The sequence below is a fragment of the Sinorhizobium terangae genome, assembly GCF_009601505.1.
Taxonomy (GTDB): Bacteria; Pseudomonadota; Alphaproteobacteria; order Rhizobiales; family Rhizobiaceae; genus Sinorhizobium; species Sinorhizobium terangae.
This window is the reverse complement of record NZ_WITC01000023.1, coordinates 1-53,262: the sequence shown is the minus strand read 5'-3', so window position 1 is coordinate 53,262 and position 53,262 is coordinate 1. Positions and strand designations below refer to the sequence as shown.

66 protein-coding genes and 8 pseudogenes are annotated in these 53,262 nt (G+C 59.8%); 30 read left to right on the top strand and 44 right to left on the bottom strand.

Translation table 11 applies throughout. The features are described 5' to 3' along the window. The first annotated feature begins 1,005 nt into the window (after positions 1-1,005). Positions 1,006-2,049 (top strand): capsular polysaccharide export protein, LipB/KpsS family, encoded by a 1,044-nt coding sequence (locus GHK62_RS04370; protein WP_380786298.1) that lies wholly within the window; start codon positions 1,006-1,008, stop codon positions 2,047-2,049. 53 nt (positions 2,050-2,102) lie between these two features. On the opposite strand, the gene GHK62_RS04365 is transcribed toward GHK62_RS04370, so the two are convergent. Beyond that, positions 2,103-2,246, bottom strand: a complete 144-nt coding sequence (locus GHK62_RS04365; protein WP_153437102.1) for a hypothetical protein — start codon at positions 2,244-2,246, stop codon at positions 2,103-2,105. A 68-nt stretch (positions 2,247-2,314) separates the two neighbouring features. Next, entirely contained in the window at positions 2,315-3,394 is a 1,080-nt protein-coding gene (locus GHK62_RS04360) for an ROK family protein (RefSeq protein WP_184108460.1), read from the bottom strand. Positions 3,395-3,852: 458 nt separating this feature from the next. On the opposite strand from GHK62_RS04360, the gene GHK62_RS04355 reads away from it, so the two are divergent. Further along, positions 3,853-4,041, top strand: coding sequence for a hypothetical protein (locus GHK62_RS04355; RefSeq protein WP_153437101.1), 189 nt, complete (start codon positions 3,853-3,855; stop codon positions 4,039-4,041). A 159-nt stretch (positions 4,042-4,200) separates the two neighbouring features. Here the strand turns inward: GHK62_RS04355 and GHK62_RS04350 are convergent, their stop codons facing one another. The 8 genes and pseudogenes from GHK62_RS04350 to GHK62_RS04320 form a co-directional block, all read right to left on the bottom strand. Beyond that, positions 4,201-4,791 carry a 3'-5' exonuclease gene (locus tag GHK62_RS04350; RefSeq protein WP_153437100.1) on the bottom strand — a complete coding sequence of 197 codons (591 nt, stop codon included), beginning with the start codon at positions 4,789-4,791 and terminating at the stop codon, positions 4,201-4,203. A gap of 342 nt (positions 4,792-5,133) precedes the next feature. Further along, the gene (locus tag GHK62_RS35370) at positions 5,134-5,430 is read right to left on the bottom strand and encodes a VapC50 family PIN domain-containing toxin (protein ID WP_475527147.1); all 297 of its coding nucleotides are present in this window, start codon (positions 5,428-5,430) and stop codon (positions 5,134-5,136) included. Further along, the gene (locus GHK62_RS33925) at positions 5,420-5,707 is read right to left on the bottom strand and encodes a PIN domain-containing protein (RefSeq protein WP_202982035.1); all 288 of its coding nucleotides are present in this window, start codon (positions 5,705-5,707) and stop codon (positions 5,420-5,422) included. Before GHK62_RS33925 ends, GHK62_RS35370 begins: the two co-directional genes overlap by 11 nt. A gap of 68 nt (positions 5,708-5,775) precedes the next feature. Further along, positions 5,776-6,234 carry a helix-turn-helix domain-containing protein gene (locus GHK62_RS34965; RefSeq protein ID WP_153437156.1) on the bottom strand — a complete coding sequence of 153 codons (459 nt, stop codon included), beginning with the start codon at positions 6,232-6,234 and terminating at the stop codon, positions 5,776-5,778. Positions 6,235-6,528: 294 nt separating this feature from the next. Next, the gene (locus tag GHK62_RS04335; protein ID WP_153437099.1) at positions 6,529-7,446 is read right to left on the bottom strand and encodes an NADP-dependent oxidoreductase; all 918 of its coding nucleotides are present in this window, start codon (positions 7,444-7,446) and stop codon (positions 6,529-6,531) included. Between the two features lie 191 nt (positions 7,447-7,637). Further along, positions 7,638-8,105: a DUF3788 domain-containing protein gene (locus tag GHK62_RS04330; protein WP_153437098.1), complete on the bottom strand. Its 468-nt coding sequence runs from the start codon at positions 8,103-8,105 to the stop codon at positions 7,638-7,640. A gap of 202 nt (positions 8,106-8,307) precedes the next feature. Next, positions 8,308-8,476, bottom strand: a pseudogene (locus tag GHK62_RS34075) (helix-turn-helix domain-containing protein); the annotation flags it as partial. A 19-nt stretch (positions 8,477-8,495) separates the two neighbouring features. After that, on the bottom strand, positions 8,496-8,858 hold the full coding sequence (locus GHK62_RS04320; protein WP_153437097.1) for a DUF2188 domain-containing protein: 363 nt from the start codon (positions 8,856-8,858) through the stop codon (positions 8,496-8,498). Positions 8,859-9,033: 175 nt separating this feature from the next. Between GHK62_RS04320 and GHK62_RS04315 the strand changes: the two are divergent. Beyond that, positions 9,034-9,144: pseudogene (locus GHK62_RS04315) on the top strand (DUF3606 domain-containing protein); the annotation flags it as partial. A 1,060-nt stretch (positions 9,145-10,204) separates the two neighbouring features. Here GHK62_RS04315 and ku (GHK62_RS04310) read toward each other — a convergent pair. The 8 genes and pseudogenes from ku (GHK62_RS04310) to GHK62_RS04275 all read right to left on the bottom strand — a co-directional run bounded on the left by ku (GHK62_RS04310) (position 10,205) and on the right by GHK62_RS04275 (position 16,467). Beyond that, positions 10,205-11,020, bottom strand: coding sequence for a non-homologous end joining protein Ku (gene ku / locus GHK62_RS04310; RefSeq protein ID WP_153437095.1), 816 nt, complete (start codon positions 11,018-11,020; stop codon positions 10,205-10,207). 12 nt (positions 11,021-11,032) lie between these two features. Then, on the bottom strand, positions 11,033-11,947 hold the full coding sequence (gene ku, locus GHK62_RS04305; RefSeq protein ID WP_153437094.1) for a non-homologous end joining protein Ku: 915 nt from the start codon (positions 11,945-11,947) through the stop codon (positions 11,033-11,035). A 99-nt stretch (positions 11,948-12,046) separates the two neighbouring features. Further along, a complete protein-coding gene (locus tag GHK62_RS04300) occupies positions 12,047-12,229 on the bottom strand; it encodes a hypothetical protein (protein WP_153437093.1) in 183 nt (60 codons plus the stop codon). Positions 12,230-12,459: 230 nt separating this feature from the next. Continuing rightward, positions 12,460-13,038, bottom strand: coding sequence for an NUDIX hydrolase (locus GHK62_RS04295; protein ID WP_234886765.1), 579 nt, complete (start codon positions 13,036-13,038; stop codon positions 12,460-12,462). Positions 13,039-13,062: 24 nt separating this feature from the next. Then, positions 13,063-13,317, bottom strand: a complete 255-nt coding sequence (locus GHK62_RS04290; protein WP_234886764.1) for a hypothetical protein — start codon at positions 13,315-13,317, stop codon at positions 13,063-13,065. Between the two features lie 372 nt (positions 13,318-13,689). Continuing rightward, positions 13,690-14,340 (bottom strand): GAF domain-containing protein, encoded by a 651-nt coding sequence (locus GHK62_RS04285; protein WP_327790995.1) that lies wholly within the window; start codon positions 14,338-14,340, stop codon positions 13,690-13,692. Between the two features lie 482 nt (positions 14,341-14,822). Continuing rightward, positions 14,823-15,824, bottom strand: coding sequence for an inorganic phosphate transporter (locus GHK62_RS04280; RefSeq protein ID WP_153437091.1), 1,002 nt, complete (start codon positions 15,822-15,824; stop codon positions 14,823-14,825). Further along, a pseudogene (locus GHK62_RS04275) lies at positions 15,824-16,467 on the bottom strand (DUF47 domain-containing protein). Before GHK62_RS04275 ends, GHK62_RS04280 begins: the two are co-directional and overlap by 1 nt. 430 nt (positions 16,468-16,897) lie before the next feature. Here GHK62_RS04275 and GHK62_RS04270 point away from each other — a divergent pair. Then, on the top strand, positions 16,898-17,374 hold the full coding sequence (locus tag GHK62_RS04270; RefSeq protein WP_153437090.1) for an NUDIX hydrolase: 477 nt from the start codon (positions 16,898-16,900) through the stop codon (positions 17,372-17,374). Positions 17,375-17,763: 389 nt separating this feature from the next. Here GHK62_RS04270 and GHK62_RS04265 read toward each other — a convergent pair. Both GHK62_RS04265 and GHK62_RS04260 read right to left on the bottom strand, forming a co-directional pair. Further along, positions 17,764-18,338, bottom strand: a pseudogene (locus tag GHK62_RS04265) (aldo/keto reductase); the annotation flags it as partial. Between the two features lie 204 nt (positions 18,339-18,542). Then, on the bottom strand, positions 18,543-19,163 hold the full coding sequence (locus GHK62_RS04260; protein ID WP_153437089.1) for a TetR/AcrR family transcriptional regulator: 621 nt from the start codon (positions 19,161-19,163) through the stop codon (positions 18,543-18,545). Between the two features lie 106 nt (positions 19,164-19,269). Here GHK62_RS04260 and GHK62_RS04255 point away from each other — a divergent pair, with 106 nt between their 5' ends. Continuing rightward, positions 19,270-20,307 carry a saccharopine dehydrogenase NADP-binding domain-containing protein gene (locus tag GHK62_RS04255; protein WP_153437088.1) on the top strand — a complete coding sequence of 346 codons (1,038 nt, stop codon included), beginning with the start codon at positions 19,270-19,272 and terminating at the stop codon, positions 20,305-20,307. Positions 20,308-20,334: 27 nt separating this feature from the next. Further along, on the top strand, positions 20,335-20,967 hold the full coding sequence (locus tag GHK62_RS04250; protein WP_153437087.1) for a GNAT family N-acetyltransferase: 633 nt from the start codon (positions 20,335-20,337) through the stop codon (positions 20,965-20,967). A gap of 119 nt (positions 20,968-21,086) precedes the next feature. On the opposite strand, the gene GHK62_RS04245 is transcribed toward GHK62_RS04250, so the two are convergent. Further along, entirely contained in the window at positions 21,087-21,836 is a 750-nt protein-coding gene (locus tag GHK62_RS04245; protein WP_153437086.1) for a sulfite exporter TauE/SafE family protein, read from the bottom strand. Between the two features lie 96 nt (positions 21,837-21,932). On the opposite strand from GHK62_RS04245, the gene GHK62_RS04240 reads away from it, so the two are divergent. Beyond that, positions 21,933-22,817, top strand: a complete 885-nt coding sequence (locus GHK62_RS04240; protein ID WP_153437085.1) for a LysR substrate-binding domain-containing protein — start codon at positions 21,933-21,935, stop codon at positions 22,815-22,817. 41 nt (positions 22,818-22,858) lie between these two features. On the opposite strand, the gene GHK62_RS04235 is transcribed toward GHK62_RS04240, so the two are convergent. The 3 genes from GHK62_RS04235 to GHK62_RS04225 form a co-directional block, all read right to left on the bottom strand. After that, complete coding sequence (locus GHK62_RS04235; protein WP_153437084.1) at positions 22,859-23,029, bottom strand: hypothetical protein; 171 nt, start codon at positions 23,027-23,029, stop codon at positions 22,859-22,861. 210 nt (positions 23,030-23,239) lie between these two features. Next, positions 23,240-23,749, bottom strand: coding sequence for a tyrosine-type recombinase/integrase (locus tag GHK62_RS04230; protein ID WP_153437083.1), 510 nt, complete (start codon positions 23,747-23,749; stop codon positions 23,240-23,242). A gap of 300 nt (positions 23,750-24,049) precedes the next feature. Beyond that, positions 24,050-24,943, bottom strand: coding sequence for a LysR family transcriptional regulator (locus tag GHK62_RS04225; RefSeq protein WP_153437082.1), 894 nt, complete (start codon positions 24,941-24,943; stop codon positions 24,050-24,052). A 99-nt stretch (positions 24,944-25,042) separates the two neighbouring features. Between GHK62_RS04225 and GHK62_RS04220 the strand changes: the two genes are divergently transcribed. Both GHK62_RS04220 and GHK62_RS04215 read left to right on the top strand, forming a co-directional pair. Continuing rightward, positions 25,043-25,504 (top strand): cupin domain-containing protein, encoded by a 462-nt coding sequence (locus GHK62_RS04220; RefSeq protein ID WP_153437081.1) that lies wholly within the window; start codon positions 25,043-25,045, stop codon positions 25,502-25,504. Positions 25,505-25,574: 70 nt separating this feature from the next. Then, positions 25,575-26,420: an arylamine N-acetyltransferase family protein gene (locus tag GHK62_RS04215; protein WP_153437080.1), complete on the top strand. Its 846-nt coding sequence runs from the start codon at positions 25,575-25,577 to the stop codon at positions 26,418-26,420. Between the two features lie 366 nt (positions 26,421-26,786). On the opposite strand, the gene GHK62_RS04210 is transcribed toward GHK62_RS04215, so the two are convergent. Both GHK62_RS04210 and GHK62_RS04205 read right to left on the bottom strand, forming a co-directional pair. Next, a complete protein-coding gene (locus GHK62_RS04210; RefSeq protein ID WP_153437079.1) occupies positions 26,787-28,532 on the bottom strand; it encodes an adenylate/guanylate cyclase domain-containing protein in 1,746 nt (581 codons plus the stop codon). A gap of 302 nt (positions 28,533-28,834) precedes the next feature. Next, positions 28,835-29,767, bottom strand: coding sequence for a LysR family transcriptional regulator (locus tag GHK62_RS04205; protein WP_153437078.1), 933 nt, complete (start codon positions 29,765-29,767; stop codon positions 28,835-28,837). Positions 29,768-29,862: 95 nt separating this feature from the next. On the opposite strand from GHK62_RS04205, the gene GHK62_RS04200 reads away from it, so the two are divergent. The 9 genes from GHK62_RS04200 to pcaD all read left to right on the top strand — a co-directional run bounded on the left by GHK62_RS04200 (position 29,863) and on the right by pcaD (position 38,429). Further along, positions 29,863-31,014 carry a muconate/chloromuconate family cycloisomerase gene (locus GHK62_RS04200; RefSeq protein WP_184108459.1) on the top strand — a complete coding sequence of 384 codons (1,152 nt, stop codon included), beginning with the start codon at positions 29,863-29,865 and terminating at the stop codon, positions 31,012-31,014. A 4-nt stretch (positions 31,015-31,018) separates the two neighbouring features. Then, the gene (gene catC / locus GHK62_RS04195; RefSeq protein ID WP_153437077.1) at positions 31,019-31,309 is read left to right on the top strand and encodes a muconolactone Delta-isomerase; all 291 of its coding nucleotides are present in this window, start codon (positions 31,019-31,021) and stop codon (positions 31,307-31,309) included. Positions 31,310-31,383: 74 nt separating this feature from the next. Next, positions 31,384-32,322: a catechol 1,2-dioxygenase gene (catA, locus tag GHK62_RS04190; protein WP_153437076.1), complete on the top strand. Its 939-nt coding sequence runs from the start codon at positions 31,384-31,386 to the stop codon at positions 32,320-32,322. A 107-nt stretch (positions 32,323-32,429) separates the two neighbouring features. After that, positions 32,430-33,788, top strand: coding sequence for a Rieske 2Fe-2S domain-containing protein (locus GHK62_RS04185; RefSeq protein ID WP_153437075.1), 1,359 nt, complete (start codon positions 32,430-32,432; stop codon positions 33,786-33,788). After that, positions 33,785-34,273, top strand: coding sequence for a benzoate 1,2-dioxygenase small subunit (gene benB / locus GHK62_RS04180; protein ID WP_153437074.1), 489 nt, complete (start codon positions 33,785-33,787; stop codon positions 34,271-34,273). Before GHK62_RS04185 ends, benB begins: the two co-directional genes overlap by 4 nt. A 42-nt stretch (positions 34,274-34,315) precedes the next feature. Next, a complete protein-coding gene (gene benC / locus GHK62_RS04175) occupies positions 34,316-35,353 on the top strand; it encodes a benzoate 1,2-dioxygenase electron transfer component BenC (RefSeq protein WP_153437073.1) in 1,038 nt (345 codons plus the stop codon). After that, a complete protein-coding gene (gene benD / locus GHK62_RS04170; protein WP_153437072.1) occupies positions 35,350-36,135 on the top strand; it encodes a benzoate diol dehydrogenase BenD in 786 nt (261 codons plus the stop codon). The genes benC and benD overlap by 4 nt, the downstream gene beginning before the upstream one ends. A 42-nt stretch (positions 36,136-36,177) precedes the next feature. Beyond that, positions 36,178-37,509, top strand: coding sequence for an MFS transporter (locus GHK62_RS04165; protein WP_153437071.1), 1,332 nt, complete (start codon positions 36,178-36,180; stop codon positions 37,507-37,509). 116 nt (positions 37,510-37,625) lie between these two features. After that, entirely contained in the window at positions 37,626-38,429 is an 804-nt protein-coding gene (gene pcaD / locus GHK62_RS04160) for a 3-oxoadipate enol-lactonase (protein ID WP_153437070.1), read from the top strand. Positions 38,430-39,131: 702 nt separating this feature from the next. Here pcaD and GHK62_RS04155 read toward each other — a convergent pair. Further along, positions 39,132-39,335 (bottom strand): hypothetical protein, encoded by a 204-nt coding sequence (locus GHK62_RS04155; protein ID WP_153437069.1) that lies wholly within the window; start codon positions 39,333-39,335, stop codon positions 39,132-39,134. Positions 39,336-39,718: 383 nt separating this feature from the next. Here GHK62_RS04155 and GHK62_RS34805 point away from each other — a divergent pair, with 383 nt between their 5' ends. Then, the gene (locus GHK62_RS34805) at positions 39,719-39,847 is read left to right on the top strand and encodes a hypothetical protein (protein WP_268833745.1); all 129 of its coding nucleotides are present in this window, start codon (positions 39,719-39,721) and stop codon (positions 39,845-39,847) included. Between the two features lie 10 nt (positions 39,848-39,857). Here the strand turns inward: GHK62_RS34805 and GHK62_RS04150 are convergent, their stop codons facing one another. Then, the gene (locus GHK62_RS04150) at positions 39,858-40,013 is read right to left on the bottom strand and encodes a ribbon-helix-helix protein, CopG family (RefSeq protein ID WP_153437068.1); all 156 of its coding nucleotides are present in this window, start codon (positions 40,011-40,013) and stop codon (positions 39,858-39,860) included. A 164-nt stretch (positions 40,014-40,177) separates the two neighbouring features. Between GHK62_RS04150 and GHK62_RS04145 the strand changes: the two genes are divergently transcribed. Further along, positions 40,178-40,519, top strand: a complete 342-nt coding sequence (locus GHK62_RS04145) for a hypothetical protein (protein WP_234886763.1) — start codon at positions 40,178-40,180, stop codon at positions 40,517-40,519. Positions 40,520-41,075: 556 nt separating this feature from the next. Here the strand turns inward: GHK62_RS04145 and GHK62_RS04140 are convergent. Next, positions 41,076-41,366 (bottom strand): hypothetical protein, encoded by a 291-nt coding sequence (locus tag GHK62_RS04140; protein ID WP_153437067.1) that lies wholly within the window; start codon positions 41,364-41,366, stop codon positions 41,076-41,078. Positions 41,367-41,785: 419 nt separating this feature from the next. Here GHK62_RS04140 and GHK62_RS04135 point away from each other — a divergent pair, with 419 nt between their 5' ends. Next, a complete protein-coding gene (locus GHK62_RS04135; protein ID WP_153437066.1) occupies positions 41,786-42,100 on the top strand; it encodes a sunset domain-containing protein in 315 nt (104 codons plus the stop codon). A gap of 22 nt (positions 42,101-42,122) precedes the next feature. Here GHK62_RS04135 and GHK62_RS33470 read toward each other — a convergent pair whose 3' ends face one another. After that, positions 42,123-42,296, bottom strand: coding sequence for a hypothetical protein (locus GHK62_RS33470; RefSeq protein ID WP_167528145.1), 174 nt, complete (start codon positions 42,294-42,296; stop codon positions 42,123-42,125). A 234-nt stretch (positions 42,297-42,530) separates the two neighbouring features. Continuing rightward, positions 42,531-42,956, bottom strand: a pseudogene (locus GHK62_RS04130) (thermonuclease family protein). Positions 42,957-43,058: 102 nt separating this feature from the next. Here GHK62_RS04130 and GHK62_RS04125 point away from each other — a divergent pair. After that, a complete protein-coding gene (locus tag GHK62_RS04125; protein WP_153437065.1) occupies positions 43,059-43,274 on the top strand; it encodes a hypothetical protein in 216 nt (71 codons plus the stop codon). A gap of 106 nt (positions 43,275-43,380) precedes the next feature. On the opposite strand, the gene GHK62_RS35160 is transcribed toward GHK62_RS04125, so the two are convergent. Further along, positions 43,381-43,683: a hypothetical protein gene (locus tag GHK62_RS35160; RefSeq protein WP_380786274.1), complete on the bottom strand. Its 303-nt coding sequence runs from the start codon at positions 43,681-43,683 to the stop codon at positions 43,381-43,383. Between the two features lie 22 nt (positions 43,684-43,705). Further along, positions 43,706-44,116, bottom strand: a complete 411-nt coding sequence (locus tag GHK62_RS04115) for a hypothetical protein (RefSeq protein WP_234886761.1) — start codon at positions 44,114-44,116, stop codon at positions 43,706-43,708. A gap of 105 nt (positions 44,117-44,221) precedes the next feature. Here GHK62_RS04115 and GHK62_RS04110 point away from each other — a divergent pair. After that, a pseudogene (locus tag GHK62_RS04110) lies at positions 44,222-44,794 on the top strand (ATP-dependent DNA ligase); the annotation flags it as partial. A gap of 150 nt (positions 44,795-44,944) precedes the next feature. Here GHK62_RS04110 and GHK62_RS04105 read toward each other — a convergent pair. The 3 genes from GHK62_RS04105 to GHK62_RS33465 all read right to left on the bottom strand — a co-directional run bounded on the left by GHK62_RS04105 (position 44,945) and on the right by GHK62_RS33465 (position 46,291). Then, on the bottom strand, positions 44,945-45,541 hold the full coding sequence (locus GHK62_RS04105; protein WP_153437064.1) for a general stress protein: 597 nt from the start codon (positions 45,539-45,541) through the stop codon (positions 44,945-44,947). A gap of 40 nt (positions 45,542-45,581) precedes the next feature. Then, positions 45,582-45,893 carry a PepSY domain-containing protein gene (locus tag GHK62_RS04100; RefSeq protein ID WP_153437063.1) on the bottom strand — a complete coding sequence of 104 codons (312 nt, stop codon included), beginning with the start codon at positions 45,891-45,893 and terminating at the stop codon, positions 45,582-45,584. A 224-nt stretch (positions 45,894-46,117) separates the two neighbouring features. After that, positions 46,118-46,291 carry a hypothetical protein gene (locus GHK62_RS33465; protein ID WP_167528144.1) on the bottom strand — a complete coding sequence of 58 codons (174 nt, stop codon included), beginning with the start codon at positions 46,289-46,291 and terminating at the stop codon, positions 46,118-46,120. A gap of 231 nt (positions 46,292-46,522) precedes the next feature. On the opposite strand from GHK62_RS33465, the pseudogene GHK62_RS35155 reads away from it, so the two are divergent. After that, positions 46,523-46,645 (top strand): annotated as a pseudogene (locus tag GHK62_RS35155) (hypothetical protein); the annotation flags it as partial. Positions 46,646-46,735: 90 nt separating this feature from the next. Beyond that, entirely contained in the window at positions 46,736-47,107 is a 372-nt protein-coding gene (locus GHK62_RS04095) for a low affinity iron permease family protein (protein WP_184108458.1), read from the top strand. Here the strand turns inward: GHK62_RS04095 and GHK62_RS04090 are convergent. Next, complete coding sequence (locus tag GHK62_RS04090; RefSeq protein ID WP_153437061.1) at positions 47,087-47,350, bottom strand: hypothetical protein; 264 nt, start codon at positions 47,348-47,350, stop codon at positions 47,087-47,089. The two genes, GHK62_RS04095 and GHK62_RS04090, sit on opposite strands and share 21 nt — an antisense overlap. A gap of 155 nt (positions 47,351-47,505) precedes the next feature. Beyond that, on the bottom strand, positions 47,506-47,901 hold the full coding sequence (locus tag GHK62_RS04085) for a PRC-barrel domain-containing protein (RefSeq protein WP_153437060.1): 396 nt from the start codon (positions 47,899-47,901) through the stop codon (positions 47,506-47,508). Between the two features lie 65 nt (positions 47,902-47,966). Between GHK62_RS04085 and GHK62_RS34065 the strand changes: the two genes are divergently transcribed. Continuing rightward, positions 47,967-48,146: an ATP dependent DNA ligase gene (locus GHK62_RS34065; protein WP_327790994.1), complete on the top strand. Its 180-nt coding sequence runs from the start codon at positions 47,967-47,969 to the stop codon at positions 48,144-48,146. Here GHK62_RS34065 and GHK62_RS04080 read toward each other — a convergent pair. The 4 genes and pseudogenes from GHK62_RS04080 to GHK62_RS04070 all read right to left on the bottom strand — a co-directional run bounded on the left by GHK62_RS04080 (position 48,143) and on the right by GHK62_RS04070 (position 49,552). Then, positions 48,143-48,304: a hypothetical protein gene (locus GHK62_RS04080; protein WP_153437059.1), complete on the bottom strand. Its 162-nt coding sequence runs from the start codon at positions 48,302-48,304 to the stop codon at positions 48,143-48,145. The two genes, GHK62_RS34065 and GHK62_RS04080, sit on opposite strands and share 4 nt — an antisense overlap. 447 nt (positions 48,305-48,751) lie before the next feature. After that, positions 48,752-49,018 carry a hypothetical protein gene (locus GHK62_RS33460; RefSeq protein ID WP_167528143.1) on the bottom strand — a complete coding sequence of 89 codons (267 nt, stop codon included), beginning with the start codon at positions 49,016-49,018 and terminating at the stop codon, positions 48,752-48,754. Continuing rightward, a pseudogene (locus GHK62_RS34060) lies at positions 49,004-49,275 on the bottom strand (terminase large subunit domain-containing protein); the annotation flags it as partial. The pseudogene GHK62_RS34060 and the gene GHK62_RS33460, both read right to left, overlap by 15 nt. Then, a complete protein-coding gene (locus GHK62_RS04070; protein ID WP_153437058.1) occupies positions 49,163-49,552 on the bottom strand; it encodes a DUF5681 domain-containing protein in 390 nt (129 codons plus the stop codon). The gene GHK62_RS04070 and the pseudogene GHK62_RS34060, both read right to left, overlap by 113 nt. A gap of 91 nt (positions 49,553-49,643) precedes the next feature. On the opposite strand from GHK62_RS04070, the gene GHK62_RS04065 reads away from it, so the two are divergent. Together GHK62_RS04065 and GHK62_RS04060 are read left to right on the top strand one after the other, a co-directional pair. Beyond that, positions 49,644-49,889 carry a BrnT family toxin gene (locus GHK62_RS04065; protein ID WP_153437057.1) on the top strand — a complete coding sequence of 82 codons (246 nt, stop codon included), beginning with the start codon at positions 49,644-49,646 and terminating at the stop codon, positions 49,887-49,889. After that, the gene (locus GHK62_RS04060; RefSeq protein WP_153437056.1) at positions 49,889-50,212 is read left to right on the top strand and encodes a BrnA antitoxin family protein; all 324 of its coding nucleotides are present in this window, start codon (positions 49,889-49,891) and stop codon (positions 50,210-50,212) included. The genes GHK62_RS04065 and GHK62_RS04060 overlap by 1 nt, the downstream gene beginning before the upstream one ends. Here GHK62_RS04060 and GHK62_RS04055 read toward each other — a convergent pair whose 3' ends face one another. Next, complete coding sequence (locus GHK62_RS04055) at positions 50,213-50,497, bottom strand: phage fiber-tail adaptor protein (protein WP_153437055.1); 285 nt, start codon at positions 50,495-50,497, stop codon at positions 50,213-50,215. 11 nt (positions 50,498-50,508) lie between these two features. After that, positions 50,509-51,171 (bottom strand): hypothetical protein, encoded by a 663-nt coding sequence (locus GHK62_RS04050; RefSeq protein WP_153437054.1) that lies wholly within the window; start codon positions 51,169-51,171, stop codon positions 50,509-50,511. Positions 51,172-51,577: 406 nt separating this feature from the next. Between GHK62_RS04050 and GHK62_RS34055 the strand changes: the two genes are divergently transcribed. Together GHK62_RS34055 and otsB are read left to right on the top strand one after the other, a co-directional pair. Next, positions 51,578-51,856, top strand: a complete 279-nt coding sequence (locus GHK62_RS34055; RefSeq protein ID WP_327790993.1) for a hypothetical protein — start codon at positions 51,578-51,580, stop codon at positions 51,854-51,856. Between the two features lie 509 nt (positions 51,857-52,365). Beyond that, on the top strand, positions 52,366-53,163 hold the full coding sequence (gene otsB, locus GHK62_RS04040; protein WP_153437053.1) for a trehalose-phosphatase: 798 nt from the start codon (positions 52,366-52,368) through the stop codon (positions 53,161-53,163). The last annotated feature ends 99 nt before the right edge of the window (positions 53,164-53,262 follow it).

Below are 53,262 nucleotides of genomic sequence, written 5' to 3'. Positions count from 1 at the left end.
TCAAATGGATGCGCTGGTTTTCGTGACAATTCGAAGACGGTCCCACTGCGCGCCGACAAGTTTCAAAGCGTGTTTCCCATCCACTCGGCCGCGGCGATCGCCGAGCCGAGCAAAATCACCGGCAGCAACAGCGCACCGAAAAACCTGATCATCTGAATGCGGCGCGAACGCCTGTCATGCCGATCGGAAACCATCTTCTTTCAGCCCTGGCTGCATCCCAAGAACAGTTTCGACGATATGGAAACATCATCGGAATTGGACAGTCGAGTCTCCGAGGTAACACACCGGTCGGCCGCCGGGCTCTGCCGCCGCGGCACGCGGAAAGCTGCCGGAGGAGGGGAACTGCGAGCGCGAACGTGTGGCCGTCGGTGGCCACACAGGGCATTGGGGATTGATGAAGCCGAGCGGGCGATCACCAGGCCGAAAAGGCCGTCATAAGCACTGCGGCCCAAAATAACGCTGATAATTCAGCCGCTATCAGAAACCCGAAAGTGGTGTCGCTCATGTGATCCTCCTCTGGCAACCTCCATTACCAGGGGAAACTATAGGGGGCCGCGGCTGGTTCCGCCAGTAAATAAGACATACGCCTCCATCGGATCACGTGAGCAGCGAGTAAATCAGAACGCCCACAGAGCCCCAGAAGCCAACCATTACGAGCGACATAGCCACAACCAAGATCTTCGTCACAACAAACTCCACGAACCTTTTCACAAGGTTACAAAGACTACCGCAGTGCTGAAAACTGGGTATCGGCACTAAGTCTGAGAGGCATGGGACTATGGTCTGAGGTTTGAGGGCGCGGGGCCGAAATCGAACACGCCAGAGGCACTTGGGATGGTGTCCGGAGCCCTGCCTCCGGCTTGTTTCAGAAAACCGATTCGGTCAGAAAGGCCGGCAGCCACCAAGGCCATTGCGTTTTCGCGTCTAAACTGGTTCTTGGGCGTAAAGTGAGGAAGCAATCGGCGCCGTACAGCCCTGAGATGTGGTGCCCGAGATGAGGTGCTTGTGTTAAAAGCTGTGGATAACTTGCCGGGCGCGACGGACAAGGTCTGGTATCCGCCGGAGGGAACCAGGCTTGGCGCGACGTTCTTTGTCCGCAATGCGTTCCCATGGCTCGGCCACTATTTTGGCGGAATTCCCCTCGGCTCCACGCTCTCTCCCGGGATCGACGGAATAGTCTCGTGGGGTGGGCGCATTCCGGCGAAAAGTGCGATGGCCGTTGCCCGCTTGCGGCGATTGCCGCATTGGCATCTTGAAGACGGCTTCTTACGCTCGGTCGGTCTTGGCAAGGATGGTGCCGCCCCCGTCTCGATCATCGTGGATGACCGGGCGCTTCCTGTTGACGGCGGGAAGGCGTCGCGGCTGGAACTGCTGATCGCCGCCGCGGCCAAAGGGGGCTGGGACAGCTTTGGGGAGAGCATCCGCGAGAGGATGATCGAACATAAACTGTCGAAATACAACAATCTGCCCCATAACCCGCTGTCGATCGAACAGAGCACGCGCAGGCGTATTCTGCTTGTCGACCAGGTCTTCGGTGACGTCTCGGTGGAGCGAGCGCTCGGGAGCCATCATTCCTTCGACAGAATGCTCGACGATGCCTTGGCAAGTGGCGCGCAATGCGTCGTGCGCACGCATCCGGACGTCATGGCCGGTTACCGCAAAGGCTATATGACCGAGCGCGCGGCGAGAACAGCGGGCGTCGTTCTCCTGGCCGACCGCGTGTCGGTCGCTTCGATACTCGACGTCGTCGATGAGGTCTGGACCGTTTCGAGCCAGGTCGGCTTCGATGCGTTGCTGCGGAAGATACCCGTGCGTTGCTACGCCGTGCCGTTCTACGCTGGATGGGGGCTGACGGATGATCGGGCGACCGGCGCGGCCGATGCGGCCTTGGCGCGCCGCGGCTCTGCGAGACCGACGCTCGATCAACTCACCGCGGCAACGCTCGGGCTCTATCCGAGCTATCGCAATCCGAAAGACTGGCAGCCGATGGACGTGTTCGCGGCGATCGATTTGCTCGTTGCCGAGATCGGCGCTACACGGCACGCATAAACCGCCTCCACTGCCCTGTGCACGGGCCGGTCCCTCAACGGCCGGGACTGCCGTCAGTTCTCCTCCACCGAAACACCATCTTCACCAATCCTGATCTCGACGCCCGGCTTGTTCTCTTCGCGGTAGACATAGATGCCGAGCCCGATCGCAACGGCAGCAAGAACTGCGATAATGAGATAGAGCCCATTCCGGTTCATCTGCGCCGTCCTCCCCATGATCTGTGTGCGCCTCAAATCGGGCACGGTTGAAGGAAAAATGCAGGAGCTCAATCGGTATCGCGTTCACGCTTGTTGGTGAAATGGGCGTTGCCGAGGCCGGTGCCAATCGTCAGAACTCCCCAACTGGAGACATCCTGCATGGAAGATACCTGCGAAAGGCCCTGGACGACGGCGTCGTTATGCATGATCACGAAGGTTTCGTCGTCGCCGATTTGCGGAATGGCCTCCTTGATCGCGGCGGGCAGATTGAAGTGCTCGCTTTCCCAATTGCCGCCCGGCAGGTTCTGACCGCCGCGCACGATCGATCCATCGGCGTCGATCAAACCAGGACAGGCGACGCCAATGACGGGGGCCGGGTCGAGATCTGCCTTGTCCGCCTTGTCGATAAGTTTTTCGATCATGGAGATAAGACGTTCAATCGCCGTGGTCCGGCTGGGCTTGTCGTCCGCATGCCGCCAAATATCTGACTTCCAGACCTTGGCCTTCGAGAGGTTCGCCTCTTCCTTCAGGTGCATCTCGACGATGCCCACGCGAATATTTGTGCCACCAATATCGATGGCAAGGATCGCCTTGTGCCCCTTCAGCATCCAGGACGGGATGAGGTGCACGGCGCCGATAAGCCCTGCATCATCGGGGTGGTGAGCGATCGGCGTGAGCTCAATCTCGGTGCCCTTGGACTTCAGCAGCACCATCGCGCGGGCTATTGCCAATTCGCCTACGACGCGCTCACTGAAGCCGCCGCCCACCACGACGCGTTCCGTATTCTTCCAGCTCTTCTGGTGCAGCAATCTGTCGAGAACAGTGGCGAGTTCGTCTGCGAAATCGTCAACCGCTCCCATGACCAGGGCGGCTGCCTCCTTGTCGTCGCCAACGAGAAGGGCATCGATCTCCTTTTTCGACAGGTTGCCGGTTGGCGTCTTGCCGAGTGGATCGGTCCCCCCCTTGCGCACGCGCTTGCGCCAGGCTTCGAGCTTTTCCTGGAAGGCATATTTGTTGGCCTTGTCACCTAAAAAGCCGTCGGAGCTTCGCAGTTCGATATTGTAGTCATCGACGGTGACTGACGGCAGATCGTCGTCACCATGCGTGAGGAGCACGCCGTTTTCTTTCTCGTTCGCGGATCTGCCCACGCAACCCTCCCGTATGACGCTTCACCTGAACTGGACCGGAGTGAGTGATAAACGTGAGCGGCGGGGGCGATGTTCCGACCTCAAGGCTTCAAGTCCCGAAACAAGTCGATTGAAGGTGGGCGCAGAGCCTGGATGACATGAGGCTGCGTTCGTCAGCAGCACATTCGCCTCATCGCTACTGCGGTCCGGTGACATGTGGCCCCTTGATTGCGTGCTAGCATTCTCCCGGCGCCACAAATCCGGCCGCCATCTCACCGCTTCCTCATCGGGCGACCTGACGGCTGCCCACTCGAAACATGCGATTTCGTACCCTCTACTCCTTCCTACGGCGCGCAGGACCGTATCAGCCATATGCTCGCACGTATGCTGGCGGGACAAGATCCCTATTGTTGACGCTCTCGGTCAATTGGTGCCCTTTTCAAACCCGGAAACAGTTAGCAACTGACGTGGAGAACACGATGTCGGATAATCCTGACAGCGAAGACAAGCCGTCGGAACTCGTTGACCACTATCGTCCTCTCGCACTGAAGGCTGTGCTGGCGGCTCTTTCTGTGAATGCCGAAGCGACACGCCCGCCGCTTGAAGATTATGAACCGGTGCGGGCGGTGAATTTGCCTTGGGGATTCCACCTGCCGATAGACGATTAACGACCCCAGCACCGAAGGTACAGACTCAGCCGTTCGCCCGACGACTCCGGGGACGCGCTCGAGTGTTCAAGCGTTTATGCCTGTGTAGGTCGAGCGAAGCGCGCCGCTGCGACTCGTCTTCAATTCCCATCTGTTGATCCCGTCAGAGATTTTGCCTGATCAGGCCTTTCGGCAGGTGCAGGCAGCATAGCCGCCTGAAAACAATCGGCCGGCCCTCATGCCGATCTTCATCGGGATGTCGCGGATATGCGAAACGCCTAGTGACCGGGCGATGGCTATCGCCGCCTCGGCGCAGATGGCCGCGTCTTCCGAGGCGTTGTGATGAGAAAAACTCAGGCCGAGATGACGGGCCAAGATGTTGAGCCTATGTGATCCGAGATGCGGCCAGACCTTTTGTGCCATCTTGACCGAGCACAGATACGACAGTTGCGGATAGCTCCGTCGGTAGAGATCAAGACATGATCGCCAGACGCTGAAGTCGAAGGCTGCGTTATGCGCAATCATGGTCGCGCCACGGAAGTCATCGGCGAACTCGTCCATCACCTCGGGAAATTCGCCGGCGTCTTCTACGTGCTCGGGCCGGATACCGTGAACTGCGATATTGAAAGAGGAAAAGCGCATGTCCTTCGGTCGGATCAACCGCTCCTCAATCCTCACCACCCGCCCATCCTCTATCCAGGCGAGGCCTACAGAGCAGGCGCTGCCACGCTGTTCGTTTGCAGTTTCGAAGTCGATTGCTATGGTCTTCAAGAGCGTATCCGTCGTGGTCTTGTACAACCTCTAACGAGCCAACGTGATTCGGCAAAGCTGCAAACCATTCGACTGTTAGATGGGCAAAACCATCCGCGGTTATGCGATTTGAAAGCTCCACGAGGTCTCCACTCGGCGGCAAAGCGGTCAGAGCTCCCAAATGAGCTGCGCGAGCCGATCAGTGGCCGCGCCGCTTGAATCCACCCGCGCCCCCTATGCTACTTACAGGCGACGTTCGAAGCAGTTCCCTTGGATGGAACAGGGCGACTGAGCCCCCGGCTAAGCGAAAAATACCTCGCGACCGGAGCCGCAGGGACCGACACCCTCTGCAGCTCTACTCGTCTATGCAAGATTTATCCTTAGAACGTAAGCGTCCCGCGTTGGTGACCTCAAGGCGGGCGCCAGCAGGAGCAAACAGCGGTCGACATTTCCGTAAGGCCGTTTGCCTCCATATCCAAAAAGAAGGACATCGGCGGTTTTTTCCGGCTTCCTGAAGCGCTCTCTCATGCGCCTGATCGCTGCTACCGCTCTGCCGGTATCCAAGGCAATTGTATCACCGATAAAGGCATCGGCCGATCGCGCTTCAAGGTTCAACCGGCGGAGCAATTCCTCGGGGAAGTCTCTCAGATTATCGGTCACGATTACAGCGGCCTTTCGTCTTCAGAGCAGCGGCAACTACATGCGCGTCGTTTTCGTCGGGGAGACCCTCGCAAGCGGAGAGAAACTGATCAAAATCAACGACCATCGCTTCCTCGAATGCAGCCTCCATGCTTTCTCTTGCGCGCGATGCACGTACGGTGGCGTCGGCGACGTCCTTATCGGCCAGGATCTTCTCGATGGCCTTCTGGGTCTCATCAAGAATAATTACGGACCAGCGGAGGCGGAAAAATTCCGCTTCCGCAAGAGTCAGCAGCAAGTTTCGCTTTAGTGCACTTGCGAGCGTGCAGGCGTCTACGAAGGCGGTGAAGCGATTAGCGAATAAGCTTACAGATGCTCCGCGTCCAACTCGGCAAGATCTGAAAGGGCCTTACTCCGCTTCTCGTCGCGTTCCTTCTTGTATTTGAACAGATGATCGGCCTGAATCCTTCGATGTCGACCAACAAGCGAGTACTCGATCTCGCCCTTATCGAGGAGGGAAATCAGGAATGGCCGCGATACATTGAGAACATCCGCCGCTTGTTGGGTCGTCAGCATCTTGCTGACGGGGACGAGCGTTACCGCGTCACCTTTGCCGATATGACGCAACAGCTCCATCAGGAGACCGGACAGCGCTGGGGTGAGGGTAATCTCCGTTGGCTGCTGCGTCTCATCGTCGAGCACGCGCAATTTTGCGTCGCCGGTAGCATGAGCCGCCAGTATCTTCCGCAGATGGTTCGCGGCAGCCTTTTCGGAGGCCGACGGCAGGCGCCCGCCCAGTTCCTGGGCTGCTGCTGAAACTGTCATTTTGCTAACCCGCCATTTGAAACCCATTTCTACGCTATATTCGAAGCAGACGCAATAAACGAAATAAACGAAAATAGCCGAAGCTCTCAGGGCCGGCTCAACACCGGCTTTGTTGAAATCCCTGGTCTGCAGTTCGTATCCGCTCAAGAGCACGGTTGCGGCCGCCCCGTAGCTGCGGGCGTCCCAGAGGCATTTCGCTAGCGTGTCGGCCGGAGTGTTGCTCCGGCCATCAAGACTCAAGTCGAGGACCGCGTTCGCCATTCGATGGCTCGATGTGTAGATCCCCGAAGTCTCTCATAGATGAATGTGAATGATGGTCTTCCCGGTGCGTCGCTCGGTTGAGTTGAAGGCGGCGATGGCGTTATCGAGTCTAGAGACGTTGCCGATGTTCGTCCGTAGGCGTCCGTCCCGTACCCGCTGGACGATTTCGCCCAGTTGGGCACGATCGGATTCGACGACGAAGTCGATCGCCAGACCGTCGGTGGGCCGCGCCTCGACTGGGCCAACGATAGAGACCAGCGTTCCTCCGGCTCGTGTCAGGCATGCGGACCGGTTCCCGATGTCGCCGCCGATGACATCGAACACCAGATCGACGCCGCCCACGTCTTCGAGGACATCGTTTTCAAGATCCAGGAACTCCTGCACGCCGAACTCGAGTGCCTTCTGACGGTCGGCGGAGCGTCCGGTGCCAATGACGTAGGCGCCAAACTCGCGCGCTAGCTGCACTACTATCGAGCCAACTGCGCCGGCGGCACCATGTACAAGGATGCTCTGGCCGGCTTGAAGGCGGCCGTGCTGAAACAGTCCCTGCCATGCGGTCAGGCCCGAGATCGGCAGGCTCGCTCCAACCGTAAAGTCGACCTCGCCCGGCAGCGGTGCGAGGTTGCGCGCCTCGACAGCCACATACTCCGCCAGGGTGCCGTCGCGATACCAGTCCGTGAGGCCGAACACACGCTGCCCCACCGACAGTCCCGTCGTACCATAGCCTAGAGCGGTGACCACCCCGGCCAGCTCATGCCCGGGAATCGATGGTGTTCGCCCGCGACCGACGCGATCGGCCCAGGTGGAGGGCCAGGTCAGTTCGGTCGGGACGAACCCCGACGCATGAATTTCAACGATGACATCGTTTATCGCCGCCTGCGGTTCCGGCCGCTCCACGAGCTTGATGCCGGCCGTTCCCGCGGCTTGATCAGTTGCTACGATCGCTTTCATGGGATTAATCTCCTCAGACATTCGTTGGTTCAGTGTAAATTACAGGCGCGGAAAGCCTTCGATCCCGCACGAATATGGCGATCGGTTCGCTACCGCGACGACCTTGATCGCGACTTGGTGTGCGATGTCGTGAGATCGACGCTCGCGTTCCGTGGAGTCGCCGCACCGCGAATCCAGGATTTCTGTGACAGTCAACCGCGCGATGGTGACGGGCGCTTCATCGCCAGAAGCTCGGATACATCGTGCAGATCATCTGCCGATGAGATGGCAAGGGTCAGCCATTTCCCGTCGATGTATGTTTTGGCTTCATCGTAGAGTTTGACCAGTTGCGGGCGCCAGACATAACGCCGCTGCTCAAACTTTTCTCGTTCTGCTCCGCCCATGACCACGACAGCCGAAAACCGCCGGTATTCCGGCACCAAGGTGGTGAACGCCTTGGTTTTCTTGTAGCGCAAGGACCAGCCGCGGTTCTTGCCACCATAGAGCCAGTCCGGCGCGAAAACTTCAGGATAGGATTCGTCGATCCAATTCCGCAGTTCGGCCCAATACCTGAATGCCTCCGGTCCGAGCCATTCTCGAACGGCGCTGTCGTCGGGCGATGCTGATTTGTCAATGATCCTGTCGCCGATCTGGCGAAGCGTGCTGGTTGGTAAAATCATCTGAAGGCCTCATGTTACGGTCCGGCGGTGACGCCGGTTGCGGGTTGGTTGGCGGCGATACTGATCCAGTTCATCGGGTGGCTCCTTCATCAAGTGATTACGGAACCCAATTTACGGCTGGGGGGTGCAAATATCGAGACTGGATCAGCTCAATATGATGCGCGAAAGGATCAAGCTGCGCGCATGAATCTATGTCGCACGATTACTCGCCCTTGTTGGCCAGTCGGCGCCATTCTCCCGGCGTCATCAGTGAACACATGCCGGAATGCGGAAATGGATTGATATCCCACCGTCTCGGCCACCGCTTCAGTGCTTATTGCTGGTTTCTTCTTAAGTTCGTTGGCCGCCAGACTCATCCGCAGATCGTCAAGAGGTCGAGGGTGGAGCGAGCTAACGCCGTTGGGCAGGACGAAGGAGGTATCCAACCGCAAAGCCAATTCCGGCAAGCAGCATAAACGTACCGAAAGTCCCGCGATGCACGCGGGTTCGGCGTTCGGCGTAACGCAGGGCCGGCGTATCGACGACTTCAGTACGTGGTCGATCGAGGCCCGAGGCGACTTCTTCATGCCAGCTACCAGCAGCGTCCTGGAATTCGATATTTTCTGTAGAACCTGGAAGCTCATGCTGACCTGCCGCAATTTCCGCTGCGGCAAGGGCATCGGCGTGGCTTGGGAAGGTTTCAGAAAAGACGTCATCGACTTTGTACGCCCACCCGCCGTCGTGCTCTACTATCTCATACTCTAGCTTTGCCATGGCGCTGCTCCCGTTGGATGAAGCAAAAACTTCCGGGCAGTGACCTTGGTTCCGCGCAGCCAGGGGCAAAACGGCATGACAGCTCTCTAAGCTCGCTAGGCTTGGCATCTCAACGATTCCCGGCCTTGCCGCAGCCGAAACGGCTCCTATTCTTCAGACGACGGAAGATAAACCAATGGCAGACCATCCGAAGAAAGAAGGCTGCGACCGTTCACGAGTATCCACGCAAGAGCATGAGGTCGCCTATCTGATGAAGACGGCGAAGGTAACGCGACAGAAGGCGCTGTAAGCGATCCGTGACGCGGGCCGTAGCCGCGAGAAGGTGATGGAATTATCTGGCGAAGAAATAGAACGTGCGGTCATTGCGAACAGAGATAGAGCCACGCCGGCGAGTTGGGGCGTTGCTCTCTGCTGACTTTCAGGGAAGTCTGAGCTAGCCTAAGAAGCACGAGGTCCGTCGCTGTCCAGCAGTTCCTCCAGAAGCTTCTCTTTATCCGTCATATCAAACTCGCGGATCATGTAGAGAACCCTCAGCCCCTGCATTACTGCCAAATGGCTCTTAGGGTCCACTCGATGCACTTTGCACCAGTCATAAACGACCTACTCCACAAGGACGGCTTCGGTCTCTTTCGTTGGCGAAATTTTTCTTGCTGAGCGCTTGGACATTGCGGTCCTCCTGTCCCTCGCCGAACCCCCAACCATCGCAATGGGCCTCGGATCGCTAACAGCGACAGATTCCAAATGCCGTGCCCCTTGCGTGGTTCCCCGCTCGAAAGTGAATGGGACCTTTGGGGAGCGCATCGGACCTAAGTCCCACTTCTTAACCCGTTGTGGCTATGGCAATATTGCTGGCGGTTACATGAGGGAACATGCCTCGCGAGGGATCAGGCCACCAGCGACATCACCTTTAGACCGGGCGAAGTCCCAGCGGCCGATGTCTCAAGCAGAGCGATCGCTGTAACCGGGCTCGGCAGACTTCCGGTCGCCGGGCCTTTTGTTTGTGACGCAGTGGGTAGGTAGAGTAGAAATGCCTGCTGCTCCCCTTCAACGGGCAAAAGTGTCATGGCGTCAACCGACAACGGCCGTTGAAGGGTGCGCGCCTGCTGCCAATCCGCTGTTAGCCACGGTTCAATCTCCTCCGGCGTTGTCAGAATCTACAACGCAGCATCGTCCGAAGATCGTCGCGGACGGTCTCCATCGTGTTCTTGCGTTCATGCCGCCGTCAGACAGGGATCAACGGCGAGGGGCCGCATAGGCCCACCTCGTTTTCAGTCCCCACACGACTGGCGGCCGTCGCAACTTACCGACAGAGCCCGGTCCAACCCGCCAATTCGTTGTCCCAACTCCTATTTACTCTTGCCGCCCGACTTCTTTTCGAGGCTCTTCTTCAGAGCCGACATCAGGTCGATCACGTTGCCGGTGTAGGCAGGCTCTTCATCCTTGCCTTTCGGCTTGGCGCCCTTCTTGGCTGACTTGCGCTTGCTCTCGATTATCTCCTTGAGTTTTTCCTGTACCGGATCCTGGACCATGTCCGGGTTCCAGGGTTTGCTCCGTTCGTCGATCAGCGATGTAACGAGGCTCATCAGCTTGGGATCATTGTCGCCGTCGCTGATGTCGTCAAAATAGTTTTCCGGCTTCCTCACCTCGTCGCCATAACGGAGAGTCCACACGACGATACCTTTGCCGCGTGGCTCCAACATTACAGCTCGCTCGCGCCGACCAATGACAAGTCTGGATATGCCCACGACCTTCTCGGCTTCCATCGCGTCGCGGATGACGCTGAACGCCTCGTGGCCGACCTCATCCGACGGCGACAGGTAGTGGGGTTTTTCCAGCCAGACCCATTCGATCGTGTTGCGCGGCACGAACTTTTCGATGTCGATGGTCCGGGCGCTTTCGAGCGCGACACTCTCCAGTTCCTCGTCCTCGATCACCAGGAACTCGTTTTCGCCGCGTTCGTACCCCTTCGCCTCGTCTTCTTCATCGACTACCTTGCCGGTCTCGGCGTCGACGTATCTGGAGACGACGCGATTGTTCGTTTTCCGGTTCAGGGTGTGAAAGCGGACCTTCTCCGACTCACTGGTCGCCGGCATCATCGAAACAGGGCAGGTGACGAGCGAGAGCTTGAGATAGCCTTTCCAATATGGACGTGGGGGTGCCATCGTTCACCTCACTTAGCTTGCCCGGCGACGTTGAGCGGGTGCGCTCTTCGCGGCGGTCTTTGTCTTCGCCTTCGCTGCGGCCGACCGCGTTACTTTTGCTCTCCCTTTTGCCGCGGCCTTGCCGGCGCGTCTCTTCGGTTCGGCCGCAGCCTTGACACCGGCGCTCTGGCGCAGGGCTTCGAGCAATTCATTTGGTTTCGAAACTTTCGGAGGAGCGCGTTTCGGCAGGGTCTTGCCTTCCATCTTGGCCTTGACCAGTTCGGCAAGCGCGGCCTCATACCGGTCGTCGAACTCGTCGGCCGAGAAGGTGCCCTTCTTCGTGCCGATGATGTGCTTGGCGAGGTCGAGCATCTCGCCCTTGATCTTGATTTCCGGGATTTCCTTGAACGCCTCTTTGGCGCTTCGGACTTCATAGTCGAAGTTCAGTGTCGTGGCGATCAAACCTTTCTCGTGCGTGCGGAGCAGCACGGTCCGCATCCGCCGGAAGAGAACTGTCTGGGCGATGGCAGCGACCTTCTTCTTGTGCATGCCGTCGCGCAGCAGCGCGAATGCCTCCGCGCCCATCTTGTCCGGCGTCAGGTAATAGGGCCGGTCGAAATAGACTTTGTCGATGTCCTCGCAGGAAATGAACGCCTCGACATGCAAGGTTTTGTCGCTCTCCGGTACCACCGCGGCGACTTCCTCCGGCTCGAGCACCACGTACCTGTCGTTGTCGAGCTCGTAGCCTTTGACCTGATCTTCCTTCTGCACCGGCTTGCCGGTCGCACTGTCGACGAATTCGCGCCGCACCCGGTTGCCCGTTTCTCGGTTCACGGTGTGGAACGAGATCCGCTCGGATGTCGATGTGGCGGTGTAGAGCGCCACCGGCGCGGTCACTTCGCCAAACCGGATATAGCCCTTCCATTGGGCTCGCCCCGCGACTGCCATGGTTTGCTCCTCAGGTAACCCGAGGGAGTCAACCGAATCACGTTCTCCTTTGTTCCGAAATCGCTGATAAATTCAACAATTACATCACCAGAGCAGCCATTAGGCGGCCCCGCCAGTGACAGGATTAACTTCCGGCTTTTCGCTATTGTCCTTGGCACCGGGGGGCTGGACGGTCGGCGGCGCAATCGACTCCTCATCAGCCTGCTTCTTTCGATCCGCAGGCTGATGGACATCAGCAGGCCTCGCCTGTTCCGGTTTTGCGTTGGTGTCTTTGGTGGTCATGGTTCTACTCCATCCGATTTGAGAAGAAGAACGGGGCGGATGGAGTTGAGTTCCTCGTCCACCACTCTGCCAATGGCAAGAATCACTAAAAAGGCCGGGCTAACCCGACCTTCCCGCAGCCATTGCCAGTACCCCCGTGGTCAATGGTGAGTGGGTGTTGTTTAGCCGCGGTTCGTGACGACGGCGTGACAGTGAGGCTGCGTCAATGTCGCCATTGCGTCAGGGCAGACCTATCTTAGTTTCAGCAGCAATGCCCGCAGGCCTGGCTGACTGGCCGCCCTCGCAGCCTCATCGACAGGAAACCACTTGGTCTTGCGAATCGTCTTTTCGGGAAAGGAGTTGGCCACTGCTCGCATTTTCATCATATGGACGGTCACTCGATGTCGCCTGGTGCTGCTGTCCTTGAAATAATGGTAGCTGCCAAACGGTTGGGCGTCAGCAGAGCCGATAACGCCTGCCTCCTCGAAAGCCTCTCGCTCAGCCGTCGATTTCGAAGTCTCGTGCTCTTCGATGTGGCCTTTTGGCAATCCCCATCGGCCGTGCCGGAGGCTCGCCACGAGCAGGACTTCCGACGTGGCCTCGTTGCTGCGACGGATGCAGATTGCGCCGGCCTGCTCGACATCCTCTGTCTCATGTAACTCGTTAGACTCGACCTCCGGAGCTTCCTGTGACATGGCATCTCTCTCGGGTTTCAACTTCGATTTCCGGTCCACTAACGCGAATGAGACATCGGGATGCGCGGCTGCTGAACCATTTGGCAAAAAGATGTTCCATGGATTTGACCGCCCGAACGGAGCCAGGAAAGCCAACCGCCTCGCTTGCACAGTTGCGGTTCAACACTCGCCAGTGTCAAGCGACTTCCGGTATAACCTTTCCCGGAGTGGATCTATGTTGCGGTCAGCATCATCGTTCGGCCACCAGCTTTGCCATTCATCGGCCAATGCCTCCTCAGCCTGGCGGCCTTCGAGCCGGGCCACCAGCCTGTTGAGCAGCTCTTCCGGCGCGATGGCGCTATTGGGCGGCAGGTAGGCGGCGATGTCTCTCTGACAATCTTCAATCAGCCTTTTCATCTTGTCTGCGTGAGCCATAGGGGACCTCCTTGGAAGTCAAACATCTTGACCATAGCAAGGGTTCCCGATCTCCGCGGTCGGAACGGCTCCTAAGACAGAGGGGAATGGCAGACTCTCGAACGAAGAAAGCCACGACCGCTCACGTGTCCACCTAGGAGCACGACGCCTACATCATGACGGCGGCACAAGTGGCGTGACTATACCAGCAATTCGGGCTGGTACGTCTGACCCGTCTCGGACGCGGCGTGCCGTGGGTGAAGGCGTGAAATCTTGTCCGAGAGCCGGATGCGGGAGATCTGCACGTCCGGTTCGATGAGCGGGGTGTGGAAACGGGAGTCACGGTCGAGCCACTAAGGCACCGCCAGACGAAAGGGGCGGAAACAGATCTGCTCAACCTACAGCCACCCGTGCCACACCTCGACTCACGTTCTCGATGGCGATCACGGCCTGATCGGCGAATGTTCGCAGGAGCTCAATCTGCCGTTCTGGAAAATATCCGACCTCACGTCGACTGACGCCGATCGCTCCGATCGCCCGCCCGGTCAGCATCAACGGCACGCCGATCGAGCTGCGATACGACACGATTTTCGCCAGCGGCAGCAACTGGTATTCAGGATCGGCAAATACGTCAGGAATCTGCTCTATGGCACCGCTGAGAACGGCTCGCCCCGTTACGTAGCCCCTGTAGGGTTTCCGCGGGAAACTGGCGTGGGCCGCTTCAATGCCTTCGCGCGATATGCCGTGATAGGCGACGGAATGCAGGAGCTCGCCGTCGAACCGAAACACAAAGCAAAATTCTGCCGCGCATAGCCTCGCTGCGCTTTTCGCTATCGCATCGAAGACGGGCTGCGCGGAGCTGGTCGAGATCGGAATGACCCGCAGTATTTCGCTCGTCGCCGTCTGCTGTTCGAGGGTCTCGTCAAGCTCTCGCTTCAGCAGTTCGACCTGTTGTCTGAGACTGGCGCTTGATTCATCCGCCTCGTGCCCCTCCACCCAGAATCCCCCTGCGATCAGCTTGCGTCGAGTGCTACCGTCCACCACCGGGTGGGCCCCACGTCCAATCCGATGGCCGGAACGGCTAGAATACTCCATCTGATCAGTTGTGACGAGGTGACCTCACAGCCATGTGCGTCTGAGCCTGGAAGATGGAATTGCGACCCAATCATCCCGTTGGGGCGGGCGAACGAACGCCCGTAGAGTGTCGATCTTTCCCATTCCCATCGTCGCAGAAGCACCAGGAGCGGACGCTTCGCGCTACCCCTCCCTTCGTCCAGCTGCACCGCACGTTCAAATGCCGCTTCGGGTCGAGAATTCGCCTTCATCAGCGTCGTGGATGGGTGTGGAATCCAGAAATTCGCAGCATAAGTGCCAAATGGCTGCTCTGCGCCGACAAAAGAACCGGTTGAATGGTTTTGCCTGGCATGACGGCTGCGGTTCGACTTGATGCAAGGCGGTGGGGATTAAGCTGTTGGACAAAGCTAGCTATTTGTCTCGCCGAGCCGCTAGAAGGCGCGTGAGACTCTCTAGCCTATTATATCGACTGCATAGTAGGAAACGGCCGATATTAGCGCGGCCGCTGGTAGCGTGATTACCCAGGCGACGACGATATTTCCGGCGAGGCCCCACCGCACGGCCGAGACGCGGGCCGAGCCGACGCCGATGATGGCGCCGGTGATCGTATGGGTTGTCGAGACCGGAATGCCGAGCCAGGTGGCGGCAAAAAGCGTAATGGCGCCGCCGGTCTGCGCACAGAAGCCCTGCATCGGGTTGAGCTTGGTGATCTTCGATCCCATCGTGTGGACGATGCTCCATCCCCCGAAAAGCGTGCCGAGCGCAATTGCCGCCTGGCAGGTGAGGACCACCCAGAAGGGCACGTGGAATTCCGGCCCGAGGTAGCCTTGGGAAAAGAGGAGCACGGCGATGATGCCCATGGTCTTCTGCGCGTCGTTGCCGCCATGGCCGAGCGAATAAAGCGAGGCCGACACGAATTGCAGCCCTCGGAAGGTGTTGTCGACGGAGAATGGCGTCTGGCGCACGAACAGCCAGGAGACGATCAGCACCAGCAAAACAGCCAGCACGAAGCCGATCCCCCGTGACATGACAATGGCGCCGGCAGTCTTCAGGAGGCCGGACCAGACGATGGAACTGAAGCCGGCCTTGGCAAGGCCTGCGCCGACGAGGCCACCGACGAGCGCGTGCGAAGAGCTCGACGGGATGCCGAAGACCCAGGTCAGGATGTTCCAGACGATCGCACCAATCAGCGCCGCAAAGATGACCTGCGGCGTGACGATGCCGGGATTGATGATGCCCTTCCCAAGCGTCTCGGCCACATGCAGACCGAAGAAGAGGAAGGCGATGAAGTTGAAGAAGGCCGCCCACATGACGGCATATTGCGGCCGCAGCACCCGCGTCGAGACGATCGTCGCGATCGAATTGGCTGCATCGTGCAATCCGTTCAGGAAATCGAAAAACAGGGCAACCCCGATGAGACCCACAAGCAGCGGGAAGGCGAGGGTGGCGTCCATCAGACGTTCTCGATCACGATGCCGCTGATTTCGTTGGCAACATCCTCGAAGCGGTCGACGACCTTTTCGAGTTCGCCATAGATTTCGCTGCCGATGATATAGGCCATGGGATTGGTGCTGCCATGCCGCTTGAACAGGTCCTTCAGGCCCTGCTCTGCAGTTCGTCGGAGCGGCCTTCGACACGGGTCACCTCCTCGGCGATCGTGCTCAGGCGGTGCGCGTTGACGCCGATCCGGTTGAGGAGCGGAATGGCCTCGGCGACGAGATGCGCGGCCTCGACGACCGCGACGCCCATTGCCTGCATGCCGGGATCGAAGCTTTTCTGCTCATAGAGCCGGATGGTCTTCACCGTCTTGTGCATCATGTCGATCGCATCGTCCATCGACTGGATGAGATCCTTGATGTCGCCGCGGTCGAAGGGCGTGATGAAGCTGCGGCGCACCGCCAGCAGGACCTCTCGGGTGATCGCGTCGGCCTCGTCCTCAAGTTGGACGATGCGATCGCAATGGCGTTCGATGTCCGGTCCGCCAGCGAGCAGCGCGTTCAGCGCCTCCGCGGCCGCCATGACCGTGCGCGAATGCTGTTCGAACAGATCGAAGAACCGGTCTTCACGAGGGAGGAGCTTGCGAAACAGGCCGAGCATCGGCGATCCATGCGGTTGTCGATTGTCACAAATCCGTCATATTGGACCTGTGCGAGCTGGGAACGTTCCAAGGCCCCGGAAATGGCCGTTTCCCACAGGGATCCGTGCAGGCGCAGCACGCTAGACTTCGCGCGACTCAGGCTCTGATCAGGTCAAGATATCCCGGTCTGTCTTAGGCTCACACAATAAAATGCGCCCGCCAATCGGCGGGCGCTGAAGTAATGGCAATACTCCTCGCCCCCAAACGGGTGGTTCAGGAGCGATGCGCAATAAACTGTTCAAGTGGCAGAAAGGTTCCCTGGCTCCGCTTGATACATCAGCTTTCATTTTTTGCGTCCCGTCGACCGGGCAGAGAGATTGGCATAGATTGTCCGTCAACTGCTTTCCCAAGAATTTGACGAGCCCTGTTTCAGGCCGATTGAGCTGCGCCATGAAGAAGAATGAACGACACCTGACGCGACTTGCGAGCTTCGCAGGGTCAATGATGAAGAACGGCGCTGCCGAGCAGATTGGAGCGCTTTGCCATCGCCTGGGCGACAAGGGTTCCGTAGAAGTCCTCGTGATAACGACCCGTGACTCGCGTCGCTGGACCGTCCCGAAAGGCTGGCCCATCAAGGGGCTGAAATCTCACCAGGTTGCTGAGCGTGAGGCCTGGGAAGAGGCCGGTGTGGTCGGCAAGGCTAAGAAGCGTCCGTTGGGATATTACACGTACCTGAAGACGCTCGATAACGGCGAGAAGATACCCACCGTCGTGGAGGTTCACGCCCTGAAAGTAGACAAGGTCGACAGCACATTCCCGGAAGTCGACCAGCGGAAAGTCGAATGGTTGTCGCCGACCGAAGCTGCATTGCGCGTTCAAGAGCCTGAGTTGAAAGGGCTTCTGTCGAGTATGCTGAAAATGGGGTAAGTTCCCCCGCTTTTGGCATTGCACACTCTCAAGTAGGTCTCTCTCTCGGAAGATGACGTCATCAGAAAAGATCTCGCCGAGGCGAACGAGTTCACGAGCACAGCGCGAACACAGGGTACAGAATAGCGTACGTCGGTCCACATAGTGTGAACCTCTTCTAATAGGGACTCCGCGACCACATCCCGGTAGCGCGAAAGATCGGTGAATGTAACTGTCGGTCGAGACACATGTGCAGGAGGCGAACAACTTTAGAGCTAACGAACACGAAAGAAAGAATGCGCTCTGGGTGAAGAGCGGAAGCCGGACGACGGGAGCTGAACGGGCGCGGTGCGCCATGCGCCACCATACCGTCATGCGCCGTCGATGCATCATTGACGCATGCTCTCAAATCATGGAACGTCATCTCCCATTGCCGCCGTGTAGAGAGTGAACCAAGTCATCCGGTCGATCTTGACTTGTCCGGCCTTCGAGAGATTGCGGATACGATCGAGATTGTTGGTGCCGAGCACCGGGAGAATCTGCGCCGGGTGCGCCAGCAGCCACGCCAGAGCGACTGCTGCACGATCTACGCCATACGTGTGAGCAACGCGATCAAGAGCAGATGCTAAGCCTTCATCAGCGTCGTTTATCAATCGACCTCCCGCCAAAGGAGACCACGCCATCAGCGGAATTTGGCGCTGTTGGAAAAGGCTACGTCACCGTTTGTGAACGCGTCACGAGCGAGCAAGCTTAATTCGATTTCATTTACAGACAATCGCGTCGCCATCGCCGACTGCAGCAATTCATAATCCCAGGTCCGGAAATTCGAGACTCCAACAGCTCGTACCTTTCCTTCCTTGACCATTGCATCCAGCACCGCACCGGTCTCGAAGTGGTTTATGAACGGGTCGGGTCTGTGGATGAGAAGCAGGTCAATGTAGTCGGTATTCATGAGGCGAAGCGAGCGCTCCACCGAGGTCCGAATGCAGCGAACGGCCTCCACCGCGGCAGAGTGCCTCGTGGTCAGAGTATCCGCAACGGGGCGATCACCGAAAATTCAGGAACGGTATCGGTGAATGCCGGCTCAGGGGTCGATCTTCCCGGTTCCCATCCGTCGCGGTTTTGGTCGAAAGCAGTCGGGGGTCCGGTGCATAGGCGGCTGCTCGTGGCGCGCGTCGAAGCGGCGGAGTTACTGCCGTCGGCCCGAGCGTGACCTCGATGCCTCGCCAGCGGATATCAGTGCTTCGGCCGCGCGCCGAAGCAGCGGCGTGGCCTCGCCCGGCTCGAAAATTTGTGAGCTGACGAAGGCGCCGTTTATCAGAACCGCGAGCTGGCCCGCTAGTTCATCAGGGGCAGCCACGTCGAGATGCTCCGCGATCACTTTCAGCCGCCGCCGCATCTCGCGCTTATGGGCCTCGGCAATCTTGCGCGCGGGATGGTCAGGTTCAGGAAACTCGGCGGCTACGTTGATCTGTGGGCAGCCTCGATAGTGCGGCCTTCCGACACGTTCGCCAATCCAACCCATATGGGCGTCCAACTGCGCCTTGGCGTTGTTTTGGTGTTGCGCTGTCACGCTATCCCACTGGCCCCAGAAGTCCTGATCTTCGCGCTCCAGGAACGCGGCAACGAGATCGTCCTTCGTGCCGAAATGACGGTAGAGGCTCGTCTTCGCGACGCCGGCTTTCTCGACCACCAGGTCGACACCTACCGCCCGAACGCCTTGCTTGTAGAAGAGCTCTGACGCGGTTTCGAGGATCCTGTTGCGGACGTCGGCGCCGTGGCCGACAGGAATGGATGCAATTCTCGACATGCTCGGCCTCCACTTTGTCCAGCAGATATAGCACGGAAGGTCTTGACGCGCTACAGACCTGTATGTACTTCTCTGCAACAGACAGGTCTGTAGCATGGAGGAATTAATGACAGAGAATGTGATGATAGCCGCTGGGACGGTAGCGGTATTTGGAGCAACAGGGCATACCGGCCGCTTCGTGGTCGCGGAATTGTTGCGCCGTGGGCTTCGGCCGATCGCAATCGCCCGCAGTGCCGAGGCGTTCGCAGCGGCAAACTTTCGCGAGCCGGAGGTGCTCTGCCGCCCAGCGACCGTCGACGATGAGGGGTCGCTAATGCGGGTATTGGCCGGCGCAGAGGCCGTGATCAATTGCGCAGGGCCATTCCTCGATACCGCCGATGCGTTGGCCGCTGCAGCGGTAAAGTCAGGGATCCACTATATTGATGTCAGCGCCGAGCAACCGAGCGTCGGAACGACCCTTGAGAATTTCGATGAATCTGCCCGCCAAGCCGGAGTTGCGGTCATCCCCGGTATGGGGTTCTACGGCGGGTTCGCCGACCTGCTGGTCACCGCCACGTTGGGAGGCTGGACGTCTGCGGACACGATCGACATCTTCATCGGACTCGACAGCTGGCACCCGACGCGCGGCACCCGCGTTACCGGTGAACGGAACAAGGCAACGCGCATGGTTGTCTCCGAGGGCCGCCTCAGTCCCTTGGCTCTCCCGCCTGCGCAGAAGCACTGGGAGTTCGGGTCCGGGCTGGGCAGTCAGATCGTCAGCGAAATGCCATTCTCCGAGATCGTTCTGATCTCTCGGCACGTGAAGACAACAGAGCTCCACACCTATTTGAGCGCGGTCGCTCTCAGCGACATTCGCGACAAGGCGACGCCCGCTCCGAAGGCGGCGGACCCGACCGGGCGCTCAGCGCAACAGTTCGTCGTCGAAGTCGTTACGAGGCGCGAAGGAGCCAGTCGACGGACTGTTGCCCGAGGACAGGACATTTACGCCTTCACCGCACCGCTCGTCTGCGAGGTCGTCGAGCGTCTTCTCGGCCGGCAGTTCAGCCATGCAGGAGCACACGCGCCCGGCGAAATCCTCAACGCCGTGGAGGTGCTAACCGCGCTCCAGCCCGATCACTTGGCGTTCGAAATTGCCGCGAGGTGACCACGCAATCCAACAAAGAGGAGTGAAATGAAGGTGCGCGCTTCACTCTCGACGTCCGGGAAAAGGTTGCAACTACCGTTGGATCGCGAGCTCGGCATCAGTAAAACGCTGTTGGGTAGAGCACCAGAAATCCAAGTAGATGAGGTCGACGTGAGTTTCCGTATAGGAAGAGCCAACCGAGATCATTTTGCGGCATTACGCACGATAGAACTAGCTTCATTCGAGACCCTGCGCGGGGCGGGCGCCGTGACTGGTGAAGCGGCGGCCAGCAGTGACGGCGAACTGCAGCAATATCTCGATGCCGGCTTCCTATTCGCCGCATTCGACGAGCAGGCCATCCCCGTCGGCTACGGCGGAGGGTATATAGCGGACGGTTGCCTGCACATTGGCGAAGTGGACGTGCATCCAAGCTGGCAGAGAAGGGGCATAGGAAGGCAGATCATGAAAGCCCTGCTAGACGAAGGCCGTGCAAGAAAGCTCCAAGGTGCAACTCTAACGACGGATCGCCTCGCCCCCTTTAACGCGCCGTTCTACACGTCACTGGGATTCCACATTGTGGAGGGAGATGCATGTCCGGAGCGCCTGAGCGCCAACCTTGCGGCGGAAAAAGCTAAACGTCTCGACCCACTTCGTCGCGTTGCGATGATGCCCGTCTTTTGATGGCTTTCCTGGGAAGGATTCGACCGTTCTTCTCTTGGGGTCCAGCAGGCGATTTTTGATTTGCACTGAATCGACTTTCAAGTGACCGCTTTCTGGCCCGAACGGCGCTTCGAGTTCCTTCACACCAACGATCTCATCGACATTTCCGCTCCGAGCAGGAGCAAGCAGATAAGGAACAGGCGTCGAAAGGCAGCCGGGCTGATCCGCCCACGCAGCGCCTGGCCAGCCCACATGCCTGCCAGCGCAGGACCAAGAGCCAGTACCGAGAGCGCCAGTCCCTGGAGTTCGAATGCGCCGTGTGCGCCAAGCGCCGCGGCGAGTGCAACGGTCGACACAGTAAACGATAACCCGAGCGCCTGCACCAGATCGTCCCGCGGAAGGCTGAGTGCCTGCAAGTAGGGCACGGCCGGTATGACGAGTATCCCTGTGCCGCCCGTCACGACGCCGGTCACCGCGCCGATCAGCGGCGAAAGCCATGGCTCCCAGTGCCAGGGCACGCGAATCTGGGACCCCAGCAAGGAATAGCCGGCGTAAGTGACGAGCGCGGCGCCGAGGGCGGTGGTGGTCGCCTCGGTCTCGCCGCTGGTCAGCCATGTCACACCCAGCATCGTGCCGGTGCAGATCGCCAGCATCATCGGCCAGAATCGGCGGACGAGCGGACCGAAGGCGGGACCGGCCAGAAGCTGCCAGACATTGGTGACGAAGGACGGGACGATCAGCAAGCTGGCCGCCGAGAGCGGCGAGATCAGCGCGCCAAGCACTCCCATCGCCACCGTCGGCAACCCCATGCCGGTCACGCCCTTGACGACGCCGGCGGCGAAGAAGGTTGCGGCGGCCGCGAGCAGGACGGGCATGGACAGATCGGTCATGCCCCGTCATACCGTCTGACGCGCCGTAGACAATGCGGAAGTGCCGCAGTCAGCCTTCGGCTAGACCGAAGCCTTGCGCCCGATTATTCTGCCGCCATGCGTTTCGATGTGACCGACCTGCGCCTGTTTCTCACCGTGGCCGAGGCCGGCAGCATCACTCATGGCGCGGTCGAGGCCGGATTGTCGCTACCTGCCGCCAGCGAACGCCTGCGCGAGATGGAAACCTTGGCCGGCGTGAAGCTGCTGGACCGCGGCCGGCGCGGCGTGACACTGACCGAAGCCGGCGAGGCGCTGCTGCACCATGCGCGGCTGATCCTCTCCCAGATGGCTCGCATGCGCGCTGAGATCGGGCAGTTAGCGAAAGACCTGCGCGGCACTGTCCGCCTCCTGGCCAATACAGCGGCGTTGGCCGAGTTCCTGCCCGCGCGGCTCGCGCCCTGGCTGGCCACCCATCCGCAAGCCGATATTGTGCTCAAGGAACGCCAAAGCGCCGACATCGCCCGCAGTATCGCGCTCGGCTTCGCCGAAATTGGCGTGCTCTCGGATCTGGTGGAAACAACCGGACTGACGCTGCGCCCCTTCGTGACGGACCGACTCGTCGTGGTGGCGGGACGCGACCACGCCCTTGCGGCCATGCGACACGTCCGCCTTGCCGATCTTCGCGGTCAGCATTTCATAGCGCTGCGCGAAGGCGCCTTGCAGGATCACCTTGACGCGCAGGCGGCGCGCATCGGTCTGCGGATCAGGCCGCGCATTCGGCTGCGCGGGTTCGACGATATTTGCCGGATGGCGAGCGCCGGGGTCGGGGTCGGCATCGTGCCCGAGACGGCCGTACGCCGCTGCCGGAAATCGATGCCGATCTCCGTCAAACGCCTGGCGGAGGATTGGGCGGTGCGTCGCTTGTCGCTCTGCATCCGCAGCGACACGGAACTGACGCCGCTCGCGCAGAGCCTGCTCGAGCATCTTGAAGGCAAGGGGTAGGGTTCGGCCTTCACACTGGATCCAACACAGCCATCCGCTGTTCATTTGTCGCCCGGATGTTGCGATTTCCAGCGGCGGAAAGGCCCGTCGCGGGCGGCGAGCGCCATATAGCTCTTCAGCGCGAGATCGCCGCCACATTGGAAGGGAATGGCAGCGGCACTGCGACGGCGCGTCAGTAGCTCCGGACGTTTGAGGAAGCGCTGGCGTTGCACATCGGCTCATTCGAGAAAAAATGAATGAAAGCCGCGAAATTAATGAACGGGCGCAAATGTCCGGTAAATGTGCGGGTCGCGGTCAATAGCCACTTCCGGCTCGGGATCCAGCCATTCTGAGTAAATGCTGCCGAAGTCCGCAACGGGTCGACTTTGGCCCTCAGCGGGGCCAAAGAGCGGCGCTTCAATGAGAAGCGCCGCAATTCAGCACTACAACTCAACTTGTTCAGAGATGGCTAGGGCGTCATCGACCTCGATCCCGAGGTCCTGCACGGTGCTCTCCAGTTTTGTGTGGCCTAGCAAGAGCTGGACGGCGCGCAGGTTGCCGGTCTTCTTGTAAATGTGCGCCGCCTTGGTTCTCCTCATCGAGTGCGTGCCGTAGCGCTTGGGGTCAAGTCCGATGCTCGACACCCACCGCTCGACGATCCTGCCATATTGCCGCGTCGAGAGATGCGGCAATGCGTGGACGCGGCTGGGAAACAAGTAATCCCGTTCACCGAGTCTGCGACTTCCAATCCATGCAGCGACAGCCTCCCGCGTTTGGTCGGTCAGTTCGAATTGCACGGGTCGGCTGGTCTTCCTCTGGATAATGATCGCCCGGTCGCGAACCCTTCCGGAAATTGCCACATCAGCAACTGAGATCGCGACGAGATCACAAGCTCGCAATTCGCTGTCGATAGCGAGATTGAAAAGCGCTAGGTCACGCACCGCGCCCAGCATCTGGAGGCGAGTTCGGATGGCCTAGACCTCCTTCGGCTTCAATGGAGGCTTCTGACCGACGATGCGGCCGGAGTTCCAACTGGACATAGCTTTCCTCCCGAAAGCCACCCTCCACAGCCGCAGCGCTTAACCTCAAGCGGGCCGATGATAATCTTCCTCGAAGTGATACTGCGGCCCTAAGCGGACACTTGGGCACTACAGCGCCGCGCGTCTTACCAGACGCAAAGTAGACGTTCGTGAGAGCCTCCTGTCGCTGCTGCTCATTCTCACATTCATCCGGAGTGCGGGTTTTCGCCTCGTCTACGACCGCAGTTTGCCTGCCAGGAACGAGACGAAGCGTCGGACCTTTACCGCGATATGGCGATTGGCCGGATAGACCGCTTGCAGCTGTATCGTGCTGATATGCCAATCGGGGAGAAGACGTATCAACCGGCCCTGCCTGAGGTCTTCGCCAACGATAAAGTCGGGCAGGAGGACGATACCGACTCCCAGCAAGGCGGCGTCGCGCAGGCCAAGGCTGTGATTAAGTTCCAGCCGAGGCACGATTGGAATGCGAAACTCCTCACCGTTCCTGCTGAACGGCCAGATCCGCCCCCATCTTAGTTCGGCGAAGTGGAGACAGGAATGGTGTGCGAGGTCGTGCGGCGTCTCCGGTGCACCATGTTCGGCAATATAGGCGGGCGAAGCGCAAATCACGATTGACGATGTCGCCAGTTGCCGGGTGATAAGATTGATATCGACCTCGAGGCGGCCTCGAATTGCAAGGTCGAAGCCATCCTCGACCAGGTTCACGGCCCGATGCGACAGGTCCAGTTCCAGGGACACAGCCGGGTTGAGCTTGAGGAACTCCGAAACCGCCGGCACGATCACCAGATGCCCGAGGTCGGGCGGCGCGGATACCCGCAACCGCCCGACGGCTTCCTTCTGGAACGAGGTTGCCGCCCGTTCCGCCTCCCTTATCTGCGGCAGGATACCCGAAAGGGCTTCCCGGTAGGCCGCGCCCGCCTCGGTAAGGGCGATCTTGCGCGTCGATCTCTGGAAGAGGCGGATCCCGAGGCGATCCTCGAGCTGCCTGACCTGGGCTCCCACCGTCGCACGCGACATGCCGAGTTCGTCCGCCGCCTTAGTGAAGCTGAGATGCGTCGAAACAGTTAGAAAGGCGGCAATCCCGTCAAGCGGATCCAGCGTTTTCATGAGAGCGATTATCCGTTCAATAATGTCAATTCATCGCTCTTATCATGAGACGGAGCACAAAGTAATCGATGGGTGTCCTCAAGCAGAAGGAGACCCGACATGAAGACATTCACCTATGCGGCGGTATCGCCGCCGGGCCATGGAACGCCGGCAGCGGCGTTCGGCAAACACGTCATACGCATGATGGCCTCCAACACAGGCGGCACGCTGGGCATGCTCGAGGCCATCGTGCCGCCCGGGGAAGGTCCGCCGCTTCATGTGCACGAGCGCGAGGACGAGTTTTTCCGCGTCCTGTCCGGTTGCTTTGGCTTCTGGTGTGCCGGCGACTATGTCGAGCTGGCAGAGGGGGGCTGCATCGCGCTGCCGCGCGGCGTGCCGCATCGGTTCAGGAACATCGGAGAGACGGAAGGCTGCCTCATGGTCGTCGTGACGCCGGGCGGGTTCGAGAACTTCTTTCCGATCATCGAGCTCTGCAAGCCCGAAACGCCCGAGCAGATCGCCTCCGTCGCAATGGATTTCGGCCTCACCTTCCTGCCCGACGACGATCGCAAGGTCGCCTGATCCGGCGACACATCGCCCCCCGAAATACAGCACCGACAACAACAACGGTCCATCGAAAGGAGACCGAAGGATGACACACGCGCCTTCAAACGAAATCGGAATGACCCTGACAGCCAGCCAATTGGACACGTATCTCGCAAGGATCCGGGTCGACCGGCCGATTTCTCTCGACCTTCACGGCCTGTCGAAACTTCACCGCGCTCACCTCATGACCTTCACCTGGGAGGCGCTGGATGCCTTCATGGGATGGCCGTCCTCGATCACCCCGGCATCCGCCTTCGCCAAGATGGTGGAGGGGAGGCGCGGCGGCTGGTGCTACGAGATGAACGGTCTCTTCGGCGCAGTGCTTGATGCGCTCGGTTTCCGGGTGACCCGTCTTTGCGGCGGCGTTGACCGCGAAAAACTGGGCGACATCGCCATCGGCAATCACCTGACCCTGCGTGTCGATCTCGACCGCCCCTATCTCGCCGAGGTCGGCGTCGCCGACGCCATCGTCGAACCCGTGCCGCTTGCTGTCGGACCGATCAGCCAGCGCGGTTTCGATTTTTCGATTATGCCGACGGAGGACGGCTGGCTGCGCTTCAACAATCATGTGCATGGCATCGCACACAGCTTCGATTTCCGGGCCGATCACAGCGATGAGGCGGCCATGGCCGGCACGCATTCCTGGTTGATCCGGGACCCCGCGTCGCCATTCACAAACGCGCTGGCAGTCCTGCGTCATACCGCGGACGGCTATGTCGCCCTGCAGAACGATTGCTTGCGCACCGTGAAGCCCAACAGTGTTAGCGAACACCGCATCACAAGCGCGGACCATCTCGCGGACACGTTTGAGACCATTTTTGACCTCGAGATTCCCCGGCCCGAACGCGTCTGGGACAAGGTCCAGGCGATTGGCCGCGACAAGGCTGCCTGAACAGGCGACACCCTTTCAACACTCTGGAACTCGAGGAAACATCGATGCTTCGCATAGCCGCATTCTGTATCGGTTTCGCACTGACCACGGTTCTCACGGTTGCCGCAGGTTCGATGAGCAGGCCCCCGCCGGTCGCTCTCCGTCGAACTTGGCCATCGGGGTAGCTCAGGGTCAATATACCCTGATAGGTCGGTTTGATTGCCGAACGACTGAGGATCGGCGCACAGCGGTTTTCCACAGTTCGATCTACGAAAGTCGTCTTTGGGTCGATCTTTCACGTTCGTCAGAGGGCGCTCCAGAGGGTGGTTTTCTGCCTTGCCTTCGCTTGCGACGAACGCGACGGAAGTGCCAAAAGCGCGCGGTCACTTATCTTGGGAGTCCGGCCGTACACATCGCCTGAATTAGGCGATCAACATCGGCCTCGTGTCGAAATGCGAACAGACGCCTGACGCGGCGCGCGCTCGGCCTGCCGGCAAAGTGCTGCGGATATGTCCGGATGAACTCCGCCATATGCCGCCGTGCGTCTTCCAGCCTGCCGACAATAACGCAGGCCGCGGCTAACATCGCTCGCGTCTCCGGGGTTGCATCCGGCATTCGTTCCCAAATGGCAACAGCCTCCGGATATTCCCCGGCGCAAAGATGACAACCGGCCAGAAAACACTGATACCAGCTGGGAAAATGCGGATTGAGCCGTATGGCGGCCTGCGCTAAATCGATGACCGCTGCTCCCTCGCCGGACCATGCCAGGACCAGAGCCGATTTTGCCAGCGTGTCCGCGTCGTTAGGATTGATGGCCATGGCCCGCTCCAGGTGCGCCTTGGCCTGGTCAAATTCCCTGCGTCCAAGATGCACCCAGCCCAGAACGACGTGCGGCAAGGGATCCGTGTCGTCGAGGGAGACAGCCTTCTTCGCATGGTCCTCGGCCTTCTGAAGCGACGCCTTCGGATCGACATCCCAAGCCGAATAGAATCCGCCACGATCATAGGTAACGGCTAGCCCTGCGTGGGCGCGGGAGTAATCCGGATCGGTCTCCAGGGCTTTCTCAAACAGTTGGCGTGCTTCGAGATTGCCCCCATGCGTGTAAAGATCGAGGCTGCGTTTGCCGCGCAGCCAGAAGTCGTAAGCACGCATGCTGTCCGGGGGCTTGCGGCGGGCTTTCGCCCAATCCTCCTCCTCCACGCGCACAGCTAGGGCGGCGACGATCCTTTTCGTCACCTCATCTTGAACCGAGAACAGTTCTGTCAATTTGCTATCGTAGCGCTCGCCCCAGACGTGAGTGCCTGTGACGGTATCGATCAGCTGCGCCGAGATGCGAATTCGATCCCCGCTTCGTCGAACGCTCCCTTCAACCACGTACCGCGCATTCAGTTCCCTTCCGATCCGCAGGACATCGGCGGCTTTGTCCCGGTAATGAAAAGAGGAGTGGCGCGCGATCACGAGCAACTGCTGGAAGCGGGCCAGTTCCGTAATGATGTCCTCGGTGATGCCGTCGCTGAAATAGACTTGGGCAGGATCTGCGCTCATATTTTCGAAAGGCAGGACGGCAATCGACGGCTTGTTGCTCGAAGGTGGCGGGGACGGCAGCTTCGCCTGCGCGGTTGTGCTCAGTCGCGCCTGAAACACCCGGATCGGCCGGATGATATTCTTGAGCTCTCGAAATCCGAGATCGTCGAATCCGAACCGCAATTCGCCGTCTACGCATTCATGAACATTCCCCGATATGCAAATGCCGCCGGGCTCGGCGAGGGCCTCAAGGCGCGCGGCGACGTTGACGCCGTCGCCAAAAAGATCTTCGCGATCGATCATGACGTCGCCGAGATTGATCCCGATCCGGTACTGCATCCTCTGGCCTTCCGGAAGGTCGAACGACATCGATGCGAGTTTATGCTGGACCTCAAACGCAGCCCGCACCGCCTCGACAGGGCTGACGAACTCAGCAATTAGGCTGTCGCCCGCACCGCCGAAGACCCTGCCGCCGTGGATCTCAATCAGACGTTCGATGACGGCCCGGCAAACGCGCAGTGCACTATAGGTACGCTCCTCGTCGAGCTCCATTAGCCGGCTGTAACCGACAACGTCGGCCGCGAGTATAGTCGCCAGCCTGCGCTCCACGTCTTACCTCCAATGTCACTCGCGACGCTCAGCCCGAGCAGTCCAACTATATACGAATTGAAAGTCCGACTGTAGCTCGACGCAACATCCGCCGTTATGCCGATTACTTTGGGCTCAAACGTAAACTGAGATCAGGGTGAATTGCGTAGGGCCTTTCGTGCAGCGGCCGCCTCGCGTCCAACACCGGACATCGCTGGCGCTGCCGGGAAGCTTCCGCATTGGGTCGATCTTTCGCGTTCCAGAGGGTCGCATACGAGGCTATCTTTGGCTGTCTGCAGTGCGGCCGAAGATTCGAGGGAAACTCAGGCCCCGTCAAGTTGCACGTTGGACAGTTGCAGCCACGGCGGGTTGTCGGCGTACATCTCGCGAATGAGCTGCTTGATCTCTTCGATCCTTCCTTTTGCATCGTCGCGCCGGAAGCTCATGATGATCGGCGAGGTGGCCTTCTCATCTTTTATGACGCGGTAACAGACGTCGTCGGGTCTTTGCCGCTGAGAGGCTGTGGGAATGATGCACAAGCTCATACCGGCCGCCACGATGCCCAGCGCCGTCTGGATTTCACGGACCTCTTCCACGCTGCCAGGAGAAATGCCTTGCTCGCTCAACATGTTGAGGACCTCGTCGGCAAAGCTCGGCCGCGGCGCAGACGGATAGACGACCAGCGGTTCCCCCTCCAGTTCGGCAAGGCCGATCGGTTCGGTGGAGAGCGATTTTGGATGCCCCTTTGGAAAGGCGACCACCAGTCGTTCCTCCCGAAGCGTCAGCCTCTCGACTTCCCTGTCGTTGAAGCGGACCCTGCCGAAGCCGACATCGATCCGCCTCTCCTTGAGAGCGGTGACCTGCTCGGTCGACATCATTTCCCGGATCTCGATGTCGAGATCCGGCCAGCGCTCGCGCATGCGGCGGACGAGGTCCGGTATACCGCCATAGAGCGTCGAGCCGACGCAGCCAATGACGTAGCGCTCCCGACGAGATAAGCCGATCTTGCGCGTCTGCTCGCGCATATTTTCGATGCGAGCAATGATCTGTCCGGCCTGCTCGTAGAAGAAGCGGCCAGCCTCCGTCAAATCGAGCGGTCGGTTCGAGCGGTCGATAAGCAGAACGCCGAGTTCGTCTTCCAGTTGCTGTATCTGCCGGCTGAGGGGCGGCTGGGCAATATGCAGGATCTCTGCAGCACGCGAGAAGTTCCGCTCGCGCGCGACGGCGAGAAAATAACGCAGCTGCCTCAGTTCCATGAGCATACCTTTTAGGTATCAAATTCAACTTTTATAGTTTTGGACTGGTTTTAAAGTGGACGCTAATTTCCTCGTAATCAAGGGAGGAAAGCCTCGTGTCTACGGCAATCCGCATCAGCGCGATCGAAACAATTATACTCGATCTGCCCACCATCCGGCCGCATCGGCTGTCGATGGTCACCATGAACCGGCAGAGCATGACCATCGTCCGCGTCCACTGCTCCGACGGCTTCGAAGGGCTCGGAGAGGGGACGACGATCGGCGGGCTCGCCTACGGGGCTGAAAGCCCGGAAGGCATGAAATTGACGATCGACGAGTATATCGCGCCGCTGCTGATCGGCCGTGACGCGACGCGCATCCAGGCAGCCATGGACGTAGTCGTCAAAGCGGTAAAGGGAAATCACTTCGCCAAATGCGCGGTCGAGGCGGCCCTGCTCGATTGTCATGCGCGCCGCCTCGGTCTGCCGATGTCGGAACTGCTCGGTGGCCGGCGCCGCGACAGCCTGCCGATCGCTTGGACGCTCGCCTCCGGCGACACGGCCAAGGACATCGACGAGGCGCAAGCCATGCTCAGCCGGCAGCGCCACAAGGACTTCAAGCTGAAGATCGGCGTGAAATCGATCGAAGAGGATGTCCGCCATGTGGGCGCGATCCGCAAGGCACTACCGGACCTGGCTTCCATCCGGGTCGACGTGAACATGGCGTGGCGGGAGCGGGAAGCGCGCAATGCCATCCAAGCTCTGGCTGACGCCGGCTGCGTGCTGGTCGAACAACCGGTGCCGGGGATCACAGCGCTCGCCCGGCTGCGGCGGGCTTCCCCAATCGCCATCATGGCCGACGAAGTTCTGATTGGACCGGAAAGCGCGCTTGAGGCCGCGACTGCGCGGGCTGCCGACGTGTTCTCGATCAAGATCGAGCAGGCGGGAGGGTTGTTTGCCGCCGCCCGGGTGATCGCGATCGCGGAAGCTGCAGGCGTCAGCGTCTACGGCGGCACCATGCTGGAGGGGCCGATCGGCACGATTGCCGCTTCTCAGTTGATGGCAACCGTCAAGGAGCTGGAATGGGGCACCGAGTTCTTCGGTCCGCTGCTTCTGACCGAGGAACTCCTGGAGGAGCCGCTGCGCTTCGAGAACTTCGAGCTGCGATTGCCATCGGGTCCCGGGCTCGGCGTGATGCTTTCCGAGGAAGCCGTCGATCGTTTCCGCAGGGACGGCAAGCAAGCTTCGACCTTGCGTGTGGTGGGGTGAGATCATGCTGTTTCATGTACGGATGGACGTTCGCATTCCCCATGATCTGCCCTCAGACGCAGCGGCAGAGATCATTGCCCGGGAAAAAGCCTACGCGCAGGAACTGCAGCGCAGCGGCAAGTGGCGGCATATCTGGCGGATCGCCGGTCAGTACGCGAACTACAGCGTCTTTGACGTCAAGGACAATGCGGAATTGCACGAGGTTCTCTCGGGACTTCCGCTATTCAAATTCATGGACATCGAGGTGACGCCACTTCTGCGGCATCCCTCCGCGATCCGTGAGGACGACAGCTGATGCCGTCGTCACCGGTGCTCCCGGGAGGACGGGAACCGGCGCAGTTTCAAAGCAGTCCAAGTGGAGGAATCAACATGAACGTGAAGATTTTCGACAAGCCGGAGATCCAGGACTTTCTCAAGGTCCTCAGCGGCTTGGACAAGACCGGCGGCAATGCGCGCGTAAAAGAGATCGTTCACCGGATCATGTCAGACCTGTTCAAAGCTATCGACGATCTCGACATCACCCCCGACGAATACTGGACCGGCATCGCCTGGCTCAACGAGATCGGCGCGGCCGGCCAGGCCGGCCTGATCTCGCCCGGCCTCGGTCTCGACCATTTCCTCGACGAGCGTCTTGACGCGATCGACGAGGCCCTCGGCATCGACAATCCGACCCCGCGCACGATCGAGGGGCCGCTCTATGTCGCCGGTGCGCCGGTTTCACACGGCTTTGCCCGCCTGGACGACGGAACCGACGAGAACGGTCACACCCTCATCATGCACGGCACCGTCTATCGTGCCGACGGCAGACCGCTGCCGGGCGCCATGGTCGAAGTCTGGCACTGCGATACCCGCGGTTTCTACTCGCATTTCGATCCGACGGGAAAGCAGGCGCCGTTCAACATGCGCCGCACGATCATCGCCGACGCAAATGGCTGTTACAAGTTCCGGAGCATCGTGCCGCACGGCTACGGCGTGCCGCCAGGCAGCCCGACCGAGCAACTGCTTTTCGCGCTCGGTCGCCACGGCCAGCGTCCGGCGCATATCCACTTCTTCATCAGCGCCGACGGCCATCGCAAGCTGACAACCCAGATCAACATCGAGGGCGATCCGCTGGTCAACGACGACTTCGCCTATGCGACGCGCGACGGTCTGGTTCCAGCTCTCATCGAGCGGACTGACGAGGCAAGCATCAAGGCCAACGGACTGAGTGGACCGTTTGCGGAGATCAGGTTCGACATTCATCTGACGGCCATGGTGAATGGCGTCGACAACCAGATCAACGAGCTGCGCAAGCGCGCGGCCGCCTGAGCGGCAAGGCCGACGACCCGATCGGGGTCGCCAGCCCCAACCATCGTCATCAACGACTTAGTTGCAAAGGTTGCGCCAGCCAGCGCGCTCTTTGCGGGAGATAGGTCATGTCTGCGATTATCGACAAAGCCCGGGACCTCGATCATCTGCTCGCCACTGCCGTGCAGGACGACATGGAAACCGGCAAATTCCGCTGCCGCCGCGACATCTTCACCAACGAAGACCTGTTCGATTTGGAGATGAAACACATCTTCGAGAGCAACTGGGTCTATCTGGCCCATGAAAGCCAGATTCCGGGAAATAACGACTATTACACCACCTATATCGGCCGTCAGCCGGTGGTCGTCACCCGTGACAAGAACGGGGAACTGCACGCGGTCATCAATGCCTGCGCCCACCGAGGCGCCATGCTGTGCAGGCGCAAGCACGGAAACAAGGGCAGCTTCACCTGTCCCTTCCACGGCTGGACGTTCTCCAACACCGGCAGACTACTCAAGGTCAAGGACGAGAAGACGACCCAGTATCCGCCCCAGTTCGCGCAGAACGGTTCGCACGACCTGAAGCGCGTTCCGCGTTTTGAAAGCTATCGCGGCTTCCTGTTCGGCAGCCTCAAGGAGGAGGTGGCGTCGCTCGAGGACTTCCTTGGGGAGACGAAGGTCATCATCGACCAGATCGTCGATCAGGCGCCGAACGGGCTGGAAGTGCTACGGGGCAATTCGTCCTACGTCTATGACGGGAACTGGAAGTTGCAGATGGAAAACGGCTGCGACGGCTATCACGTCAGCTCAGTGTACTGGAACTATGCCGCGACCATGGGACGGCGCAAGGAGGAGGGCACGAAGTCGGTTGACGCCAGCGGCTGGAGCCGGTCGATCGCGGGTGTCTACGGCTTCGAGAACGGCCATATCCTCTTGTGGACCACCACCATGAATCCCGAGGTCCGTCCGATCTTCAGTCATCGGGACGAGATCAGGACCCGTGTCGGCGACGTGCAGGCGGATTTCATCGTCAACCAGACCCGCAATCTCTGCATCTATCCGAATGTGTTCCTGATGGACCAGTTCAGCACGCAGATACGCGTGACGCGTCCGATCAGCGTCGACAAGACCGAAATCAGCATCTTCTGTTTCGCGCCGAAGGGCGAAAGTGCGGCGGACCGGGCGCTGCGCATCCGCCAGTACGAGGACTTCTTCAATGTCTCCGGCATGGGCACGGCCGACGATCTGGAGGAGTTCCGCGCCTGCCAGGCCGGCTACGCCGGCACGGCCGCGCCCTGGAACGACCTGTCGCGGGGCGCGCCGCTCTGGATCGACGGTCCGGACGAAAATGCGAAGAGGATGGGCATAAAGCCGTTGCTATCCGGCGAACGCAGCGAGGACGAGGGGCTGTTCGTCCGCCAGCATGAATATTGGGCCAAGGTGATGCGCCAGGCGCTGGCCGCCGAAAGGGAAGGAGTGGTCGCATGAGTATTTCCTATGAAACCGCCTGCGCCTTCCTTTACCGGGAAGCGCGCCTTCTGGACGACCGCGAGTGGGACGAATGGCTTACCTGCTACGCGCCGGACGTGACCTATTGGATGCCGGCCTGGGACGATGACGACCAGCTCACCGAAGATCCGCAGACGCAGATCTCGCTGATCTACTATCCGAACCGCGACGGCCTCGAAGACCGGGTCTTCCGTATCAAGACCGAGCGTTCCGGCGCCTCGACGCCGGAGCCGCGCACCAGCCATAACGTGGCCAATGTCGAGTTCGTGGAGAACCGAGGCGACGAGGTCGACCTTCGCTACAACTTCCACACGCTCAATCACCGCTACAAGGTCACCGACCACTTCTTCGGCACCATGTTCGTCACCCTGCGCAGGAGCGACGACCGCCTGCTGATCTCGGCCAAGAAGATCGTGTTGAAGAACGACTACATCCGCCAGGTGATCGACGTCTATCACATCTGACAGACGCCGCCGGACTGCACAGGGACTGATGAGGAGGGTTCCATGGCCAGCTACAGCATCGCTTTGAACTTCGAGGACGGCGTTACCCGTTTCATCGAATGCAAGGACAGCGAGAAGGTTCTCGATGCCGCCTTCCGCAACAAGATCAACCTACCGATGGATTGTTCCGACGGCGTATGCGGCACATGCAAGTGCCGCGCCGAGAGCGGTCGCTACGACCTCGGCGACGACTATATCGACGATGCGCTGACGGCCGACGAGGCTGAGAGCGGCCTCGTGCTGACCTGCCAGATGCGGCCGTCCTCCGACTGCATCATCTCGGTTCCCACGACCTCGGTCGCCTGCAAGACCGGGCAGCAGACCTTCGCCGCCACCGTCGCCAATGTTGTGCCGCATAACGATGCGGCGATCGTGCTGGAACTGGATGTGGATGCCCAGGCACCCGCGTTCCTGCCCGGTCAGTACGTCAATATAGGCGTGCCGGGCGGCGGCCAGAGCCGCTCCTATTCCTTCAGCACGGCGCCCGGCGAACGGCGCATCGGCTTCCTAATCAAGAAAATCCCGGGCGGCGTCATGAGCAGTTGGCTGGAGCGCGCCGAGACCGGAACGAAGCTCGAGCTGACCGGTCCCTTGGGCAGCTTCTATCTCAGGGAGGTCGAGCGACCGCTCCTGTTCCTTGCCGGCGGCACGGGTCTTGCGCCGTTCCTGTCAATGCTCGAGGTGCTGGCGTGCGAGAATCCGCAAGAGCGGGTTCACCTCGTCTACGGCGTGACCCGGGATCTGGACCTGGTTCTCGTCGACGAGATCGAGGCTTACGCAAAACGGCTCGCCAACTTCACTTACAGTACCGTCGTGGCCGACGAGGCGTCCAGCCACCCGCGCAAGGGCTGGGTCACCCAGCATATGCCGGCCGAGGTGCTCAATGGTGGCGATGTCGACGTTTATCTGTGCGGTCCGCCGCCGATGGTCGACGCCGTGCGTACCTATTTCGACGACAACGCGGTGAAACCTCACAGCTTCCATTACGAGAAGTTCACGCCCAATGCGGTGGCGAAGGATCTGAAAGGTAGGGCCGCATGAGTGCGGCGCGCTTCCACGATCGGTTTGCCGGCAAGGTACTGGTCGTCACGGGTGCCGCGCAAGGCATCGGCCGAGCCGTGGCGATCCGCGCAGCGGAGGAGGGCGGCCAGGTCCTGTTCGTCGACCGCGCCGACTTCGTCGCCGAGGTAGCGGCGCAGGCCGGCATGAACGCCGCGGTCTTCAACGCCGACCTCGAAACCTATGAGGGGGCGGCGGCGGCGATGCGATTTGCCGCCGAGAAGTTCGGCGGCATCGACATCCTGATCAACAATGTCGGCGGCGCGATCCGCATGCGTCCCTACGCTGAGTTCGAACCGCAGCAGATTAACGCCGAAATCCGCCGCTCGCTGATGCCGACGCTCTACTGCTGCCACGCCGTTCTACCGCATCTCTTCGCTCGCGGCGGCGGCACGATCGTCAATGTGTCGTCGAACGCCACCCGCGGCATCCACCGTGTCCCCTATTCGGCGGCGAAGGGCGGCGTGAACGCCATCACCCAGTCGCTCGCCATGGAGCTCGCCGGGCGGAACATCCGTGTCGTCGCCACGGCGCCCGGCGGTACCGAGGCCCCGCCGCGCCGCATCCCCCGCAACGCCGCCGGCGATAGTGGGGCGGAAAAGGGCTGGATGGCCGACGTCGTGAGCCAGGTGAAGCAATCCAGTTTCATGAAGCGGTACGGAACCATCGAGGAACAGGCCGCGCCGATCCTGTTTCTGGCGTCGGAGGAGGCGTCCTACATCACCGGCAGCGTGCTGCCGGTCGCCGGGGGCGATCTCGGCTGAAAGCTCACAGTTCCATGCGTAACAACTCGGGGAGGAGTGGTAATGCGCAACATCGATGTCAATGAAGCAATAGACGGCTCGCCTTTCGGGCGCTTCCAGTGGACGGTGGTCGCTCTCTGCGCTTTGCTGCTGGTTGTCGACGGTTACGACGTTTTCGTAGCCGGCACCGTGTTGCCGACGCTGATAGGAGAATGGGGCCTGAGCAAGCCTGAGGCCGGCGCTTTGCAGGCATGGGCGCTGTTCGGCATGATGTTCGGTGCTCTCGTTTTCGGTCCGCTTGCGGACCGGATCGGACGCAAGAAGGGCATTACCATCAGCTTCATGCTGTTTACCGTCTCCACCCTCTTGACCGGCCTTACCGGTTCGCCGGGTGAGTTCAAGCTTTTCCGTTTCATCGCCGGCTTCGGCTGCGGCGGGCTGATGCCGAACGCTGTGGCCCTCATGAACGAGTATGCGCCGAGGCGCCTTCGCGGCACCATGGTCGCGCTCATGTTCTCCGGCTATTCCGTCGGCGGCATGGTCGCGGCTGGCCTCGGCATCGGCATGATCCCGCAATACGGCTGGAAGCCGATGTTCTTCATGGCGGCACTGCCGTTGTTGATGCTGCCGTTCATCCTGTGGAAACTGCCGGAATCGCTCGGCTTCCTGATCCGCCAGGGCAAGCAGGACCAGGCCAAGCGGATCTACCGCAAGATTGATTCCTCCGCGCCTCTTGGCAACGGCGACAGGCTGGTCTTCTCCGAGACCGAGGGGGCCTCGGCATCGGTCCTCGAGCTCTTCCGTCATCAGCGCACGCTGCGCACAATCATGCTGTGGGTCGCCTTCTTCTGCTGCCTGCTGCTCGTCTATCTGCTGTCGTCCTGGTTGCCGAAAGTCTTGCAGGAGGCCGGCTATGCGGAGAAAGCCAGCCTACTCAGCCTCTTCTCGCTGAATTTCGGCGGCATGGTCGGCGCGATCGCCGGCGGCTGGCTGGGCGACCGGTTCGGTCTGCCGAAGGTGGTGGTCAGCTTTTTCGTTGCCGCTGCCGCATCGATCGCGCTGATCGGCTTCAATCTGCCCGCAGGGCTGCTGTTCCTGATGGTGTTCGTTGCCGGCGCCACCACGATTGGCACGCAGATCCTGCTCTATGCCAGCGTGGCCCAGCTTTATAACCTCTCCGTGCGCTCCACGGGATTGGGCTGGGCCTCGGGCGTCGGCCGCATCGGCGCGATCGTCGGGCCGACCTTGGGCGGTGTGCTTCTGGCACAGGAATTTCCGCTTCAGCAGAACTTCCTGATCTTCTCGATCCCGGCGGCGATCTCGGCCCTCGCCATGCTGGTGTTCGCGATAAGCAGCGCGCGTCGCTCAAGCGCCGTGCAGCTTGCCACGGCGTAAGTGGGCACGGCCGATCGCATGTGCCAGACCACTGGTCATCCCTATGTCGGGCAGCGCCGGTTTCGCCCCGGCGCTGCTGAAACCCATTCTTCAATCCGGTTCGTGAGTATTGATTCATGCCTTTTCTTGATCTTTCCAGTCATCGTCTCCACTACCGCATCGACGGCGACAAGGATGGGTGCCAAGGCAAGCCATGGCTTATGTTCTGCAATTCGCTCGGCACCGACCTGCACATGTGGGACGCGCAGGTGGCTGGACTGCGGCCTTATTTCCGCATACTGCGGTATGACCGCCGCGGTCATGGCCGGTCCTCCGTTCCACTGCCGCCATACGGCCTGTCCGACCTCGGCAATGATGCGCTCGCGCTGCTCGATGCGCTGGAAATAGAGCGAGTGCATTTCTGCGGTCTTTCTATTGGCGGCCTCACAGGGCAGTGGCTAGGTATCCACGCCGGAGAGCGCTTCGGCAAGATCGCTGTGTGCGCGGCATCCGCGAAGATCGGTACCGCAGAAAGCTGGACCACGCGAATGGACGCCGTGCGGGAGAATGGTCTTGCGGCACTGACCCCTGCCACCGTCGAGCGCTGGTTCACTCCGGGGTTCAGCGCAGTCGAACCCCGGAGTGTCGGCAAGGTGCTCGACAGTTTTGTCGCGACCTCGATCGATGGATATATCGGCTGCTGCGCGGCTTTGGCCGGAGCCGACCTGCGGGAAGACATCGGACTGATCGCCAATCCTCTGCTGGCCGTCTCCGGCGATGACGATCCGGTGTGTCCGCCAGCCGATCTGGAAGATATTTCCCTGCGCGTTCAGCGGGGCCGGCACCTGTCGTTGCCAGGCCGGCATATCGTTAATATCGAATCGAGGCGGGCATTCAATGTCGCGCTTCTTGAATTTTTTGGCAGCAGCACTCGCCGCTGAGATCGATGTCGTGGACCGTAAAGGCGATGTTGCCGGTGACGGCTTTGGCTGACCTTGAATTGAGTGTCAGCATGAACTGCAGCCCTGAGCTTGAACGAAAGGGAAGGACGAGCGTGGCGTTGGCTACGTCAAGCGCAACGCGATCGCCGGCCGAGCACCGTTTGGACAGTTGCGGGAAGCTGTTTGTGCCCAGCTCGACCGCGCAGTTCGACTGAACTCGGCGGACAAGGTTTCTTGGATCAGGAAACCGGTCTTGCTCTGCTGGTTGATGATTTTGTCGGACTTCTCGGATACTGCACAGTGTCGATGCTCATTGGCGTCAGCCGGCAAACCAAGGTCAGAGCAGCAGTCGAGCGGCAATTCAGGAATGTTTCCTCCATCATGACCGAGGACCGCCGGCGGTCTCTATCGCTACTACATGGAGAAGTACGAATGCGGTTGCGCAGAGGCTACGGGCCGGGCCGTTGATGACGGCCGAAGCGGGACCAGCAGGTGGTAGCGAAGGCAGGTGACGCCGTCAGAGGCAGATGTCGCACAAAGGATTTTCGGCGTCGGTGACCTCCCACCAGTGAGTCGGGCACGCTACAATGGAGCCACGTTTTCCTCGTCACCGAAAGAAAGAGCGGCGTCCTGCGAGGGGCGAGGACACCGCTCCGTTCTCCAGTCGCATAAGGGATGCGACGCTATTAAACGCGAATGCTCTCAATTGGTTCCTGAAGGCGGATTTGGCTTTTCAGCTTCCCCAGCATTATTTTCCTCATGATCCAACTGTTGCAGGAGATCGACGAACTTCCGGGGCAGCGGCTTGACTTGGAACACAGGAAGAGACCGGAGGAAGGCGGTGTTGGACTCCTTTGACACCATGCTGCGTATGCGCCTCGCCAGGTCGGGATTTGGCTTGCGCATGGCTACGCTCCTAACAGGAGACGGAATAGCGCAGCCGGGAAAAATGTTCCCTGGTACCGCGCGGGACATGCCCGGCCCAATTACGGTTGTGTAGGTTAGGTGGACGGTTGCTTAATAGGGGATGCCGGCCTGTCGTCGGCTGATCAGGAAAAGGCGCGGCCGAAGCTGGAGAAGATTGGGGAGACCTACGGCAAGCGTGATATCCTCCAACTGGAGATAGTTAGCTATCTGCGGTCAATTGGCCGCTACATGGACGTGGGCGCGAAAGGGGCTGGGTAGAGCAGCCACTGTCATCGCACTGTTACGTGTCGCCGACTAAAATCCTAAAGTTGAGCCGGTTCTATAGAACCGTCAATATTTGTCGACATCACCGGGAGGCGATGATGAACCTCGATCTAACCGAGATGATCGTTGGAATCGGTGCGGCAGTATTCGTGCTGGTAACATTAATCGCTATCGCTCCGGAATTTGGCGCTCAGACGCCGCCGACGTCGATCGCTGCGCTGCCGTAAACGCCGACACTTATGCGCTGCTACCGTCATCCAGGTCGTGGAGGGGTAGAAAGCCGTATCCCTCCAGCCATTCGCGAAAGATGAGGCGGATTAGCTCTGCCCGGGTCATCTCGAGTTCTTCGCAGGCGAGATCCAGCGCCATCTCAACGTCGTCGTCGAAAGTCATTGTTTTCCGCGCAACTACCGCCAGGAGCTTGTATGCTCACACAGCGCACGTTGCAGTCAAGGATTAGGGGGTCACCCAAACGGGCTAATGTGATTGACCACGGCATTTGCGTACAATGCCGCTTTGTAAGGGCGTAGGTGTCTCATTCCGATTGGAGCCGCCGAATGACCCCTTTTAGATCGGTAATTCTTGCTTTGATCGCGTCGGCGACGTTCGACGATGGCTACGCCCATCGGGCCAGCCTGTGGACCTATCCGCCTGCATGCTGCAATGGCACTGACGTTGGTGGCGATTGCGAGAGAATCCCAGGCGGAACTGTCAAGAAAGGTCGCCTTGGCTTTTCGGTCGTCCTCCACCCCGGCGATCATCACCTGGTCACGACCGAGCATCGATTCCTGATACCATATGGCGGCGAGATCCCATCCGGGGACAGCGATTTCCACATCTGCCTACATCCGAATGAGTATCACGTGAACTGTTTCTTCGCACCTGCGGACGGGTTTTGACTGGCCTTCGGCTGCAACAAAAAGGCCGGGTTAACCCGATTTTCCTTCGTCGCCTTCAGCCATTGCCACTACATCCGTGGTCAATGGCGAGATGGAATATTGGTCCCGTCGTTTGTGACGACTGCGTAACAACCGCGCAACACGACCAGGCGTCCGCAGGGGGAGAGCAGGAAGGGCGACCCTCGCAATAGTCTCTCATGGAACGGATGACCGATAGGCGAACGCCGAATACAGTAGGAGCGTGGCCGATACGAGCATCACTAAGTGGGCGTTTTTCCAAACAAGGTCGCTAAAAAATTCTTGGTCAGCGAAATCGGGGTACCTTGGCTTTTCGCTCGTGTCCGTAGCGCGGGGAGGCTGGACCGCAGGTTGTGCAATCGATTCCTCCTCCAAAATGCTTACTGCGACGCCGGTTGATGGACGCCTTTCGGCTTCGCCTGCTCAGGCCTTGCATTGCTGTCTTTCGTTCCCATTGATTATCTCCTTCGGGAGAAGAAGGGCGTCGGGAAGCTTGGCAGTGTTTCGTGGCCAGCCGGAAGGAATGGGGCTCCACCCGCTACTCCTTGCCATCCAACACAATCTTCAACGTTCTTATGATGTCGGCCGCATCCAAGAGTGCGTCTCTAATCTCGGACGCGGGAAGACTATCGCCGCGCGCCGCGGCAACCTGCAGATCGATCACGACATCCTTCGTCCGGTTTCTGCCTCGCATGCCGGTTTGCTCGCGCATGTCGCCTATTGCGGCGATCGAGCGATTGAGCAGCCGCTTGACCTCGAACGGAGATAGTCGGTCGGCCTCGTTTGCTGCTCTAATAAGCTCGGCAATGAAGGCGGTAGTCGGGGTCATGGGCCTCTCCTGAAGGGAGTGCAAAACCACGCACTAACTGCTGATCAGACCGGCCGAGCAGCCTCCTTCCGCACTTCCGGCATAGAGGCGAACTTGGCCGGAAATTGGTTCTCCACTCGCCTGCCACAGTCTTCCTGTTCTCCGGCCAGGTTGCGGACTTGCCGCCGGTGTGAAGCCATACGCCACGCAGATCCTTGCTGCTGTGTTAGGCTCCGGTATTGGCGTTGCTGACACAATCGCCGCTGCCATCAGTGGGCGGCGTGACCACGTCAGTCCTCAATGGCTGGTCGTCGCCGCCTACGCCACACCAGCAGCGCGCCGGCGGGTAATCAGTCAGCAGCAACTAACCCGTTTGTGCAGCTTTCGCTAAAGTGTGTTCCTCTCTACCGTCATGGCGCGAAACCTGCGCGGAGAGGGGAATGCGCTATCGTTCGAGCTATCAGCGTCCAAGGCGGCTGTCGATCCTGTCATTCCCAGGCCTGTTGATCGGCGCGGTAGCCGTTGGTGCGGCCGGCGGCATGACAGCATCGGACTTGATTGCCTCACTGAGCGGCGGCACAGGCGGCTCCTGCAACATCAAGGGAAATGTAAGCATCGACACCGGAGAGCGGATCTTCCATGTTCCCGGCCAGCGGTATTACTCGCAGACGAAAATCAGCCCGCAATACGGAGAGCGCTGGTTCTGTTCGGAGTTCGAGGCTTGGGCCGCTGGTTGGCGGAAATCGAAGGTGTGACCGTGGTCAAATCGGCGCAACCTCACAAACGCCTAATCGCCGACATCAGCACGTCGAGCTTCGATCTCGATGGGCCAAAGCGCCGGTAGAGATCCTCGGCGCGCTTTCTACTCAGGCCGTAGGTCGCGGTAAATTCGTCGAGCGTATAGGTTGAGGTGCGATCGGTCGATCGAGGATGTGCGCTATCCCGGCTCATGACCAGGATATAACCGCACCGCGCTCGGTCTGTTCCCTATCGCGCATCACTACCATTCCAACTACCTACGCGTGCAGGGACACTGGCGTAATCTTCCCGGGATACTGAGATATTGTTGGCCTTCCGAACGGAAGGTACTTTTCCTGCAAAACTCCCTGAAAATCGATAGGCGAGGTGTGGCGCCAAGCGGCTTCGCCTAGAGCCGTCCGAAGTCTCTGACTTCGGCAGGGCCCCTCAGCAGGCTGTCTCGCGCCCTATGCGCTCTGCGCGCGCCCGGCACGGTAACTCAAAATGGCCGCGTCAAACGCCGACACCGCTCGACCGTGCGGATTGCTGAGCATCCGCGTAGGCGCCGTTGCTATAGCGGCTCCAATCAACAGCATTGCCGCTTCCGACGAGCCAGTTGTTGACCTCGCGACCGTCCGCGCGGAAACAGACGCCCACGAACCGCTGAATATCGGTCGCGCGCGATGAGCAACGAGTGGGGCGGGATTCGGCGAGAAACCGGTCGAGCGCGAACGCCGCCGCTTTGCCGCACCGGTAGGCGCCGACGTCGCCGTCGATGACGGTGGCGCGGCCCACAATGTCTTCTGCGAATGCCGGCTGCCAGGCTACGGCGGCAAGAATGCAGGCCAATATTAGCTCTCTCAACGAGTCCACGAAGTCTTCCTATGCTTAGGCTGTCTGAGGACTGGAAAATTCGCGCTGCCCCACCAACATCTGTCTGATCATCAACAAGGCTTTGATTGGAGGGTCAAAGAGATGGTCTTGTTTTCCGATTTCGTTATTGATGAGCGCGAGTTGTCGATGCTGCAACGTGTTCACAATCACGCTTGTTCATTCAAAGAATTGGAACCGGAAAGCGAGGAAGGCGTCGAGATTGGTAAGATGCTCTTCCATTTGTATCGACAGGGTATTCGCGATGAGCTTGCCCTTGTGCAAATGCTTACAGATGGGGCGCATCCAATCTGTTTGTGACGATTCAGCCGGCACGTGCTTGATCGCGCTGGCGCTTTCACTATCTATAACGGTGAGCGACGTTCGAAGCGGTTCCCTTGGATGGAACAGGGCGAGCAGGCCCAAGCTATGATGAATACGTCGCGATCGGAGCTGCAGGGACCGACACCCTCTGCAGCTCTCTGTATTTGTGGGCTACGCCATTTCGCGATCTTGAGGAGCGGGGCCCGGCCCGCCCCACCATCATCGTCACCCTGCCACGCCCCTGCCAATAATCGCCGAGCGCCTCTTTCGCCTGCTGGCCGTCAAGCCGAGTTAATAGCCTCTGCAGCAACTGGTGCTCCGAAATTCCGCTTTCTGGCGGTAGGTATTCGGCGATTTCCTTCTGGCAATCCCAGATCAGCTTTTTCATTTTGGGAGCGTCGACCATGGTCTCTGCACCCTAGGTCGGGTCAACACCTGCGGCTGATCAATGGTTCTTTCAGAGGCTTGCCATCCGGGCCGTAGCCTTTCTCCGCAAGGGCCTCCTCCCAGAGCTTTCTATATCCCTTGCGCCATTCCTCTCGTTCGAGCATGCATTGCAGGTCCTCTGGCAACATGCCGGGCCATTCGCATCGCAGAACGGCGTCGTAGCATTTCTCGGCTTCGATCGCGGCTTCCCTGGCGGAATCGGCCTGTCCGTTCGGGCGCGCCCACCTGTTGGCATTCTTTGCGTGATTCCATGTCATGTACCAATTCCACCACCCCATGTGGTACCAGTGGATGTGTGCGATATGTCGGCTGCCGTCGTACCCGGAAAAGTGTTTCGGGGCATCCGGCCAGGTTTGGCGCCACTGGTATTTCAGTTTGGGTTCGTCGGACATGCGTCGTCCTCCTCGGTTGAGGTTGTCGATATCCCACATGTCATGGATGGCGCGCCGCTTCGCCTTGGTCGCGTTCTCAATATGTTCTCATCATCCGTTTAGTCAATGCCTGCGCGCGTCGATCCCTGTGTCGCCTCGCTGGTCGACGAGCCGCCGAAAGGGCCGGACTGGGTCTTCGATGTGAAATGAGATGGCTACCGGCTTGCGGTGCATATCGAGCCGGATCATCACGCGCGGCGGCTATGACTAGACCGAGCGCTTTCCCTCGATTGCCGATGATGCGCGGCTGCTTGCCGTGAAACGGGCATCCTCGACGGCGAGGCCGTCGTGCTCGACGGTAAGGGCCCTTCCGACTTCGGAATGCTGCAGCGCGCTCTTGGCCGCCTACCGTGGTCGCATGAAGCTGGCGCAATCGTCCTCTACGCATTCGACCTCCTTTATCTCGACGGTCGCGAGCTACGTCTGCTGCCGCTCCGCGAGCGCCGGCGTCTGCTCGAGCCGCTCGTCGCGGGCAGGGAAGGGTGGTTTCGGCTATCGGAGGAGGTGGAGGCCGACGGCGAAGAGTTTTTCCGGGTCGAATGCGCGCACGGCCTTGAAGGGACCATCGCCAAGCACCGCGAGAAGCCCTACCGCTCCGGCCGGGGCGGCTGGTGGCAGACGCGCCTGGACCGACGACGGAAAGTTGCGCGGTCCGTCGTTCACGGGGATCAAGGAACGGGCGGATGATGCCAGAGTGTATCAGTTTAGCCCAAGCCAGTCACCGGAGATGAGGAACGCAGTTCGCAAAACCCCGCCGAAGCGGGGTTTATGGCGAGGCCGGCATACACGTCAAATGCGGTATCTGTTACGCTCGCGCTCAATCTCCTCCGATGTGTACGGGTCCAAGTTTTCGTCGAAGCGTGTCCACCCCTGAGCAGCGTAGGCGCGCCGACGTTCGACTGGGTCGACCCAATTGTTGCGCTCCAGGATCGCCGCCGCTTGAGGTGCGAGCGTCTCATCGACACGTGCCGTCACGAGCGTCCCGCCGCGACGCACGCCTTCAGCGTAAAAATGGGCCTCTTCTTCCGGGACGCCGGAGTCTGTCAGCGCCCCTATGATGCCGCCAGCGGCGCCGCCGGCCACTGCGCCCGCAACAGCTCCGGCGGCAGTGGATGCAAGCCATCCGGCAGCAACAACGGGTCCAACGCCGGGAATTGCCAGCAGGCCAAGGCCAGTCAGAAGACCGATCGCGCCACCGCCTGTAGCACCCAGCCCGGCCCCGGTTCCCGCTCCTTCGGCGGCGCCGGAGGCTTCGTCGGAGTAACGCTCTCCTGCATTGTTTGCGACTATGCTGATATCATCGGACGGAATGCCGGCCGCTTCCAATTCGCTCACGGCTCCGCGGGCGTCGGCGTAGTCGTCGAAAAGCCCAGACACGGTTCTCATGCTTGTACTCCTGTGTTCAATGATTAGGCCCGCTTGGCGCTCAAAGCGCAGTTACGTTACCTTGGTAATCGAGGGCGACGGAAACGGACTTTCCGCTTTTCATCGCTGTGGCGCGCCAAACCCCCTTGTCGTCCAGCTTTAGCCCTTTCACATCGGTGTAGCCGGCCTCTTCAATACGCTCCTTAGCCTGATCTTCGGTGAAGCTGTTCGCGCCCTCCACTGGTGCGGTCGGATTGTTGCTCTCAGGAGTGGCGACAGCCGGAGTTTCCCCTGACGGAGATGCTGTCTGCGCGAACGCCGGGACCGTGACAGCGCCCATCAGCGCTGCCGCCGCAATAATCAGAAATTTCATAGGATTACCTCTGCTTCAAGTGTCGGCAGAGAGAACACACGGATCGAGGATTGGTTCCGCCGATTCTGAATTTTGGTATGCCGGCGGGGAAACGTGCCGAGATACCGATGAATGAGGAAATAGGTTGAGCAACAGCGGATCGTCCAACTCGGGCACCGGGGGAAGAGGAGCGGTGTGGTGGCAGTGTTCCACTCACCCGCGGCCGCATTGAAATAGTCTAGCCGTCATCTCATGCGCTTTGCCATCGCTATCAGCAGGTTCCTGTCGCGCATGCCGGATTGGTAGCCGATGAATAGTCGCCTGGCGATTGTTTCAGCTTCTTGGCAATTGCGGGCTATTTTCTCGGCAGCAAGAATCTCCCTGAAGACTTCATCCAGGAATGTAAACGCTGCCGGCATGATTGGGTCGGATCTGGTACCGTATGACGGATACAACGCGCCACCTCCTCAATCGGGGCGAAAGAGAAATCATCGCTCAGCAGGCGGCGTCCATTTCCAACCGCGGCTGATGAGGAGATCATGCGCCTCGAGCGGAAAGGCAGCAATTAACAAAGACAAGACTCAATAAGATAAAAAGCCCGGACTAATCGACCTTCCTGCGCGAGTGAAGAGCGGCAAGCCGGCGGAGTCGCTGCGCCGAAGGGCGCGACTTTCACACAACCGCTGCCCGTCGCAGAAGTCGAGTATCGCGCCTGGACCGCTGACCGGAAGCTGCGGCGTCCGTCATTCCAAGGGGATAAGAAAGGCGGCTGATGGTGGGAGCATGCGTCAGAAAATACTTAGTCCGAACCAGATCTCCCCCTGACGCGTTAATGAGAGCACCGATTCATGGGAGAACCGATAGTGGATCAACTTCTTTTTCGAATGGCTGATTTTCTTTCTCGCCCTCCGGGTTTCTATTTCTTAATTGCGGCAATGGTTATCAGCACCGCTTTGGTGCCTTTCGGTCTCACAAACGTTGTCACCTATGCACTGTCAGTCGCAGCAATAGTGATCACCAGCGTCGTTTTAATCCAAGGCTACCGTGACACGGCGGCAATCCACGCCAAGCTTGACGAAATCATCGTGTCAATGCGCGAGACCCGGAACGAGGTGGTTGGCCTTGAGCACGAACAGCCAGAGCACATCGCGGCGGCCGTCGAGCGGCTGGAAGAGGAAGCCAATGGGCGAGGCAGGCTCGTGAAAAACGGCAAGTCAATGCACGGTGTGGATTGATTGCTCGAGGAAGCTGCGAATTCCATCGCGCTTAACGGTCGCCAGAAATTCCTCGAACGCATCGCGATCGGTAGCAAATCGGTCATCCCAGATGGTCGAGTAACCTTCTTGGTCGACAACCTCCAACATCCAGTCGCCGTTTGTGCCGGTGGGGCGGTAAATGCAGATTGTGACCATGACATCATCATCGACGAATTCGCCGCAGAAGACAGAAAATTCGTACTGCTGTTCGCTTTCAGGCATCGCCATTTCCGTGGGCTAACATTTTGAGAGGGCGGATCATACGCGGGTGTTCGACCTATCAACATAGCAACCATGATGGATGAATTGAACGATCATCGCGCCGCGGCACGGCGCGATGATCAACTCGGCGTGAATGGTCTTTATCCTTGGGGGCCTTACATCGTCGAGCGCGTCACGCCGTAGTATTCGTCAATGCCACGTCCGTATTCCGGGCTCGACCAATCGGGAGTAGTCCCTTCGTCAAAATATGGTGCGTCCTCCAATCGGTCCCGGTCGAGATCTACAACATACCCGCCTTGGCGCTCATCGTATTCCAGCATTTGCCAAGGCACTGGATGGTAACTGTTGCCCATACCCAAGAAGCCACCAAACGACATGACCGCATAGGCGACCTGTCCAGACCTCTTACCGATCATCACGTCGTAGATTGACCCCAGCGACTCTCCCTGAGTGTTGTAGACATTGGTACCTTCGACCTTGCTGGCCGCTATCAAATTTCCGGTTTCTTCTTTTGCGACATCGCCGCTGCGCGAAGTATCGTAATCGGTCATCATGCCCTCCTTAGGCTTGAGCACCGCCTCCTTTGGGGTGTGCAATCAAACGCTGATGTCGATAAGTGGTTCCGGTGCGCGTCGACGTTTTACCCCGCCAAACCCCGAGGTGGCCGCTAACCCCGCTCGTAGTTGAGATCGGATACCGCGCCTGGAACGACGACGGGGCGCTGCGGCACCCGTCGTTCAAGGGGATCAGGGGACGAGACTACGATGCAACTGTGTTCGAAATCTCCGAGCCCTAGCCTGGTTCTTTCACATCGAGAATGATTTTCGGAGTCCTGACGATGTCGGCCGCGTCCAAGAGTGCGTCTCTCACTTCGGCTGCGGGCAAGCCATCAGCGCGGGCCGCGGCAACCTGCAGATCAATCACCACATCCTTTATCCGGTTGGTGCCTTGCATGCAGGTCTGCTCGCGCCCTTGATATTGATTTCGTAAGGCTGCCCTTTTCCGTTGAATTGATCACCACCGCAGCGACGAGCTGTCGGAATGGGGCGGCAATTTCCGGCGATGGCTCGCCGTCCTTTTCACGTACGATCTGGGCCAAACTCTCGATGTTCTCGCGGAACCGCTTCACGGCCTTGGGCTGGATCTCTATTACGTTCGCTGGCTCTTGCGTGGTCTCCAGGATAGTCTTCTGTCGGCTTCTTAGAGGAGGCGTTCCGCACTTGCGCGCGCCCTTTGGGCATCGCCACGCAGGCGCTTCTGTTCCGTCTGATAGGCATCTACATAGGCTTCAATGATGCTGGTATCGGCGAATTTGCGCGTTCGGCTCGTCGGAGCCATAGACGTTGTCGAATTGGGACAGCGAAACGATGTCGCAGGCTTCATTGATCGCGGTCAGCAGCGTCATTGATCTTCCTCGCGCACAATTACATCATCTGTGCACGCCAGAATCCGCGCCTTGCCGTATTCGATGGCACCCATGGTTGACTCAGACGTCGGCCATGTTGACCACACGTCATAGCCGCAGCAGGGTTTAGCGCCGATCAAGACGACATCGGTAAAACCTTGCGCCATAGCGCGCGCGAGTATCTCACGAACACGGTTTTCGATTTCCCAAATGACTCTTTCGTCGGCCTCGTCGCCGACGTCGGTTCCGCCTACGATCCTCATGGCGTTACCCCTCCAACCACCACTTGCGCGTTGCCCCAGCGTCTTGCCCAACTGGTTGCCCGCCATAAACAGCCGCTCGCGATACCGGCACCGGCCGCATGAAACTCCCTTAGCTTCCTGTACGGCCGGTACTTCGCCAGCAGGTTAGTGCGTCGTCTCCGGTCCAGCTCCTCCATCAGCACCACGTGTTCCCGTAGCAGCGAGGAAAGGTCCGATGGCATCGTGGAGGTCCCGGATGCGCTCGATAAGCTGGTCATCCGTCGGGTTTTCCAGGTTGTTGATGTTGACGTTCAAATCCTTCGGCAGGATCGAGGCGACGACACGCAGATATTGTTCCGGCTTCTTCCTGCGAACAGCAGCAATGACCGCAACGCCGTGCTTGTTGAAATCAGCGTGCAGCGCCTCTAGGAATGCCTCTCCCAACTTTGAGCGCGCGCCCTTTGGTTGTCCCGCTGGGTTGCCCGATTGACCCGGTTTAAACTTCAGATCGTCGCGCAGATGAGCCGGGGGCTTTTCGCCTGTATCTTCAGCCATTGGGCCGCCTCCCATTCTGTACGTACAAAAATAATTTCCGTACATACATTATTTCGTTGCTTGCCCCGGTGATTTTCTGTACGTACAATTTATGAAGATCATCTGGGACGAACCGAAGCGCATCGCCAACATCGAGAAGCACGGCCTCGACTTCGCCGACTTGTCTCTCGAATTCTTCCTTGCCTCTCTCGTCGTCCCGGCGAAGAATGGCCGCTCGAAAGCTATCGGCCGTCTTGAGGACGGAACGGTCGTCGTGATCTTCGTCACCCTCGGGACCGAGGCGCTGTCTGTCATATCCATGCGCCCGGCCCGGAAAGATGAAAGGAACCTGCTCTGATGGCTATCAAATACAAGCGCCAGGAAGAGTTCCGACCTGGGCGCGGTTACACCAAAAAGGACTGGGACGCCGTGTCCGACAACCCTCCCCTGACTGAGGAGGAGATGAAACAGGCGCGCCCGTTCAAGGAGGTCTTCCCCGATCTCTCGGAGAAGATCGAGAAGGCCGTCCGCGGTCGCCCGAAGGGGGACACGACCAAGACACCCGTAACCATCCGCCTGGATCCCGATGTCGTCGAGCACTACAAGGCTACCGGCAGAGGCTGGCAAAGCCGCATGAATGACGACCTTAGAAAGGCCGCCGGGCTGAAGAAGGCCGGTTGACTATTTGTCGCGCACCTTCAGCCTGACCGTCTGGTCGTATTTCCTGCCGCCTGCGGTCACGATGCGGTTGACGGGGCTGTAATTCGTCCCTGCGGCCCCGGCAGAAAGCCATAGGGTGGTTTCGGTCGTGTTGTGGCTGTCGCTGTCGATCGTAAGGCCGGAGCCCTCGTCGATGCTCCATGTGGAGCTTGTGATCGTATCGGACGCGCCGAGAAGCGCCGCCCAATCGAGGCTGTAATCCTTGACCTCGTTCGGGTCTTTGATCGCGGGCCACGTCAGCGCCATGTCGAGTCCTCTTATGCCGCCGCTTGCCGGGTTTCGGCTCTGACGGATGCGGCCCTGGTTTCTGCCGCCACCGAGGCAGATCGCGTCTCTGCGGCGACGACTGCCGTCCTTTGCTCTGCGAGAACCGTTGCCGTGCGCTCACTCGGGCTTGTGACCAGCAGCGGAACAGCGCGGGCAGTAACGGTGTCGCCTGTCTCTGCAAGCGAGGCGCTCGCCTGGATGATCGGCCCGCCCGTCGTTGCGAGCGTGTCGCCGTCTTCGGCAATGGCGGCATTAGCCTTGAGGCTCAGTGTCGCCGCGCTTGCGAGAGCGTCGCCTGCCTCAATTATCGAGGCCGAACCAGGGCGCGAGGCAGCCGCTATGGTTGACGTCGCCGAGAGCGTGTCGCCGCTTTCAGCTATAGCAGCCGAAGCAGCTATCCTCAGACTTGCTGAGGTCGAGACACTGTCCGACGCCTCCGTCGCAGCCAGCGAGACCCGGAGAGCGATTGCCGCAGTCGCCGCTACCGTGTCGGATGCTTCGGTCTTGCTAAGCGTCCCCTTGAGTGGGAGAGCTGAGGCAGAAGAGACCGTGTCCCCTGCTTCCGCGATCGAAGCTGAACCGCTTATCCCGCCGCCAACCGCCGCCACCTTGATTTCGACGCCGTAGCAGATCGAGTCCGTCGACGGGCTCACGTGTTGCCGAGTGTGTCGGAAATCGTGGGTATGTCGGCAGAGGCAGCGCGAGCCCCGGCAAAGGCCAGAAGCAAATCACCTGCGGTCGGCGTAAAGCTCGCCGTGGTTACCGATGTAGCTGTTGCGCCTACGGTAGACATCGCTTCGTTCACATCAGGCGCAGCGGGGTCCGGCACAGACATCCGTCCGCGCAACGTCGCCCTTCTGGCCTGCATCAAATACTAAGAGGCTCTGACATGGTTACGGTCCACAACTACGATCCGAGCACGTTCGAATACACCGGCGCGTCAGAGGCGGACGAAAGCCTCTGGAGCCTGGCGTTTATCTGATCCCGGCTTACGCTACCGAAACGGCGCCTCCCGCTGATATCCCCGGGTATATCTTCAAGTGGGACAGCAGCGAATGGGTGCCGGAGCTGATCCCGCCGACCCCGTCCGTCCATATGCCGGCGCTGTCTTCCCGCCAGATCCGCCTCGGCCTTGTCAACGGCGGATTTACAATGGCGCAGGTGTCCGCCGTCATCGACGCCATGCCAGACGGCAATGAGAACGAAACCGCCCGGATCGAGTGGGAATACGCCACCACCTTCAATCGCACGCACCCGCTCATCGCCTCCGTTGGCGCCGCGCTCGGTCTAACCGACGACGAGATCGATGCAAAGTGGAGCGCAGCGCTGACCCTCTAACGTTCGCAAAATGACCGAGGCTACAGGATACGCTTCCCAGGGTGGCCAGCCCAGGTGAGGCCCAGCGTGCTAGGTAGAAGCGCCAGGCCTCTAACCGCCTCCTCCCCGTCCGAGACGGCTGGCCCGGGCTAGCACACCGCGTCCGTCGTCTCCATTGGCCCATTCGGGTTAGGCCCTGTTAACTCCGAGGATATCGGGATGAACTTGAACACTGGCCCGAAATCCACTTGACGATAGCGGGATTGTTGCGGCGCTCGTAGTGGCAACTTCACTTCGGTGAAGGTACCGGTGACGGGTCCGCCAGCGGCGCGGCCGACCCAGCAATCCTGAGGGGTGGCAAGCAGGTTGCCCCAGCAGGCCCCCAGAGGTCCGGCCGATGGGTGGCGTCGCCTTGGTCCCAGTTTATCGTGGCCGCTCCATCACCTCGCGTACTGTTCGTTTGCACAGCAAATGTCCGCTTCATGGAAACGCAGGGTTGGCGATTGCGGGCTCTGACCTAAATATGAGGCATGTCACATCGGAAGCAGTTTCTCAGCGCCTCGAAACCGAACGCGGAATCAGCAGAGGAGTTCGTTCTCGCCGCTCTCTCAACGGATCTCAAAGGCTGGGCTCTGTTCCTCGATATCGATGGTACATTGCTTGATCTTGCCGAAACGCCCGACGCCGTAGTCGTTCCGCCCTCGCTGCCTGCGAACCTCGATGCCTTGTCGAGAAAACTCGGAGGTGCTCTGGCACTCGTGACCGGTCGCGATCTTGGCTACGCCGAACAGCTTTTTTCGCCATTCCTTTTTCCAATTGCGGGTCTTCATGGTGCTGAGCGCCGCGATCCGGACGGCCTCGTGCACAAAGCCGCCGACACGTCGGAATTTGAGCGCCTGAAGGCCGATCTTGTCGCCGATACGGCTAACTGGCCCGGTGTTGTGATCGAGGACAAGGGGGCGGCGGTCGCCGCGCACTACCGGCTTGCGCCGGACAGAAAACTCCAGCTTGAACCGCTGATCGAGCGGGCGTTGATCAGAGCAGGGCCAAACTGGACGATCCAGCATGGCAAGATGGTGATCGAAATCCGTCCGGCCCGTGCCGACAAGGGCGACGCAGTCGAGGCGTTTCTCGCGCAGCCACCTTTTACTGGGAGACGCGCAATCGCCGTCGGGGATGACGTGACCGACGAAGCGATGTTTCGCACGGCCAACCGGCTCGGCGGCTACTCGATCCGTGTCGGACCGCCGTCGCCTGCGAGCGAAGCGCTCGGCTCCGTCCCCTCTGCCGAGGCTCTGCGCGGTATCATCGCTGCATTGGTTCCCTGAATATGTGTTGGTCGCCTGAATATTTGAGCACCTGACCCATTTTCTTGCAGGAAAGGAGGTCGGCATGGGCCGTCTCGTCGTTGTTTCCAATCGCGTACC

Coding starts and splice junctions, on each gene's coding strand:
- GHK62_RS04225 (WP_153437082.1), bottom strand. CDS start 24,943: ATGAAAACGCTGGATCCGCTTGACGGGATTGCCGCCTTTCTAACTGTT.
- GHK62_RS04140 (WP_153437067.1), bottom strand. CDS start 41,366: ATGACCCCGACTACCGCCTTCATTGCCGAGCTTATTAGAGCAGCAAAC.
- GHK62_RS04165 (WP_153437071.1), top strand. CDS start 36,178: ATGCGCAACATCGATGTCAATGAAGCAATAGACGGCTCGCCTTTCGGG.
- catA (WP_153437076.1), top strand. CDS start 31,384: ATGAACGTGAAGATTTTCGACAAGCCGGAGATCCAGGACTTTCTCAAG.
- GHK62_RS04065 (WP_153437057.1), top strand. CDS start 49,644: ATGAAGATCATCTGGGACGAACCGAAGCGCATCGCCAACATCGAGAAG.
- benC (WP_153437073.1), top strand. CDS start 34,316: ATGGCCAGCTACAGCATCGCTTTGAACTTCGAGGACGGCGTTACCCGT.
- GHK62_RS04245 (WP_153437086.1), bottom strand. CDS start 21,836: ATGACCGATCTGTCCATGCCCGTCCTGCTCGCGGCCGCCGCAACCTTC.
- GHK62_RS04080 (WP_153437059.1), bottom strand. CDS start 48,304: ATGCAAGGCACCAACCGGATAAAGGATGTGGTGATTGATCTGCAGGTT.
- GHK62_RS04205 (WP_153437078.1), bottom strand. CDS start 29,767: ATGGAACTGAGGCAGCTGCGTTATTTTCTCGCCGTCGCGCGCGAGCGG.
- GHK62_RS04320 (WP_153437097.1), bottom strand. CDS start 8,858: ATGGCAAAGCTAGAGTATGAGATAGTAGAGCACGACGGCGGGTGGGCG.
- GHK62_RS04085 (WP_153437060.1), bottom strand. CDS start 47,901: ATGACCGATTACGATACTTCGCGCAGCGGCGATGTCGCAAAAGAAGAA.
- GHK62_RS34805 (WP_268833745.1), top strand. CDS start 39,719: ATGAACCTCGATCTAACCGAGATGATCGTTGGAATCGGTGCGGCAGTA.
- GHK62_RS33470 (WP_167528145.1), bottom strand. CDS start 42,296: ATGAGCCGGGATAGCGCACATCCTCGATCGACCGATCGCACCTCAACC.
- GHK62_RS04290 (WP_234886764.1), bottom strand. CDS start 13,317: ATGGCTCACGCAGACAAGATGAAAAGGCTGATTGAAGATTGTCAGAGA.
- GHK62_RS04150 (WP_153437068.1), bottom strand. CDS start 40,013: ATGACTTTCGACGACGACGTTGAGATGGCGCTGGATCTCGCCTGCGAA.
- GHK62_RS04365 (WP_153437102.1), bottom strand. CDS start 2,246: ATGAACCGGAATGGGCTCTATCTCATTATCGCAGTTCTTGCTGCCGTT.
- GHK62_RS04105 (WP_153437064.1), bottom strand. CDS start 45,541: ATGAGAACCGTGTCTGGGCTTTTCGACGACTACGCCGACGCCCGCGGA.
- GHK62_RS04125 (WP_153437065.1), top strand. CDS start 43,059: ATGGTCTTGTTTTCCGATTTCGTTATTGATGAGCGCGAGTTGTCGATG.
- GHK62_RS33460 (WP_167528143.1), bottom strand. CDS start 49,018: ATGAGGATCGTAGGCGGAACCGACGTCGGCGACGAGGCCGACGAAAGA.
- GHK62_RS04155 (WP_153437069.1), bottom strand. CDS start 39,335: ATGCGCAAGCCAAATCCCGACCTGGCGAGGCGCATACGCAGCATGGTG.
- GHK62_RS33465 (WP_167528144.1), bottom strand. CDS start 46,291: ATGCCGGCAGCGTTTACATTCCTGGATGAAGTCTTCAGGGAGATTCTT.
- GHK62_RS04090 (WP_153437061.1), bottom strand. CDS start 47,350: ATGCCTGAAAGCGAACAGCAGTACGAATTTTCTGTCTTCTGCGGCGAA.
- benD (WP_153437072.1), top strand. CDS start 35,350: ATGAGTGCGGCGCGCTTCCACGATCGGTTTGCCGGCAAGGTACTGGTC.
- GHK62_RS34965 (WP_153437156.1), bottom strand. CDS start 6,234: ATGACAGTTTCAGCAGCAGCCCAGGAACTGGGCGGGCGCCTGCCGTCG.
- GHK62_RS04135 (WP_153437066.1), top strand. CDS start 41,786: ATGCGCTATCGTTCGAGCTATCAGCGTCCAAGGCGGCTGTCGATCCTG.
- ku (WP_153437094.1), bottom strand. CDS start 11,947: ATGGCAGTCGCGGGGCGAGCCCAATGGAAGGGCTATATCCGGTTTGGC.
- GHK62_RS04270 (WP_153437090.1), top strand. CDS start 16,898: ATGAAGAAGAATGAACGACACCTGACGCGACTTGCGAGCTTCGCAGGG.
- benB (WP_153437074.1), top strand. CDS start 33,785: ATGAGTATTTCCTATGAAACCGCCTGCGCCTTCCTTTACCGGGAAGCG.
- GHK62_RS04230 (WP_153437083.1), bottom strand. CDS start 23,749: ATGCTGGGCGCGGTGCGTGACCTAGCGCTTTTCAATCTCGCTATCGAC.
- GHK62_RS04330 (WP_153437098.1), bottom strand. CDS start 8,105: ATGATTTTACCAACCAGCACGCTTCGCCAGATCGGCGACAGGATCATT.
- GHK62_RS04220 (WP_153437081.1), top strand. CDS start 25,043: ATGAAGACATTCACCTATGCGGCGGTATCGCCGCCGGGCCATGGAACG.
- catC (WP_153437077.1), top strand. CDS start 31,019: ATGCTGTTTCATGTACGGATGGACGTTCGCATTCCCCATGATCTGCCC.
- GHK62_RS04280 (WP_153437091.1), bottom strand. CDS start 15,824: ATGGACGCCACCCTCGCCTTCCCGCTGCTTGTGGGTCTCATCGGGGTT.
- GHK62_RS04100 (WP_153437063.1), bottom strand. CDS start 45,893: ATGAAATTTCTGATTATTGCGGCGGCAGCGCTGATGGGCGCTGTCACG.
- GHK62_RS04300 (WP_153437093.1), bottom strand. CDS start 12,229: ATGACCACCAAAGACACCAACGCAAAACCGGAACAGGCGAGGCCTGCT.
- GHK62_RS04060 (WP_153437056.1), top strand. CDS start 49,889: ATGGCTATCAAATACAAGCGCCAGGAAGAGTTCCGACCTGGGCGCGGT.
- GHK62_RS04250 (WP_153437087.1), top strand. CDS start 20,335: ATGAAGGTGCGCGCTTCACTCTCGACGTCCGGGAAAAGGTTGCAACTA.
- pcaD (WP_153437070.1), top strand. CDS start 37,626: ATGCCTTTTCTTGATCTTTCCAGTCATCGTCTCCACTACCGCATCGAC.
- GHK62_RS04185 (WP_153437075.1), top strand. CDS start 32,430: ATGTCTGCGATTATCGACAAAGCCCGGGACCTCGATCATCTGCTCGCC.
- GHK62_RS04240 (WP_153437085.1), top strand. CDS start 21,933: ATGCGTTTCGATGTGACCGACCTGCGCCTGTTTCTCACCGTGGCCGAG.
- GHK62_RS35160 (WP_380786274.1), bottom strand. CDS start 43,683: ATGGTCGACGCTCCCAAAATGAAAAAGCTGATCTGGGATTGCCAGAAG.
- GHK62_RS04355 (WP_153437101.1), top strand. CDS start 3,853: ATGTCGGATAATCCTGACAGCGAAGACAAGCCGTCGGAACTCGTTGAC.
- GHK62_RS04055 (WP_153437055.1), bottom strand. CDS start 50,497: ATGGCGCTGACGTGGCCCGCGATCAAAGACCCGAACGAGGTCAAGGAT.
- GHK62_RS04070 (WP_153437058.1), bottom strand. CDS start 49,552: ATGGCTGAAGATACAGGCGAAAAGCCCCCGGCTCATCTGCGCGACGAT.
- GHK62_RS04255 (WP_153437088.1), top strand. CDS start 19,270: ATGACAGAGAATGTGATGATAGCCGCTGGGACGGTAGCGGTATTTGGA.
- GHK62_RS04115 (WP_234886761.1), bottom strand. CDS start 44,116: ATGTCCGACGAACCCAAACTGAAATACCAGTGGCGCCAAACCTGGCCG.
- GHK62_RS04335 (WP_153437099.1), bottom strand. CDS start 7,446: ATGAAAGCGATCGTAGCAACTGATCAAGCCGCGGGAACGGCCGGCATC.
- GHK62_RS04260 (WP_153437089.1), bottom strand. CDS start 19,163: ATGTCGAGAATTGCATCCATTCCTGTCGGCCACGGCGCCGACGTCCGC.
- GHK62_RS04145 (WP_234886763.1), top strand. CDS start 40,178: ATGACCCCTTTTAGATCGGTAATTCTTGCTTTGATCGCGTCGGCGACG.
- otsB (WP_153437053.1), top strand. CDS start 52,366: ATGTCACATCGGAAGCAGTTTCTCAGCGCCTCGAAACCGAACGCGGAA.
- ku (WP_153437095.1), bottom strand. CDS start 11,020: ATGGCACCCCCACGTCCATATTGGAAAGGCTATCTCAAGCTCTCGCTC.
- GHK62_RS04215 (WP_153437080.1), top strand. CDS start 25,575: ATGACACACGCGCCTTCAAACGAAATCGGAATGACCCTGACAGCCAGC.